Origin of the sequence: Odoribacter laneus YIT 12061 (genome assembly GCF_000243215.1) — a bacterium.
GTDB classification, from domain to species: domain Bacteria; phylum Bacteroidota; class Bacteroidia; order Bacteroidales; family Marinifilaceae; genus Culturomica; species Culturomica lanea.
The window spans coordinates 1,477,337-1,523,303 of record NZ_JH594596.1; the positions used below are offsets into that span (position 1 = coordinate 1,477,337).

A 45,967-nucleotide genomic window follows, 5' to 3' on the forward strand; every position below is an offset into this window, starting at 1 on the left:
TTAAGGATAAGTAATCGTCCAATCCAAAGAATCCAATTGTTCCTTCGTAAAAATTTTACTTCCTAACATCATATTGTATTTAAAAACAGTATCAAAGGGGATTGTTTCCACTATTTTTGCATCAAAAAAAACATAGGAAATCCTTGGATCTAAACACCCACTATACTCTATATCCACTTCAAAACTAGGACTATATTCGTTTTTACATTCATGTGCAAATATTTTAAAGTCAACAGGAGAGCTAGCAATATTAGCATTATCAAATATTCCACCTTCGCAATTCCCTCGACGGAAATAGATATCCATATCCGAATAATTACAAATACGAAGTATTTGATGATTGGAGGGAGTATTCTTATATTCCCAACATCCTGTCAGAAACAAAACTAAACTAATAATAACAATTACTTTTCCCATATTAATTAAAAAGTTATTAGTTGATGTAAATTGTCCGGACCTTTTTCCGATAAAGGTTCTGAAGAACGATGCCCCATAAGGTCTGCATCTAAAGCCCTTTCAAATAAAAAAGTAAACTGACCGTTTTTATCCATAATATTTTTCATATCCCATTGATTTTCACTTCCTATAGGATTTTGCTTAAAATACCACTTTAAAACATTCCTTTTATGAAAATACCGGATAGCCCTTGAATTCGCATCCTGTTCCGTACTCGTATATTTATGCCTTTTGTTTTCCTTACTGCGAAATCTATCCCGTAGGACACTCAAAAAACTAGGAACTGCCACTTTCCAAAGGTAATTTATACCTATCTTCTGACTTTGCAGATAATGCCCGTATTCGTGCTGGAACAAAGGATTTGCCGGATCTGCCTCCAAATCTTTCCCGCCCGTAATAAAACTACCTAAAGCGACCCCTTGTCCATTACTTAATAAAGGAGTGGAAACAGTTGTGGCTCCTCCATAATAATCGACTTGGGTATCAGACAAATAATTTACGGCATTGGCATAAGTAAAGCCCAACAATGTCTGAGGCAATTGCCAGGTAAAACGGGATACGATTTCCTTCATCATGCCAAAAAAGTTCTGACCGCCCCCTGCCTTAAATAATCCTACTGTAATCTTCAACTCATTATATCCACTCGCAACTGCTTCTTTCAAAAATTTAGCATGTTTAAAATGCCCTTTAAAAATTGCAAAGCTGGATCAACATTAAACCAACGGCCGATTTCTGGATCATAATAACGAGCGCCAAAATCATACAAAGAAAGCATACTTCCCCCTAAACTTATATCCTGAAATTCTTTACCCGAATACAAATATTTATTCCGATTCAAATTATGGTGCTCAAAAGCCTTTCCAAAAGGATAATAATCCGTTTGCTGGACAGCTATCAAACTGTCATTTACAACTTCCAACAAAACCCGACTACTTCCTAAATGATCCATAAGCAAATAATTGTATTGATAGTCGTTATTACTTTTCCGTACAAAACCCTGTGGATGCATAATGTACGAAAGCTTATCCCCTTCGTACACCATCACATGCCGATAATATGTAAAAGAACTTCCTTTTTTCTGTGCTAATTTCTCGCCAGAAGCACTGTAAATATAGATAGTATTTTCAAAATCTTTATCTATTCTGTATGATAAATTTAATACTTTATAACGATTATTTACGATATTCATCCTCTAGCTTCCGAATATTTATCCTCACTTTCAGCTAATTTGTTAGAATGTATAAATAATTTTTGTAAAAAACCGTTTTTTTATGCAGCAAATTTGCTTCTTTTACGTCATATAGGCAGAAAACAAAAAGAATGAGCGACTATAAAACGATATTACGACAATGCCAGAAAAGAGATAGACGGGCACAACTCGAATTTTATATGCTGTTTTATAAGGGCGTGTATAATAGTGCCTACCGTATACTCGGTAATCCTCAGGAAGCAGAAGAAGTAATGCAGGAGACTTTTTTAAAGGTATTCGACCGTATAGAGGATTACGACGGAGAAGTCAGTAATATGGAAAGAATTTTAAAACGAATTGCCATAAATCATGCGATAGACCTTTACCGGAAAAGAAAGATTCAATTTATCAGTTTGGAAGATAATATATATGTCACCACAGAAGAAAATAACGAGGACGAAACCGAAATGCAATTGCAATTGATTGCAGACAAGCTAAAGCAATTGCCGGAAGGCTATCGTTTAGTACTTAACCTGCATCTGATAGAAGGATTAAAATACGAAGAAATCGCACAAATGATGCAACTAACCCCTTCAACCGTCCGTTCTCAGTTTGCACGGGCCAGAAATAAATTAATCGGACTAATTAAAACACCCTCTCCCCATGAGCAATTTATTAAATGAAAAAATAAAAAATCAGGCAGAAATTTTCGATACGGCTCTGCCACCCTTCGGACATTTCGAACGCTTTGAGGAGCGTCTTGAACGGCATGAACAAAGGAAAAACAGACATGCCCGCCGCTGGATCATCGTTACCTCAGCCGCTGCCACACTGGCACTGATTCTGATGTTCCAGTATTTTTATCCTATTCGCATTCCCTCTGCCACCACCGACTCGATTAAAGAAGTAACCACTTATTATAACCGCCAATTGCAGCAACAAATAAACGATATCGAACAAAATATCAATCTGGTCAATGAACCCGAACGCGATGAAATTTTAAAAGATATTACCGATATGGAGAATGAATCCCAAAAACTGGATAAGAAAGTCCCGGGCATCACAGAAGAAGAATATATTGCGTATATTATATCCCGCTATAATATGCAATTGGAATCATTGGAACATATCCAGACTATTTTAAAAAGTTTACCAAATTCTAAAAAACAAAACCTATAAATTATGAAGTACAAATCTCTATTTTTAGTAAGCAGTTTCCTACTGCTGTTCACCGCTTCCCTATGGGCTGTGCCTACAGAAGTAAAGCGAATCGTCAATAAAAATTTCAAAGTAAAGCCGAACTGTGAATTACAAGTAAATAACAGATACGGTTTTATCGTTATCAAACAATGGAATAAAAACGAAATCGATTTTTCCATTGAAATTATCGGGAAAGGGGAAAATCACAAAGTGGCCCAACGAATGGCCGATCAAATTTCCGTTGATTTCCATAATATGGATAAATTGGTACAAGCCACTACACAGATCGACAGACAACACAACAATTGTAAAAACTGCGGTATCACTATCAATTATACGATAAACGTACCGGCTTCTGCCAAATTAAATCTAACCAACAAATACGGGAATATCCAGCTCGATGAAACCACTCAGCCCTTTCGGGCAGATGTGAAATACGGGAATTTATACGCCGCCGCTTTGAAAGGAACTGACAATGAGATTACGATTAAATACGGAAATGTCGAGTTATCGGAATCGGAGAAACTCTCCTTGAATATCGGTTACGGGAATGCCCGTATGGATAAAATGACCTCCTTGAATTTAATCAGTGCCTATTCAAAATTCAATATCGGAACGGTCGGTTCCATAGAAATGACATCCAAATACGATAGGTTTACGATTAAATCGATCGATTCTTTTGTATTAAGCTCAGCCTATACAGATTTCAGTATTGATTACCTTGGGAAGCGCTTCGATGCTTCCAGCCTCAAGTATTGTAAAGTAAAAATTGCCGATGTGGCCCAGGATTTCAGCTCGATCTTAATAGAAGCAGCCTATACGAATATCCGGATCGGATTGGATAACCATTATAGTTTTATGGCGGATTTGTATACCCGCTACGGCTCCATACGACTCAACGGTATCAAATTATCGGATGTAACGCTGGACGACGACGATAGCCGTTATTCTAAAACGATACGGGGAAGAGTAGGCAAGCAAGAGCATCCCTCGGCAAAAGTGAATATCTCCAACTCTTATGCTGATATTATTTTCAGTAAATAAGAAACATAAACGATAAGCCGTACCTCCGAAGGCTTGCCTGACACTCGCTGACTAATGAATTTACGTTTTTCCCCTTCTCATTCTGATCAGAACGGTAATTTCATTAGTCAGCGAAATACGTTTTACCCGTTTGCCTCAGCAGCTTCCTATTCCTCTTCTCCATATTTCAGCATCTGTTCCAGGAAATTGTCTGGATAATGAATACGAACATCCGTTATTTCTCCTCCCGCTTTCACTAATGTATAGACAGGATTGATAAAACCGGCATAAGGAGGTACATTTAGCTTCCGGTATCTTTCCAGGACTTCCCGATGCAGTTCCTCCTCTACTTTGACTCCGTAAGTCTCTATCAGATCCCGGGCTGCCGGATAATCGCCTTCCGATTTTATACGCTGCACTTCTGCCAGAAGCTTTCCGAACAACATCCTCAAAGCCTCGTAATCGCGTATCACGAAATACGTTTTTCCTTGTTCCCGAATTTTCTCTATGACATTCGCCTCCTTCCCTTGTTCGTATACCCAGGAAGCGATCAACTGGCGGTTTCTCATATGTGCTTCCTCCAGGCTATCGCCGGGTTTAATCCGTGTCAATTGCGTCAGTAAGGCGTTGCGGATGTAAGTATCGTATTCACATTCCGCCACTTCCGGTCCGTTAATAATCCCTAATTCCAACAATTTCGGATCCGCAATATAATAAAGGGCAAAGAGATCCGCCCGGGCCTCTTCCAAAGTAGAATAATAATTTTTCAAAGCTTCAGTAGTCACTCCCGGCATCATCTTTCCCGAACCATGCCCCAGACACTCATGCAAATCCGTATGAAGGTTTCCTCCTTCATAACCGTATAATTCAGCTTTGCGTTTTTCTGCTTCCGAATAAGCAAATTCGGCCGTCACTCCCGATCCCTGTGAAGCCCGGTGATAAGCATAAGTAATATTGTCCAGGGTTACAGACTTACTCCCGTAACGTTCCCGTATCCATTCGGCATTCGGTAAGTTGATGCCGATAGGGGTAGCGGGATGGCAATCCCCTCCCAACATAGCCACTTGCATAACCCGGGCAGTAATCCCCGAAACCTGTGTTTTTTTAAACCGATCTTCTATAGGAGCATTTTTCTCAAACCAAAGCGCATTTTCCGCCAGTTTATTTGTCCGCTCACAAGCTGCAGCATCCACAATTTCCACAACCGACTCCCAGCTTGCTTTATACGCGAGCGGGTCGCCGTATACTTCGATAAAACCATTGATGAAATCGACAGGCGACTCCTGTTCCTGTAGCCAGGCAATTGAATAGGCATCGAAAACAGCCAAATCTCCGTTCTTGTAGTATTCGATCAACAAACGGATCACCTCCCTCTGCTGCTCCGTTAAAGCAAACTTCTGGGCCTTTTCCAGCGCTTTTACAATGTTCGTAATCTCATTACTGTATTTTCCTCCGATTTTCCATACTTCTTCTACCAACTTCCCGTCTTTTTTTACCAAAGTGGAATTCAATCCCCGGGAGATTGGCTGTCCTTCCCCACCGGAGGGGAGTTTATAAAAATCTTCCACTTCCTGCTGAGTAACACCGGAATAATAATTGTTGGCAGAAGCCTTCACCAAATCTTTCGCTCCGTCTAATACCACCCGCTTTGCCATGTAATCCCGGTCGAACAGAATCCGTTCCAGCCCTTCGAATTCCTTCTCCCTTCCGACAGCCGCTAGAAGCGACCGAAAGTATTCCTTTGAAAAAACCGGAATAAATTTATCCATGGAATAATGGTGATGGATCCCATTGGCAAAAAACACTTTTTTAGCATACAATACGAATGCTTTGAATTCTTCACACTCCCGGTCTCCCCGATAGTCCCGCAATATTTTTTCCAGCACCCGACGGATACGCAAATTGTATTTATTATTCTGATCCCATAAAATATCCCGTCCGGCCAAAGCCGCCTGGCTTAAGTAATAAATAAAAAGTTTTTCTTTTAAGGTCAAGCCTTCAAAAGCAGGGACCTGATAACGCAATATCCGGATATCGTCAAATTGCTCTGCAATGTAATTTTCAAAATTCATTTTCTCTTTCTAAAACGTTTGTAGTGATTTCCGGCTTTTTTCTTTTGCCTGTTCTTCTTTCATACGTTCCTCACACCGTAGCGGTTTCAACCGGCCTTTTTTCCGTCTCTAACTTTTCTGCTGTTCAAACCGTTCTAAAATTTCTCCGGATGCCTTTACAGCATGTTTATACCATTGAAAAGCAACTTTCACTTCTTCTTCCGGAGACAAATGCCAATCCAGGTCGCTTTCCCGGAGCCGCTGCATTACGCTATACATAATCAAAGCCGCACATACGCTCACGTTCAGGCTTTCCGTAAATCCGTACATCGGGACTTTTACAAATTCGTCGGCTTCCCGAATCACGTCTTCCGATAAGCCCGTCAGTTCTGTTCCGAAAAAAAAGGCCATTTTCCCTTTTTTTAAATCCAGATCGTCAATAAGCGTATCACGGGAATGAGGAGTAGTGGCAATAATACGGTATCCCTGCTGCCGGAGTTGCCGGAGGGCCGCCGGGGTATTATTCTTTTCTCCCCGGTAACGATGAAGAGTCAGCCATTCCCGGGCTCCTTGGGATACGGTAGAAGTCACATCGTATTTGTTCCGGTTCTCGATAATGTGTACGCTCTGTACGCCCATACAATCGGCTGTACGCATTACAGCACTCTGATTATGGGACTGGTATAGATCTTCCAATACTAAGGTGACATACTCCGTTCTCTCCCGGATCAACCGGGAAAAGAGCGCATTTTTTTCATCTGTCACAAAATTTTTCAGATATTCCACTTTTTCCTGCTCTGTCCTCATCAGCTTTCGTTTTCTCGTAAAAATATTTCCACAACGCAGCGACATGCATCGCCTGCATAATTTGATTTTCCATTAACAATTTCTTCACCTCCTCCGGTTCCAATAATTCTACAGCAATGTCCTCCGTCGCTTCCTGATGAGGTTCTCCTATTCTTTCCAGGTCGGTAGCCAGAAAGCAATATGTTAAATTGGTATGCGTACCCGGGTTTACCGAAAATACCATATAGGTTTCCCAATGTCCTTTTCCATATCCCGTTTCCTCCCACAATTCCCGCCGGGCCGCCTCTAAATAGGAGGAATCCGAATCTTCCACCACGCCCGCACATAATTCATAGCCGACCCGTCCCAAGCCATGACGATACTGTCTTTCCATCAGCAATTTCCCTTCCCGGGTAATTCCGATAACACAAACCCAGGCTGGATACTCCAATACATAGTATGAAGGAATAAGGCTTCCGTTTGGTAGCTCCACTTTATCCCGTCTGACAGTAAACCAAGGCTCTTTAAAAAGGTACTCCGATTGAAGCACTTTCCAGGGTTGTATCTGTTTTTTCCCCATTTTCAATCGTATTAAATTCGTCTGGTATAAAAATAGTAATTAAAATTCTGTACCCTATACCCGAAACGCCACTTTTCTCCATAAAAAAAGGGGCCCTTAAAAATTACTTTTCAGGCGGCCCCTTTTTTTATGTTAATCTGTGATCAGCACTTTTCTGCCAATTCAGCTCCAGCTTTAAATTTAACAACTTTCTTAGCAGGGATTGTAATAGCCTTACCTGTTTGAGGATTTCTACCACTTCTTGCACTTCTTTCAGAGACAGAGAAAGAACCAAATCCGATCAATGCAACCTTATCACCGTTCTTCAGTGCTTCACCTACTGTTTCAATAAAAGCTTCCAAAGCCTTTTTAGACTCTGCCTTTGTCAAACCTGCTTTTTCAGCAATAGCGTCAATTAATTGTGCTTTATTCATAATATTATTTTTTAGGGTTAGAATTTTTATAACCTTTCTCTCTAGGCAAATGTATATATTTTATCGAGGATGTCAAAGTTTTCAAAAAAAAAATCGTTTTTTTTTTAATTTTTTTACTATAAGACACTTTCGGCACACTTTTCACCGTCCATAGCAGCCGAAATAATGCCTCCGGCATAGCCTGCCCCTTCTCCGCAAGGATATAATCCTTCGATTTCCACATGCCTCAACCGATCGGGTAATCTCACTATTTTCAAGGGGGCAGAAGTCCGGGTCTCCACCCCCAGCAATACTGCTTCCGAGGTCAGAAAGGCTTTTGCCCTCTCTCCAAAGGAAAGCAATCCTTCCCTCAAACGCCGGGAAATCAATTCCGGTAGCCATTGGTGTATCGGAGAACTGTTCACGCCGGGTTTATAAGATACCCGGGGCAAGCGGTTACTGAATTTACCCCTCAAAAAATCTGTCAAGACTTGTGCCGGAGCCTGCAAATGTCCCCCTCCCTGCTGCCAAGCCTGCTTTTCCAAGGCTTCCTGAAATTCCATTCCTCCGAATAATCCGGCATAATGCATTTGTTCCAGCTCTTCCCGACCGATAGCCGTGACGATTGCCGAATTTGCCCAAGGCGTATTCCGGGCAGAAGAGGACATGCCGTTGACGACTTGCTGTTCCGGACCAGTAGCAGCAGGAACAACTACTCCGCCGGGACACATACAGAAAGAATATACCCCTCTTCCTTCCACAGGAGTTACAAAACTATATTCCGCAGCCGGCAACCATGGCCCCCTCCCTTCTTTTCGGTGATACTGCATACAGTCGATGATCTGCTGAGGATGTTCCAAACGCAATCCCACAGCGAAATCTTTGGGCTCCATATAAACGGAACGGGCCTGCAACATACGATAGACATCCCGGGCTGAATGCCCCGTAGCCAATATTACCTGTTCTGCGTAAATTTCCTCTTGTCCGGCCATCACTCCTTTTATCTGCTTACCCTGCAAGATAAAATCCGTAACCCGGGTCTGAAAACGCACCTCCCCTCCGTATGCTTCAATAGTTTTCCGGATATTCACGATCACCCCGGGCAATTTATCCGTCCCGATATGAGGATGAGAATCGATCAATATCACCGGATCAGCTCCATGATATACCAATATCTCCAATGCCCGCTGTACATCTCCCCGTTTTTTGGAACGCGTATACAACTTTCCGTCTGAAAAAGTACCGGCACCTCCTTCTCCGAAACCGAAATTAGAATCCGGATTCACCAAACCGGATTTATAAAGTTGTCCCAAATCCCGCCGACGCTCCTCCACACTTTTTCCCCTTTCCAATACGATAGGGCGATATCCCCTCTCTATCAAACGCAAAGCAGCAAACAAGCCGGCAGGCCCCGCCCCCACAACAATTACCGGTTTAGCTGTCGCCACATTCCGGTAAGCCGGTTTAAAAACCTTTTCTCTCTCCTCCAGACAGTCGATATGCACCCCCAACCGAAGCTGCAATATTACCTGACGCTGACGGGCATCCACCGCTTTTTTCAATAGATCGATATGCCGAATGCGTTCCAAACTTACCCCCACTTCCCTAGCTGCATATTCCCGAAGCAACTCCTGTTCAGCAGCCTCTTCGGGCTTTATCCTGATTTGTATTTCTTTGTACATCTCTCTTGAATTTAAACGTTCCTCCTCTTCCGGCCCTTTACCAAAGATATCCGGCGAAAATAGACATTTTTACCGGAACACTCCACCTTTTCGGTTTATTTTCAACCGGAAAACCCAACAGAAAATTTAATTTTATTCCATTTTTCTTATTTTCAGAAAAACTCCTAACTTCGTAACCATTAAAACCGATCCAAAATAACGCAAAAGGAAATCTTTATATCCGAAAGATATTCAAGGAAATGATTGAAAAACGAAGGTTTTAAACAACCGTTACATAACAAATTATAATCCTATGAAAAAAATAGCCTTGATTACCGGAGCAACTTCCGGAATAGGACAAGCCACCGCTCTGAAAGCAGCCGAAGCCGGATTTGAAATCATTATCACCGGTCGCCGTGAGGACCGTCTCCAACAGTTAGCCGCAGAAATCCGGCAAAAAGGAAGCGAAGTACTCTCTCTTTGCTTCGATGTCCGCGACGCCGAAGCTGTAAAAAAAGCCATCGAAAATCTGGATGACAAATGGAAAAATATAGCCGTTCTGGTCAATAATGCTGGTCTGGCCGTAGGAGTGAGCCCGCTCCAGGAAGGAATCCTGGACGACTGGGAAAGAATGATTGATACCAATGTGAAAGGTTTACTTTATGTCACCCGGGCCGTTGCTCCTCTCATGATTCAAAAAAACAGCGGACACATTGTCAATATCGCCTCGATAGCAGGGAAGGAAGTATACCCCGGCGGAAACGTATACTGTGCCACCAAACACGCCGTAGACGCCTTGTCCAGAGCCATGCGCACCGATATGCTGAAACACAACATTAAAGTCACCAATATCGCCCCCGGTATGGTGGAAACGGAATTTTCCCTGGTTCGCTATAAAGGAGATGCCGCAGCAGCCAAAAATGTTTATAAGGGCATGACTCCTCTTACAAACGAAGACATCGCCGATACCATTCTCTTTGCTATTACCCGGCCGGCTCATGTCTGCCTGAATGACATTGTCATCATGCCAACCGCGCAAGCCAATTCCAGAGACGTAAACAGAGAAGCTTAAGTTTCTGTAAACAACGTATTTGCATTCTGATAAAGAACAAGACTTCAGTCCGGATGAAATTTGCTATGGATTGGCAATATTAAAGTTTTATCCGGACCGGAGTTCCGTTTATCAGTTTTTGAAAGGAATACTTTTCTCCCCCCAAAAGAAAACATTCCTCTTACCGACTACCTTTTTTATCTTCGTTTTATTCCAATTCCAGTCCGAATAATTTTTTCATCTCTGCCACCACCGGATTTTCCTCCATGAAATAGGCCAATTTATCCTGAGCTGTAATCAAGCGACGCTCTTCCTCTCCGGAAGCCTTTTCAAACATTCGAATTTCCAGTTGAACAAAGCCGTTATTCAATCCCTGCATCAACGCATTCTGCAAACTATGCCGGATAGCTTCCAATTTCTCGACCTGTATCTGATTATCCACTTTGACAATAATCCGGTCACCCTCTATTTCCGGAGTATGGGACTTTAAAGCTATGCTGACAATAGTGTCGGGATGCTGTTGTTGGATCAAACGATCAAATACTCCCTTCACTTTCCCTTCGTCAAAGGCATCGTGAGCTTCTACCCGTACGGAAATGGCCGGAGCGGCCTCCGGCTTTTTAACATCGTAACGCTCGGCTGATTCGGCAAACGCCTTTTTCAATTTAAAAGAAGCAGTAGGTTTATTTTTTTCTTCCTCCCGCGAAAGAGTAACCGAAGAGGATCCCTGGGGAGAATCTGCGGTTGCCGGAATTCCGTATTTGCCGTTAAAATCTTTTATTTTCAGTAATTTCCCTTCCTCAGAGAAGTTCAGATTTTTTTTTTTAACTCATTAATCTGACACAGCTTAATCAGAGTGATTTCCACGCAAAGCCGCTTTTCCATCCGGACTTTGTATTGCATTTCACACTGTTCAATAATTTTCAAGGCGTCGTAGAGAAATCCGGTTTCACAAACGGCAGCTTGTTTTAAATACCGTTCCCGTATGCGAGCACTGACTTCCAGTAACTGTACCGTTGCCGGATCTTTGGCCACCAAGACATTCCGAAAATGTTTCCCCAAACCGGCCACCAAATTAGCGGCATCAAATCCCTTTTCCATAATTTCGTTAAAGAGCAAAAGAGCTCCGGAGACATCCCCTTTATGGAATAAATCTGTCAGACGGAAATAATATTCATAATCCAGTACATTCAGATTTTCAATCACCCCGGCATAAGTCAGGTTCTTTCCGCAAAAATTCACCACCTGATCGAAAATAGACAAGGCATCTCTCATCGCTCCGTCAGCTTTCTGGGCAATGATATCCAATGCCTCCTCTTCCGCTGTCACCCCTTCTTTCTGAGCAATATATTGCAAATGGCGAACCGTATCCTCTACTTTCATCCGGTTAAAATCGTATATCTGACACCGAGAAAGAATCGTAGGTAGTATCTTATGCTTTTCAGTAGTAGCCAAAATAAAAATAGCATGGGCAGGCGGTTCTTCCAATGTCTTTAAAAAAGCATTGAAAGCAGAAGTGCTCAACATATGCACTTCATCGATGATGTAAACACTGTATTTACCTACCTGAGGAAGAATACGCACCTGATCTACCAAGCCCCGGATATCGTCCACACTGTTATTGGAAGCCGCATCCAGTTCGTGAATATTCAACGACCGTCCCGTATTGAAAGCTTTGCAGGACTCACATTCGTTGCAAGGCTCCGCATTCGGCTGCAGATTTTGACAATTTATCGTCTTGGCAAAAATACGGGCACAGGTCGTCTTCCCCACCCCACGCGGTCCGCAGAACAAATACGCCTGCGCCAATTGGTGATTCACAATCGCATTTCGCAAAGTAGAGGTAATGGAGAGCTGGCCTACTACCGTATCGAAACTGGCTGGTCTGTATTTCCGGGCTGAAACTATAAAATTATCCATGCAGTGAATTGGTTGAAAATGAAGAATAACGCATGAAAAAAAATCCCCACTCTACAATATGTCCTCCCTTACATTTCGGTTTTCCGAACATTTTTACTCTCACCCGTCATTCTTTAGTGGGGTAAAGTTAATAACCTTTTAGGTCTTTACAAAACCTGTTTTTATTTTTTAAGAGGAAAAAACAGTATCGCTTCCTCTGCTTATATTCTCTCAATATCTCTTTTAGCAACCCAACCTTCATTTCCATCTTCCAAGCGGATATTTACCCACTCTCCAAGCGATTCGATGATCTTTACCTTCAATCCTTCGTGGATGACAAACAAACTGGTCCCGCTATTATCCGGTGCCCCTTTTACCGTTACGCTGGGAGTCAGGACAATCGCATAATCCCGCTCTGTGATTCGTCTGTATTGTTTCACAGAAAAAATAACAGAAAATACAGTAAAAAACAATATCACTATTCCCAATGTAAAACCCGTTTTTTTCAATGCTGCCGTAGAGGAATAAAAAAACAAGGCAACCATACCCAGAAACAGGATAAAGAAAGCTATCGAAATATAAGCCCACTGATCGGCAGAAAAATAAGCCACCAATGATTTATACCACCTAACGATAAAAACCTCCGGTAAAACCTCAATCTTATCCACCGCCTGACTCTGAGCCATCTGCAAATTATAACGGGCATCCCGGTCTCCGGGATTTAACAACAAGGCTCTTTCATAGTTTAAAATTGCCTGCGTATTTTCTCCCAGTTTATAATAACAATTCCCCAGATTATAATACAATTGAGCTGATTCCTGGCCTTCGGTCAACATTTTTTTATACGTATCAGCTGCTTCCAGATATTTACCTTGCCGATATTCCTTTTCCGCCTGCTGCGTCAAATCCTCAGCGGCAGCCAAGGTACTTAATGCTCCCATCATAAACAGCCATATCCACCATATTTTTTTCATACTTCGTCGATCTATATAGTCCAAATTTTCATAGGGTTATCCTTTCCCTTCTCATTTTATCGCCTTATCCAGTTTGGTAATAATCGCAATTCCATTTTCGTATACCTGATCCATTTCCTGGTCGGGATTAGCGGCCGGAGCATAACGGGCAAATTCGCAGGTATCCAACACGGTGATAAAATCCTGAATCAATGTACTTTCGACAGATTTCCGTTGCAAAATATCGCTGATATTATCCCGGTTTAGTTCCGCCATATCAATATTCAATTTATAACTCACATATCCCCACAAAGCCTTCAGCACTTCTTCGTAGAATTGCTCGGTATTCCGGTTTTTCATCGCTACAGCAGCCGACTTCATCCGCTTTCGGGCCATTTTATTAGCCGCTTTATTCTTTACCCTTACCAGATCTGCATTCGCTTTAATTCTCCTCCGATTCAAGATAGCTCCGATCACAAAGAGTACAAAAGGAATGATAAAAGCCAGCCAATACACCACCGTTCCAAAGAAAACTCCGCCTTTCGGGCGCAATTGAAGATCCCCGGTACGGATAAAACGAATATCCTGTCCCAATTGACGCACATCTTCCTTCTTAAAAGATTGTACAGAGGTCGTGTTCTCGCCGGAAGTGCTCCCATTTCCTTTCAATACATGTACCTCATAAGTCTCTCCGGAAACAGTTCTGTAGGCATGAGCCGCCGGATCAAAATAAGAGAAAGTCACTGCCGGAATTTTATAATCTCCGGCATAACGCGGTATTAACACATACTCATACGTCACTGTCCCCCTCATACCGTTTTCCCCGGTTTTGATATCCTTGGTCACTTTCGGTTCATAACTTTCAAAGTCGGTCGGAAAATCAATAGTCGGTGCAGAAATCAATTTCAGATTACCGACTCCACTGAACGTCACTTTATAGGTCAAAGCATCGTTTGCCTTCACCGTATCGGCAGATAAAGAAGTTCGCATCGAAATATCCCCAACCGTCCCACTAAACCCAAGTGGCCTTCCTGCCACAGGCAGTTCACGGACATTGATCTTTACCGGACGGCTCAAACGCAGAGCTTTTATATCCCGGTAATTTCCGAAAAAATCATCGAAAAAACTCCGGGAACTGGCCAATTGCTGCCGGACAATACATTCTACTTCAAAAGGTTCAATCGTAATTTCTCCCGTATGTTGGGGAAACAACAATACTTTCCGGAGGACGCCAACTTTATAGATCTCCCCGTTATAAGTCTCCCGCACTAATTCTATTTGCTGAGGAGTAGGTATATCCTCGGCCAAAAAACCGTCAAAAGCCGGAAATTTCGTCCGTCCAAAACTTACCAGATTTACTTTTGAATAGACTTTTATGGTCGCCACCAGACTTTCGCCTATATATAAATTCCGGCGACTGACATCCACTTTTACAAACAGATTATTCTCGTTTACAGCGACATTCCCTTCTGCTTGTTCTGTCGGATCTACTCTACGGTTAGAGCGGTTTGCATGGTTTCCGCTTCCTTTCACCACCTCTATTGAAATCGCATTCGAGCGGTATTCTTTTCCCTCAACAGTTATCGTAGCCGGAGGAATCTGAAAAGTTCCCTCCTTTGTTCCCTCTAAAACATAGGTATAGGTATAAGATACACTCTGTGTCACCTTACCGTTGATACTGGAAAAAGAGGAAGAAGAACCCGTACTCGGTCCCATCAATAATGTAAATCCGTCTAAAGTAGGGATTTGCAGATCTGTTCCTTTCCGATTCAAAGAATAAGATAACCTGAATTGTTCTCCGACTTCCACAACCGAAGGCGCTGAAGCTTCAAATTCCACCCCTTGGCCATAGGCAGCCAGACTACCCAAAAACAATAATATGAAACCCAATAATCTCATCTTTATCCGTTTTAAGTCCATTGACTTATATTTTTAAGGCTCAAAATTACCAATCTTTTTCGATTTTCTGTTTTTTCGCCTTTTGTTGTTGCACTTTTTCTTTTTGTACCTTTTCCTGAACCTTTTTCTCGTCATTTTGTAAAGCCTCTAATAAACGCTGAGCATCTTCTTTGGATATCTTTCCCGGTTGTTGCTGAGGCTGTTGGTTTTGCTGCTGTTGGTCCTTATTCTGTTGATTTTTATCCTGATCCTTTTGGTTCTTATCCTGCTGGTCCTTGTTCTGATCTTGCTGATCCTTATTTTGATCTTGTTGGTCTTTCTGCTGGTCTTCGTTTTTCCCCTTATCCTGATCTTTCTGCTGATCTTTATTTTGGTCTTTGTTTTGATCCTGATTCTGATCCTGATTCTGTTGTTGTTGCTGTTGTTGCTGTCTCCTCCGGGCATATTCCAGATTATATTTCGTCTCCGGAGCATTCGGACGATTCCTCAACGATTCTTTATACGCCTCTATACTCTCTTCGGTTTTCTGCATCGACAATAAAGTATTTCCGATATTGTGGTAGAGTTCCCCCAATCTCTGCTTATCCATCTCCTTTTCTGCCAAATCAGAAAACTGTTTTAAAGCCTCATCGAATTTCTTCTGTTTGAACAAAGCATCCCCTAAATTAAAAGCAGCCTCGTAAGAATCCGTCTTTTTATCCAAAGCTTTCCGGTATTCAACTTCTGCCTTTTCAAAATCCTGTTTATCATAAAGGTCATTTCCTTCCCGAACTAATTTCCGTTCTTTCTGCGCACTTGCACTAAAAGCAATACCGATCAGAAACAATATCAAGCTTACTTTTTTCATCATCATACAAAATAAATCTTAATCAAAGTCTACATCTACCATTCAAACGCTCTGCCTTCTAGAGATCTTTTTTCTTTTGCTCCGGATTGAAAATATGGATTTTCATAAAATGCCGGTTTTTCCTGCCCAGAATCATAAATTCCACAAAGACAAAGAATAAGCCCACTAACAAAAAATACTGATATTTCTCAGCATAATCACTGTATACCCTTTCTTCCAATAAGGATTTTTCCATACGGTTTACTTCTTCCAAAAGGGTATTCAATCCCACATCCGTATTACTGGCTCTCACATACATACCTTCGCCCGCTTTGGCTATTTTTTTCAAGGTTTCTTCATCCAGTTTTGACACCACCACATTTCCCTGACCGTCTTTCATAAACTGTCCCGGATTTCCTTTCTGCGGAATAGGGGCCCCTTGTTCCAGGCCCATTCCGATGGTATGTACGTATATTCCCTTTTTCCGGGCAGCTTTCGCCGCAGCTACTGCATCATCCTGATGATTTTCGCCATCGGTAATAACAATAATCGCTTTGGACGTCTGAGTCTCCGGTGTAAAAGATTTCGCCGCTAAATCGATAGCCGCTCCGATAGCCGTCCCCTGTACAGGCACAATGTCTGTATTGATACCGGACAAGAATAACCGGGCAGAAGAATAATCCGTCGTAATCGGCAATTGTACATACGCATCTCCTGCAAATACGATCATTCCGACTTTGTCGTCCGACAATTTCTCAATCATCCGGGAGATGGCTAATTTGGCTTTTTCCAGACGACTGGGTTTAATATCCTGAGCCATCATGGAATTGGAGACGTCCAATACCAGCATTAATTCCACCCCTTTCTTTTTTACCTGTTGTAGTTTGGAACCGAATTGCGGACCGGCCACCCCTACAATGACAAAAAGTAAGGCCAATAAAATCATCGTAAATTTCCAGGCTCCCCGTTTGAATGAAAGCAAAGGCATCAAAGGAGCTAACAACTCAGGATTCCCGAATTCGGCAATCGCTTTCTTTTTCCGGCTTCTCATCACTACATAAAAGACAATCAACAAAGGGATGACAAGCAAAAGATATAATAATTCCGGATGTGCAAATCTAAACATAGTCTATTTTTTTAATTGCTTTGCAACGTTCTTTTTTCCAACTTTCCTCCAACAGTATTTTCCATCGGCCCTCGCTCCTATGGTATCTTTCTCAATAGGGTATATCTCAACAAAGCCTCTGTGACGAGCAAGAGCATGCCGACCAAGCCGAACCAGAAATATTGCTCTTCCCGTTTACTGAAATGTTTTACTTCTACCTTACTCTTTTCCAACTGATCGATCTCATTGTAAATTTGCTGTAACTTATCATTGTCCGTAGCCCGGAAATATTGCCCTCCGGTTACGCTGGCAATTTGCTTCAACACGGCCTCATCAATTTCTACGGGGACATTCTGCAATTGGATACCGAAAGGTGTCTGCACCGGATAAGGGGCTTCCCCATAAGTACCGACTCCAATAGTATAGACCCGTATACCATAGGTCTTAGCCAACTCAGCTGCCGTCACCGGAGCAATACTTCCCCGGTTGTTTACTCCGTCGGTAAGCAGAATGACGACCTTCGATTTTGCCGGACTATCTTTCAGGCGATTGACAGCATTTGCCAATCCCAAACCGATAGCTGTCCCGTCCTCGATCATACCGCTCTGTACTTCCCGCAAAAGGTTGACCAGAACAGCCTGATCCGTCGTCAACGGACATTGGGTGAAACTCTCTCCGGCGAATACCACCAATCCAATCCGATCCTGAGGACGTTCCAAAATAAATTTGGTAGCAACTTCTTTAGCTGCCTCCAAACGGTCGGGAGTGAAATCCCGCGCCAGCATACTGGTAGAAATGTCCAATCCCAATACGATATCAATTCCTTCACTGGAATAGGTCTGCCAGCTATTACTCGACTGCGGACGGGCTAAAGCCGTAACTAAAAATACGATCGCCAACACTTTACAGGCAAAAAGCAAATGACGCAACCATACCCTTCCGGCATGCCGGATCCCCCGGAAAGCACGCAAAGAAGAAAACTGTAAATCCGCATGCGATTGTTTTTCTTTAAAAACATACCACAAGATCATCGGTACCAATAATACCAATAGCAGAAAATATTTCGGGTTGGCAAATTCAAATCCAAACATAATTCGATCTTTTAAGACAATCTCTATTCTAAATCCGATTTTCCAGTTCTACCTAAAGAGTACCCATCGTCTCCTGTTGCTCCTCTTCCAATGCCTCCAATTGCTGTATCTCTTCTTTTTGCTGCAGTTCTTTTACATTCTGGTTTGTATGCTGGATAAATTCATAAGCTATATTCAGGTTCCGGGTATTTTCGTCTGGTAAAGGAGTGGCTTTGGCAAATTTCACAAAATCGGCTGTCTGAAACAAATCCGCCAACTTCTCCCGGTCCTCCGCGTTTACCCGGGCACAGTTCTCCACTGCCATCAAGGTTTCGAAAGACGTCTGTTCCATTGCTCCTATGCCCAATTCTCCATTCAAATACTCCCGTACGGTATCGGTCAAGCGGGTGTAATACTCTTTTACTTTTCCCTCCTGCCACAATTTTTCAGCTTTCAATCCATCTAAGGCCTGTATCGCCCTTACATAAGGAGGTATGGCAGGTTCTTCCCGACGGAACAAAGGTTTCTCTTTTCTCCGGCGAATAACGAACCACACGATCAGCGCCAGGACAACCACTCCCACCAAAACCAATAAGATAGTAGGCAGCACTTCTAAAAAAGTGACAGGCATCGGATAAGGGGCTACAATATCGTTAATTCCTTGCTGCTCATCTACTTTATAAGTATTGACCATAAAAGCAATGGGATCGGTACGAAGTACATTATTGTAACTTTTATCTTCCACCGTAATCGGCATGGCAGGAATGACATATACCCCGGTATCAAAAGCCGTAATCACATATTTTTCCTCTATCAGCCATTTTCCATCTTTTCCCTGAAGGGAGTCTCTGACAGGTCCGGAGATGATTTCGACTCCGGCTGTGACCGTATCTTTCAAGAGGGGAAAAACCACCTGAACAGGTACATCACTCCTTACCCTGAAGGTAAGATGCTGCTGATCACCTATCATCATATAATTGGTATCCACACCGACCCCGTACTCGAGATTCTGACCTTTTACCAACCCCATTCCAACGATCAGGGATACTATAAATAACCGTAATTTCAATCTCATAAACCTTATTTTATTTAAGAGGAACTCCGCCCTTTGTAAAACTTTATTCCCCTCAAGGGTTCCCTTTTTCCCTACGCTCTTTTCTTAAACAATGTAATCAATGCCCTTACATAATCCTCGTCCGAACGAATATTCGCTACATCCACTCCCGAACGCTTAAAAGAATTGATCAACTTTTGCTCTTCTTCCCAGGCAAATTTCCGGTAATACTCGCGCAAAGCTTTATCAGAAGTGTCTACCCACATACTCTCCCCCGTCTCAGCATCCTTTAAATACATCAAACCGACAGCCGGCAATTCGTTTTCCCTCCGGTCGTATACCCTTAAAGCGACCACATCGTGCTTACGGTTGGCAATCGAAAGGGCATGCTCAAAATTATGGGAATCGATAAAATCGGATAATATAAAACAAGTACAACGTTTTTTTATGGAATTTGTCAAATATTCCAAAGCCACCGCAATATTTGTCTGTCTATCTTCCGGATAAAAATCAATTAGTTCCCGGATAATATGCAAAATATGCGTTCGACCCTTTTTAGGAGGAATGAATTTCTCAATTTTATCGGAAAAGAAAATCACACCGATTTTATCATTATTCTGTATTGCCGAAAAAGCGATTACGGCAGCGATTTCAGTAATTTGATTTTTTTTCAGCTTGGATACTGTCCCGAAATTCCGGGATCCGCTGACGTCTATCAGTAACATTACCGTCAACTCCCGTTCTTCTTCAAATACCTTTACATAAGGCCGGTTATGGCGTGCCGTCACATTCCAGTCGATATTCCGGATATCATCCCCGTATTGGTATTCCCGCACTTCACTGAAGGTCATTCCCCGCCCTTTAAAAGCCGAATGATATTCTCCCGCAAAAATGTTACTGGACAATCCCCGGGTCTTTATCTCAATTTTCCTTACTCGCTTTAATAATTCTGATGTTTCCATATTCCAGACCGAAAGGTTCAACAAGTTGAAAATTTCTCTACTACGGAAGCCGATTTTCCTTCCGTCCGCCTTCTACTAAGGCACTTCAACGGTATTCAGAACTTCATTTACAATATCTTCGCTCGTAATATTGTTCGCTTCCGCTTCATAGGTCAAACCGATACGATGTCTCAACACATCCGGACATACAGCCCGTACATCTTCCGGAATAACATATCCCCTGCGCTTGATGAATGCATAAGCTTTGGAAGCCTTTGCCAGACTGATACTGGCTCGGGGAGACCCTCCGTAAGCAATCATATCTTTAAACTTCTCCAAACCGTTTTCCTTCGGGGAACGGGTAGCAAAGACAATATCGATAATGTATTTTTCGATCTTTTCGTCCATATAAACATCTTTCACTACTTCCCGGGCCTTTATAATGTCCGCCGGCCTAAGAATAGTATTGGCTTGTGGAAAATTCTTCTCCAGATTTTGCTGTACAATCAGCTTTTCCTCCTCTTTTCTCGGATAGTCAATTACGACCTTTAGCATAAAACGGTCGACTTGTGCCTCCGGAAGCGGATAAGTACCTTCCTGTTCGATCGGGTTCTGTGTGGCCATAACTAAGAAAGGCTCCGGAAGCGGATAAGTCATATCCCCTATGGTCACCTGACGTTCCTGCATCGCTTCCAGTAAAGCCGATTGCACTTTGGCCGGAGCCCGGTTAATTTCATCTGCCAAGATAAAATTGGCAAAAATAGGCCCGTGTTTCACAACAAATTCTTCTTTTTTCTGGGAATAAATCATCGTTCCGATCACATCGGCAGGCAATAAATCGGGAGTAAACTGGATACGGCTGAATTTTGCATCTATAGTCGTAGCCAACGTATTAATAGCTAATGTCTTTGCTAAACCAGGAACCCCTTCCAGCAAAATATGACCGTCCGACAACAATCCGATCAGGAGACCTTCTATCAAATGCTTCTGTCCCACAATCACCTTGTTCATTTCCATACTGATCATGTCCACGAACGAGCTTTCCTGCTGAATACGATCATTCAACGCTTTAATATCAACAGTATTCATCATAAATTATTTTTAGTATTAAATTATAAATTTACAATTTCGCCTTTCCCCCCTCCCCTTCTTTTCCCAATTTTTATTTCGCTATCAAAATTAGCTATATTTGAACCAAATGTTAAATTCCTTGCCGTTAAAAAAAGTTAAGTCTTCGTTTAGATTTTTGTAAAAAAAATCAGAGGCAAAGGCGCCTCTGATTCAAGATTTTCCCCTACTCTCCCCGCTCTTCCTTCTTTTTCCGCTTAAAAGCCTTCAAATATCCCAAAATGAATACGTAAATTGTGAATAGAAAAATCAAACAACGTAAAAAAAAGTTAGGTACATCCATGCCTTGGGGGAACATAATATCCTTCACCAAAGAGGGGGCCATATAGATCATCAAAGCAAACAAAACAAACAGCTGGGCAATGGTAAAAAAACGAACCCGTTTTTCCCGGCGGATACGCCTGGCCTTCACCTCCGGAGGTTCCCCCGAAGCCGCCATTTTAGAACGTTGGTTTTTATTGACTTTTATTTCCGGCGTTTTGTTTCTGTTTTTCCACCGCTGGCGCATCCGCATGCCTACCATAAGCATAAACACACAGAACGCAATAAATATATACACATCCCAATTCATAACCTTGCATTAATGGCTACAAAGATAATAAAAGAGTTAGAATGTCAACACAATCTGTCCCCGGGATGGCAAAGCCCGGTAAAGGACTTTCGCATCCGCTTTGCACAGACCGATACGAATCGTCGGCGTATAAGGTGGTAATTCCAATTTTCCCATGGCTTCGGCTGTATTCCGTACCTCACACCAGCGCTGTCTTAAATCGAAAAAAAAGGCCGTGTAATGATCTTTCCAACCGCCTTCGGTCTGGTAAAAGAAAAAGCGAATATTCCGGTCCGTATCCAATACAAAATATACCGGTTCTGCCTGGGTCGTATCTGGTACTACCGACGGAAGAATATCAGTGCTATCCTTAGGAGCCTGCACCACCTGTAAAGGTTCCCTGGGAATAGTGGCCTCTGAACGGGTAATATTCATCGGCCGGGACAAAAAATCGTATAACACTTCCGGATCTATACGGGTAAAAAAAGGACTTTCCTCCGCAGATTGCAGCGGAATACTCCGTACCCCCAATCCTTTAATCATTAGCCGGGCCTCCCGGGCAGGCAAGTCCAAATACAAACCAATAGAATCTCCGGCCGCCAAAGCAACTAAGCTATTTAGCGAACTTTGCCGGCGAAGCAAATCGCAATATCCCGGGACCTGCTGAAGGAGAGCCTTTTCCCCTATGTCTTTCTGTTTCACCTTTTCCCAATACGCTTCATTCGTCTTCACACACAAAACCTGCATCGCCCGAAAACTACAAACCGAATAGGCAGAAGCGAGAAACACTCCTATTCCCAGCAATATCCATAGTCCTTTACAAGATCGCATTTTTAATAATTTATACCCCTCTTTTATTAATAAATATAGACATAAGCCCCCACTGGTAAAGTATGGTATACCTTTTCCAGATCCTCATCCCCGAAACGTACACATCCATGGGTGACCGGCATTCCCAGAAAACGTTTATACAACGTACCGTGTAACAAATAACCGTCAGCCATCCGCAAAGCATAATCTCCCAATACTCCCCTTTCATAACGGGCGGGATCTCCTGCTTTCGGAACCGGAAGTCCTTCTTCTATAAAAGCCCAATCGGGCTTTGTCCAGACCGGATTTTCAGTTTTTGACAATACCCTCATTCGTCCTTTGGGAGTTTTGAATATCCACGTTCTCTCTTCACTCACCAGTTTGGTATAGCTCCCGGAAGAACAAAAGCCTTCCCGCATCAATTTTCCCTTTCGGTCGTACAAATAAAAACGGTTCCGGGTAGTATTCACAACAAGATAAGGAGAATGAGGCAAATATCGATCCAACTTTCCCTCCAAGCGGGCAATTTCGCTTTTCATTTTCCGGATCGTTTTCTTCACCACCGGCTTTTCCAATAAAACAGAATCGGTTTCAACCGTTTTGAATGTTCTCTTTCCCCACTGCAACATAAGGGGAGTTAGGTAGAAAACAATCAGGAAAGGAATAAAAATAACCGCTATCCAACCGATTATTTTTCCTCGTCTCCCCCAACAAATGTGTTTGTCTTGCCCGGGTAATCCCTTTCCCGAAGGCATGAGATCAATTTTTTGCGTATCCATAATTTTTTAATGCCTTTTCTAAAGATATAGACGCCCCTATGATAAGGATAGGCGTCCCTTTCCTTGCCAGGCTATAAAGTAAATTCATATCCTCATTAGCCAAGGCTACACAGCCATTTGTCCAATAAGTGCCTCTCCCTCCTTTTCCATGTATTTCAATCAGCCCTCCTATCCCAATTTCTGCAGCAATTTTTCCCCTTCTTTTCAATTGACGGAATTCTTTTTCATCCTCCCGATTCGGATAATTCAGCAGTAAAGCTTTGTAGTATTGAGTCGCATTGCCTTCCAACTTCCTCTCCACCCGGTAATTTCCTTCGGGTGTGGCCCGGTCGCCCTCACATCGTTTATCTCCCATCCAATTCTTCCCGAATTCGACTTTAAAAGTATACTTCATTTCCCCTCTCTCATAATAGACACAACGGGGAGGAAATTTTTCCACAACGATCAGTTCATCTTTTCTTTCCCGGGAATTCTCTAAAGCCGTCTTCAATTGAGCTTGCCATTGAGGGAGCTGCACAAAATAAGCTTCTAACAATTTCCGGGCTTCCTCATAAGCATACCGGACCAGAACAGACGACCGAACACTTTTATCCGAACCTCCCGGATAATCTCCCTTTTTAAAAGCAATTTCAGCCTCATTCAGTAATAACTTCCCCTGTGTATATTTTTCCTTCATCTCTGCAGGCAGGGGGAGCAAATTGAAAATCGGTTCGAATACACTCATTTCCTCCCGTAGCCGGTCAATTCCGGCCTGCAAATTTTCCCGGGAATTCTGATGCTTTTCCCGGGTTTGCTCTAAAGTCCGCTTTCCTTTTTCTTTTGCCATCCGGGCATAAGAACGAACCGTACTATAATCCCGGAAGACGATCCATTTTTTATTTTCTTCCCTCCAGCTGATCATTGCCGAATCATAGAGGAACCGGGTTTCCTTATACAATTGAGGACTATAATTCAGGGCTCCCGCCCCTTCCGCTTCCGCAAGCAATTGTCGCACTTCCTCTATCTCTCCCTCCGGTGATCCTTCTTTCGTACACAAAAATAGCCCCGTCCCTCCCAAAACAATTCCGGCCAGAACACTCCATCCCCATTTTTTACCCCTTATTTTTCTCATATTCTTCTCTGTAAACGAAAACATAAAAGTCTGTATAGGTATGAGTACAAAAAGCGTACATACTTTTCGGATTTCTAAACAAAAAGCGTATGTTCCCTTTCTCCCCAGGCAACATACGCTTTCTCCTTATTTTACAGTTTTAGCTACCGGCCTTTTTTCTTTGCAATAGCTTCTGTCAATTCCGTATTGATATCAGTCACAGACTTTTGTGCCGCATTCAGCCTATCCAAAGCTTCGGCATAATTGATATCTTCCCTTAATGCTGCCTCTACTTCTTTTACTCGAGTTTCAATGACATTTAATTCACCGGTAATCTGAGTGATAGCAGCCCGTCCTTCTTTCCCCCGGGGAGCCTTAGCCAAAAGAGTACGGGTAGCAGCCAAATTGTCTTTTATTGTAGTCACCATCGTCTCCGCTTCAGTCTTGACAGCTTCTTTCTTAGCGGGAACAGCAGTCGTCACTTTTTCAGCCTGAACAGTCAATGCCTCTAATTGCGTCTTTACCTCTCCAAAATCTTTCATAAATTTTGAATTCTCAGCTTCGATCTTCTGCATCATTACGTTTAAAGAATCCTCTAAGGCTTTATACTCACTAGCCATATAAATATCGGCCTGAGCATTTTTAGCAGCATCTACTGCCGATTTAGCGGCACGAATACTTTCTTGTGGCATTTTACCACAACCTGACGCCAGAATTGCCATCATTACCATGGCAAAAACCAGAAATAATCGGTTTTTCATTTTACTTTAATACTTTAATTTTGAATAAATTACTTTCCTCTCAAGCACAGCGTGAACTTCACCTACACCCGCAGAAAAGACTATGTAAAACTACAACTTTTTTCAATAGATATTCCCGGAGACCTAAAAATTTATGAAAAATATAGACAACAGTTGACCCACCTCAGGCAACCGACCTTATTTCTTTAACCGGGATCTACATCACAAATCATACGGAATCCGCTAAATCCTTTTCCTTTTTGCAAGCCAGCCAGCTCTTGTTTTAAAAAAGCCTTTACTTTAGAAAAAGAAGCCCCCTGTTCAATTTTTATAATAATCTGTAAACGATACATTCCTCCGATTCGTCCTACTTCCGGGACAGCCGGTCCGCACACTCTTTTTCCCAACTGCTCCCTGAGCCGGGAAGCCAATTGATTGGCCATACTCCGCAAAGCGACAACTTCTTTGTGACGGATCTCCACCGAAATCAGACGACAAAAAGGAGGGTAGGCAAAATTTTGCCGCTCTTCTGCCAGTTCTGCATAAAATGTGGCATAGTCCTGCCTGAATAACAGCTTGTAAATCCGATTCTGCAGATCGGCTGTCTGTATGACCACCAGCCCTCTCTGTCCTTTCCGGCCACTCCGCCCGCTAACCTGCATCAACATTTCATAGGCCCGCTCTTCTGCCCGGAAATCCGGGAAATTGACCATGCTATCGGCATCCATCACCCCCACTAACTTCACGTTTTCAAAATCCAAACCTTTGGACACCATCTGAGTCCCCACCAACACCTGGGTCTTCCCCTGTTCAAAATCATCAATAACCGATTGGTACTTGGCTCTGCTATTCATAGCCTCCATATCCATACGAGCCACCCGTACCCCCGGAAACAAACGAACCACTTCTTCTTCAATTTTCTCTGTTCCCGGAGTACGTAACCGATAATGTCCTTTTCCGCATTCTCCACAAAGCTCTTCCGGCTTTTTAATACTTCCGCAATACCGACAACTCAAAATATCCCTTTGTTTGTAATATGTCATACTCACGTCACAATGGTCGCATTTTAAAGTGGCTCCGCAAGCATCACACTGCATATAAGCTGAATATCCCCTCCTGTTCTGAAATAAAATCACCTGTTTTCCTTCTTCCAATACCTGTTTCATCTCCCGGTACAAAAGCGGAGAAAAGGACCCTTTCATTTGCTTCTTCCGCCGGTATTCCGCCACATCAGCAAATTGTATTTCAGGCATTAATATATCCCCATAACGGGAGGTAAGGCTTACATAACCGTATTTCCCGTTCTTTATATTGTAATACGTTTCAAAAGAAGGGGTAGCAGATCCCAGCAACACCTTAGCCCGGTGCATTTTAGCCAGCATAATGGCAGCATCCCTGCCCTGGTAACGGGGCGAAGGCTCTTTTTGCTTATAGGAACTGTCGTGTTCCTCATCTACAATAATCAAACCTAATTTCTGAAAAGGCAGGAAAACAGAAGAACGTACTCCCAAAACAACCGGATAAGGATCCGTACTACATTGTTTTTTCCATAATTCTGCTCTCACCTGATCGGGCATACCGGAATGGTAAATTCCAATGGTATCTCCGAATACCCGTCTCAGGCGCTTAATGATCTGCACCGTCAGGGCAATTTCCGGAAGCATATACAATACCTGTTTCCCCCGAGCAATATATTCACGTATCAAATGAATATATATCTCCGTTTTACCGGAAGAAGTAACCCCTTGCAGTAAGACACATTCTTTTACCCGGAAATGATACTGTATTTGCTGGAATGCTTGCTGCTGAATTACCGATAAAGCATGACAAACCTGCTCTTGCACAGGAACAACATCCAGTCGGCTGACAACCCGTTCCTCCTGCGCTAATATGTTTTTATCACACAAAGCCTTTAATATAGCCGCAGAACCACCCCCTTCCGTCAGAAAACGATGTTTTTCCATTTCCTCCTCTCCCGTTTCTATCCATTTGCATAGCATTTGATATTGAACAGGAGCCCGCTTTAAACGGTCTAACACCCTGTTTAATTCCGCCTCATTAAAATTCCTCGCCCATTTAATCCATTTTTCTGTTTTCTCTTTAAATGCCTCATCTATAGTTTCTCTCACCTGAAGGTATCCCTTATTCAGCAAAGATTTAACCAATCTCCACCCATTTCTGATTTTTAAATATTTCTCTGCCTCCCGGAGAGCAGTGTATTCCCCTTTTCTTAAAAAACGAACGAAAGCCTGTTCATTTTCTGTCAGGTCCGTAAAATCTATATCCTCTTCCGTTAAGGTAATATCGGTAAAACTCTCCAAACGGAAAATAATAGGTAAGGCCGCCCTCAGCACGTCACCGGGTAAAGCCATGTAATATGCAGCAACCCACTCTAAAAAACGCAAATGAAGAGCTGAAAAAGAAATGTCTTCTTCCGCCAAATCCTCCAAAACCTTCGCCTCATAACCGAGCGGTTTTTCCGAATGTACCCGGCACACTAAACCCGTATATTTCTTATTCCCCACAAAAGGCACAATCACAAGCACCCCCTCCCTGATCTTCTCTTCTAAAATTTCAGGCACAACATAAGTAAATACCCCCTCAACCGCTAAAGGTATAATAACATCGACAAACTTCACAATTATTTCTTTTGATTTTTCTTTCAAGATAATGTAAACCGCTTCCTGTATCCCATTTATTCAAATACAATTGAAATGCAGCTTATTCTCTGTAAAAATAAGATTTTTTTCTGACATATAAAAGGAAAGAATTTCGATAAACGCTTTTCTTCCCGTCACACCCCAATGCGCAAGAACCGGCTTAAACAGGGTTTACGGGTACAAAAACAGCCTGAAAGGCCAAAATATTTTCTTCTGATCCGATATACAGAAATTATTTCAGTTCACTTCAGGCTGCCTCTTCCGTCAATAGGTATATCACCTATCGGTTAGACAGAATCTTAACTAAATTCAATAATTCCGGATTTAATCCTTTTGAATTCTTTATCGTTTTATTAAACGGAACGTGTACGATTTCTTTGTTCATAATTCCTACCATGATACTCTTCTGATCGTCCATCAAAGCATCCACAGCAGCTACCCCCAACTGACTGGCTAACACCCGGTCGAAAGCAGAAGGGGAACCTCCTCTTTGCATATGTCCCAATACCGATACCCGAATATCATATTCCGGATGAGCCTCTCCCACTTTCTGGGCCACATTATAAGCTCCTCCGGCTTTGTCTCCTTCCGCTACGATCACAATTCCACTGGACTGTTTCGGGTCATAGTCTTTCTCCAGAAAATGTTCCAGATCGGTGATATCGGTATCTATTTCCGGCACTAATACAGCTTCCGCACCGGTAGCAATAGCCACCCGCAAAGCAATAAAACCAGCATCCCGTCCCATTACTTCCACAAAGAAAAGCCGATTGTGAGCACTGGCTGTATCTTTAATTTTGTCCACCGCTTCTACTGCTGTATTCACGGCCGTATCGTATCCGATCGTAGAATCTGTTCCGTATAAATCATTATCTATAGTGCCCGGAATACCCACTACCGGAATATCGTGTTCCTGTATCAATAAACGAGCTCCTGAAAAAGAACCGTCCCCACCGATCACCACCAAGGCATCGATCTTATGCTCGGCTAATTTTGCAGCAGCTTTTGCTCTTCCCTCTTCTGTCCTGAATTCCGTACTACGAGCCGATTTCAGAATAGTTCCACCCCTTTGGATAATATTGCTTACATCCTGAGATCTCAGACGTTTGATATCTCCGTTAATCAATCCCTGATACCCTCCGTAAATACCATAGGCTTCACAACCATAAAAAATGGCTGATCTAACCACTGCACGAATAGCAGCATTCATTCCCGGAGCATCTCCTCCTGATGTAAGTACTCCAATTCTTTTAATTTTTCCCATAATATAAAATTTATTGCTTTTCCTATATAGTATAAATATCTTTCCGATCTTTTATCAATCTTTATTTTTCTAAAATCCGATCCCGGATTTCTTCGGTCACCCATAAAGGGGTCGAAGTAGCTCCGCTGATGCCTACACTATTTACCCCTTCAAACATTTCAGCCGACAATTCTTCCGCACTTTCGACAAAATAAGTTCTGGGATTTACTTCTTTACATACCGTATATAATTGTTTCCCATTGGAACTTTTTTTTCCGCTTACAAAAATAATAACATCGTGCATCCTTGCAAAATCCCTCAATTGAGGAATACGATTGGCCACTTTACGACAAATTGTATCATATACCGTCACCCGCTTTCCTCCCCTCTGACGTATCAAAGCCGAAATCGCCCGAAACCCGTCCAGGCTTTTCGTCGTCTGGGAAAAAACCACCACCGGCTTTGTAAAATCGATCTGTCTTAAATCGTCTTCGTTCTCCACGACCAACGCTTCTCCACAGGTCTGCCCCACTAAGCCAATGACCTCGGCATGCCCGCGCTTTCCATAAATGACAATCTGTCCTCCCTCTCCTCTTATCGCCTCATACGCCTCCCGGATCCGACGCTGTAAATTCAAAACGACGGGACAAGAAGCATCTACGACTTCCACCCCATTTTTCCGTGCTATTTCATAAGAAGAAGGAGGTTCTCCGTGAGCCCGGAAAAGTACCCGGCAATTCTTCAATTCCGTGAATTCTTTATGCTCTATGGTCTCTAATCCCTTCTTTTGCAAACGCTCCATCTCCAGATTATTGTGCACGATGTCTCCGATACAATACAGCTTCCCCCGCTGAAGTTCTTCTTCCGCCTTACGGATGGCATTCACAACTCCCGTGCAAAAACCCGATTTTTTATCAATTTCAACCTGCATATCAATCAATACGGATAGGAACAGTTTACCCTCTGTCTACCCTCTCCTTTTTTCCTCTATTTTCTCCAGCATAACCTGAACTTCCTCCTCTATAGTCATCTCACTGTTATCAATCAACAACGCATCCGCTGTTTTCACCAAAGGCCCCTCGGCACGGTGCTCATCTAGATAGTCCCGCTTTCTCACATTTTCCTCCACTTCCGCATACTCCACTTTTTCTCCCTTTTCCAAAAGCTCTTTGTATCTACGCATAGCCCTTACCTCCGGAGAAGCCGTCATAAAAAATTTCACGTCTGCATGTGGAAACACTACGCTACCGATATCCCGCCCATCCATGACGATTCCCCCCGCTTTACCCATTTCCCTTTGCTGCTCTACTAAAAATTTGCGGACAAAACCGATACGGGCAATCAAACTGACCTTACCCGATACTTCCATCGTCCGGATTTGTTCCTCTATATACTCCCCGTTCAAATAAGTCTCATAACGTCTGTCTGCCGGATTATAACGGAAATCGATATGTATTTCCGAAAGACAATTTTTTAATTTTTCCTCTTCCACTTTTTCCCCCACAATGAAACCTTTTCTAAGGGCTTCAAGCGTAACGGCTCTATACATAGCCCCCGTATCGATATAAGTATACCCTAAACGTGAAGCCAGTAATTTAGCGACAGTGCTTTTCCCCGTTGACGAATGTCCGTCTACCGCAATAATCAGAGTTTTACATTTTTCCATAGCTTTGCAAAGATATAATATTTTTAATTAACTCGTTTCACTCCATTTAGGAATAGAATTAAATTTTATGCAAACGTTTTTCAAAAAATTTATACCCTTTTTCAAAAATATTCCGGAATGAGCTAAAAGTTTATTTCCCGTTTCAGGATTAAAATGTTAAATTCGCAACCACAGTGAATCATTTCCGTTTATCTAAAACATTACCTAATATGAATAAAAAAATTTATATGGCAGCCTTTCTATTGATGAGTGTATCTTGCAGCAAACAGGAAAAAAATCCCTTGCTGGAAGATTTTAACACTCCCCACGCAACACCCCCTTTCGAACAGATTCAGACAAAAGATTACCTTCCGGCTTTCGATCAGGCTATCGCAGCAGCCCAGCAAGAAATCCAGAGCCTCGCAAACTCTTCAGACGAACCCGATTTTGAAAATACAATCGTAGCCCTGGATGCCGCCGGCGAAAAATTAAATACCATCAGCGCTATCTTTTTTAACCTCAATTCGGCCCATACAAATGCTGAAATGCAAAAAATAGCCCAAGAAGTTTCCCCTAAATTGACGGAATTCGGAAACAGTATTTATATGAATCCCCAACTCTTCAAGCGGGTAAAATATGTATACGATAAGCGGGAACAACTTTCCCTACTGCCAGAACAATCCACCCTTTTAGATAAAACCTGGAAATCTTTCGTAAACGGAGGAGCAAACTTAGAAGGTGAGGCCAAGGAAAGGTTCAAGGAAATCAGCATAGAACTTTCCAAACTAAGTCTCCAGTTTGAAGAGAACGTATTGGCAGAAACCAACGACTTCGAACTTCACCTTACTGCAGAAGAAGATCTGTCCGGTTTACCGGAAGGAGTTCGGGAAGCCGCCGCTCTGAGCGCTAAAGAAAATGGAAAAACAGGCTGGATTTTTACGCTGCACGCTCCCAGTTACGGTCCCTTTATGAAATATGCCGACAACCGGGAATTACGGGAGAAAATGTATCGTGCATATAATTCCCGGGGTAACCACGACAATGCACACAATAATAGTGAAATTATCCGGCAGATAACCGCTCTCCGTTTAGAAAAAGCTAAGATTATGGGGTATGAAACATTTGCCGACTATGTACTTACCAACCGAATGGCCGAATCTCCGGCAGAAGTAAACGATTTTCTCGCCCAACTGCTCCAAGCTTCCCACCCCTTTGCCCTGCAAGAGAAAAAAGAAGTGGAAGATTTTGCCCGCTCCCTGGGTTTTAAAGAGGAACTCCAACGCTGGGACTGGAGCTATTATTCCAATAAACTGAAACAGGAAAAGTATGCCCTGGACGACGAAATGCTCAAACCTTATTTTAAATTAGAAAATGTCCAAAAAGGTATTTTTGACTTGGCACATACCCTCTACGGACTGCAATTTAAAGAAGTAAATAATATTCCGAAGTATCATCCCGATGTCAAAACATTCGAAGTGTACGACCGGGACAATTCGTTTCTGGCCGTTTTATATGTCGACTTTTTCCCTCGTCCCAGCAAAAGCGGAGGAGCTTGGATGACCGAATACCAAACCCAACACATCCGGAACGGAGAAGACATACGCCCACAAGTCTCCCTCGTCATGAATTTCACCCGGCCGACAGAAAATAAACCTTCTTTGCTTTCCTTCGATGAAGTGACAACTTTTTTGCACGAATTCGGACATTCCCTGCACGGCATGTTGTCGCAAAACACCTATAATGCCACTGCCGGTACAAGCGTATACAGGGACTTCGTAGAACTTCCCTCCCAGATTATGGAAAATTGGGCACTGGAAAAAGAATGGCTGGATACATGGGCTGTGCATTACCAAACCGGAGAAAAGATTCCGGCTGAATATATTGAAAAAATACGCCGGGCCGCTAATTTCCAAAGCGGATATCTGAGCGACCGCCAGCTGAGTTTCGGCATCATCGATATGGACTGGCATAGTATTACTCACCCCCTGAAAGATTCCATTGTGGACTTTGAAAGAAAAGCTATGCAACCCACCGAAATTTTTCCCGCAGTAGAAGGAACTTGTTTCTCCACGGCTTTCGGACATATTTTCGGAGGCGGATACGCTGCCGGATATTACAGTTATAAATGGGCAGAAGTATTGGATGCCGACGCCTTCTCGGCTTTTCAGGAAAATGGGATTTTCGATCCGGTCACAGCCGAATCTTTCCGAAAAAATATACTCGAAAAAGGAGGTTCAGAACATCCTATGACGCTCTACGTTCGCTTCCGCGGCCATAAACCGACGATAGACGCCTTGCTCAAAAGAAGCGGGTTAAGATAGAAAATAGATTCAACGATAACCCGCTCCGTTCGTTTAAATCCAGCATTCCGGTTCCCGCCGGGTGCTGAATTTTTCAAACAACATAGCCGTATAAGGCGTATCAAAAACCCGGGCTTCTAGCGGACATTCTTTGACACAAGCACAACATTTAATACAACGTTCCGCCAGACTACGCGGGATATCTCCTTCTATGGCTGCAGTAGGACACACTTTTGCACAAATTCCGCAACGGATACAAAGTTCCTCCCGGGTAATCGGAGCAATAAGCGTTTTCGTCCCTTTTTCTTTATAAGGGAAATGTCCCGGTATTTTCAATTCCCCGGCCTCCTCCAAACTTACCAGCCTTTCTAACTTTTTCTTTACCTTCTTTCCAAACGCCAACGCCTCCGCTTTATCCTCAGTATCGGGGCGTCCAGCAGCAATAGGCATCCCCCTCCGGCTATAAGAATGCTCCCCGATAAAAGCAGCCCCTGCCACCGATACAAATCCCCTTTCTTTCATAAAATCGGATAATTCCAAAAGCGCATCTTCATAATCGCGGTTTCCATATACGACAACTGATACAACAGCAGCATTCTCCCCCCGGATTTGCCCCAATCGCTCCAAAGCAGTCTCCGCTACCCGCCCACCATACACCGGTACTCCAACGATCACCAAAGCCTCTTTTATCACCCTTTCTCTCTCCTGAGCCGGAAAGGTTAAATCGATCTCTTCCCATGCTCCTGCTTCATAGCCTTTCACTATCGCCTCTACCACTTTCTTGGAAGTGTGGGTGGGCGAAAAATAAATCCCATATATTTTCCGGTATTCCATCTTCAATTCAATTTATTAGAATGAAATTACAAACAAAGGTAAATAAAAAACGATAAAATTTGTAAATTTGTCGTTTATTACATCATCCGAAACAACAATATGCATAAAAGAGCCGGTTTTAAACTGCTGTTATCCTATTCTGTTCCGGCTGCAATCAGTATGATGGTAGCTGCTTTCTGTAATATCTCAGACAGATGGTTTATCGGCGAAAGCGAAGGTATTACGGCATTGGCGGGGCTATCGTTGACCTTACCACTAATGGTGCTCCTCACAGCAATCGGTTCTATTGTAGGAACGGGAGGCGCTATTTTAATAGGCAGATGCCTCCGAAGGAAAGAGATACCTATTGCCGAAAAAATACTGGGAAATACTTTTTCCCTTACGTTTTTGATTTCTTTACTGATCATTTTTATACTATCCGGTTTTCAAAAAGAAATTATTCTCTTGTTCGGTGGCCGTACAGAAACTCTGCCCTATGCGGTCCGCTACCTGAATATCATTATTCCGGGTAGCATTTTTCTAAACCTGACGGCCGGTCTTACCAATTGTATGCGAGTTTGCGGATTTGCCCGCAAAGCAGCCTGGATCGTTTTTCTGGGTATAATTCTGAATGTGGTATCGGATTATTATTTTATCTCTGTACTGGGGATGGGCATAGAAGGAGGTGCAATAGCTACCGTTCTCTCTATGGGAACTTGCGCCTTATTGATCTGTTTCCACTTTCTTAGCCCGGACAGTCCGGTCGTTTTACGAAAAACATACTTCAAACCCCAGGCACGGCAAACCCTCAAGATTATACTTACAGGCATGACTCCTTTCTTTATGAATCTGACAATCTGCACCGTAAGTATCATTATGAATAATTATTTGGTCGTACACGGCGGCACCATAGCAATCGGGGCTTATGGAATTATCAGCAGTTATACGATATTGATCATGATAACGATTTCCGGCATCTGCCAGGGAATGCAAATCCTGATCCACAATCATTCGGGAATTGCTAAAGTCCGGTTATTCCGGCTTGCCGTCTATGCAGGAGCCGGAATCAGTTGTACCGGTTTTATTCTTGGAGAATTCTTTACCGGGCATTTCATTTCCCCGTTTACTTCACACCCGGAACTGACCCGTATCACCCAAACCGGCCTGCGCATCGTATTCTGTACCCTGCCCATTCTCGGTTTTCAACTAATCGTCGCCAGTTTTTTCCAATCCATTGACAAAACCCGCAAGGCCCTGTTCATCAATATGTCCCGTCAATTTATTTTTCTCATTCCTTCTCTTTTTGTTTTCTCCGGATTATGGGGAATAAACGGGATCTGGATAGCTGTCCCTTTTTCCGACCTTCTTTCCACCTTTATCACTACTTTATTCATAAAACGGGAAAAAACTCATTTTAGCACAGTGGAAGCCCTCCAGAATTCTTAAATTTCTTTTTTCTTTCCAATTGCATAATGGAAGGAATAAAGAAAGACAATATTCCTAAACCCAAAATTAAAATTCCTCCCCATACGAAAGAACGGCTTATCCCTATGCTATCCGCTATAAAACCGGTAGCCAGTAACCCCAGCATAGACGGTAAAAGACTCAGACTTCCAAAAAGGGAAAATACTCTTCCCAAAGCAGAAGAAGGAATATGTGTTTGTAAGAGGGCCGTAAAAGGACTACTGTAAAAAGGAGCCGATATCCCTCCTATAGCCGTCAAAATAACAAATACCATAAAATCTTGCGGCGGTAACAAACCTGAAAATAACATATAAAGTCCCAGCACCAGATAAGAAATATTGATCAGGATTACTTTCCGGATTTTTATTTTCCAAAGCCCTAAAATCAAGCCGCCGACTAACATCCCGCTCCCCCAGACAATTTCCACCAAGCTCATCTGGTAAGTATCCCCCCCAAAATGATTTACTGTCATTAAAGGAAAAAGGGTGGCTATCGGCATCAGGATAAAAGTAACCATAACCGATATCCCCATCAATTCTCCCAATCCTTTATGCCGCCTCACTTCCCGTATGCCCGCCTTCATCTCCCGCACTACACTCTTTTTATCCACTTGTTCCTTTACAACAGGATCAGGGATGGTCACAAATAATAAGGCTGTACAGGCAATTAACGCTCCCGCCACGTCCAAGAGCATGACCACAGTCATATTAAAAGAAGTGATAAATAACGCTCCCAAAGCCGGACCGGCAATACTGCAGACGGATTGTATCGCCTGGTTTACACCCGATATACGCATTAATTCTGTCTCTGGAGCCAATAAAGGAATAGCAGCTTGCATGGCCGGAGAGTGAAAAGCACTTCCTACACTCCGCAACGCCAATAGTAAATAAATATACCCCAATTCTGCCTTTCCGAAATAAAACAACAGCCCTAAAATCAACGAGCAAAAGGCAACGAACATATCCGCTGCGATCAAGGTACGCTTACGCTTCCAGCGGTCAACATACACACCTGCCAAAGGCCCTAATAATGCCTGAGGAAGCAAAGTCGCCATGACAGCCAAAGACAATACTTCCGCACTGCGCGTCTCCATACTAATCCAAAACACGACAGCATATCCAACAATCGCACTACTTAATATAGAAAACAATTGCCCCGTCCAAATGATAGCGAACTTTCTTTTCCAACTTTCCATAATTAAGTACTACATCAAAATTAATTATACATTTTATACCATCTAACGAACTGATATCAAGATATATTCAAAATAAGCCGGGGGACTTAAAAAATAATCTATTCAGGAGATACCGGCCGAATTATCCGTATATAAGTATCCCCCTTTGCATTTAAAAACAACACGAAAAATTTCTGGATGAGCAAGGGAAGAGGTACTGAAGTCTCCTCCCTTCAATATAAATAAAATCCCCTCTTTCCGGGAAAATATTTGTTTTCGGGAAGTATTACTTTATTATCCTCATCGTTCAGTCGGGTTTGGAAAGCAAAATTATAAAAATCCCAGAGATTTCCTATATTAAAAAAACAGATAGAAAATAGTTCCCCCGTAAAATCCCAAAAAATGAGAATACAATCTGTTATACTAATCGGGATAAAAACACATAAAAACCAGTGAATAGACTTTTTATCTATTCACTGATTTTCACCGATCCCTCCTTTCAATCTCTATTTGAAAATCTTTATTCGTTCTTCTACGGGATGCATATCTTTTTTACCGGGAGCTGTAAGTGGGGTTCCAAAAGGCATTTGGGCAATGAGCCGCCAATGTTCCGGAAGCCTCCACTCTGCCTGAACTGCCAAGTCTATTAAAGGATTGTAATGTTGCAAAGAAGCCCCGAATCCGGCATTTTCCAGCATAGTCCATACGACAAGCTGATGCATAGCCGACGTATGTTCAGACCATTCCGGAAATTTATCCTGATACAAGGGAAAAGCTTTTTGTAAACTTTCCACAATTGTTTGATCTTCATAGAAAAGTACGGTTCCGTAGCCGGCCAAAAAAGATTTGTCGACTTTCGCTTCGGTTGCTTCATAAGCAGCCTCCGATATGATTTTTTTAAGTGTTTCCTTCACCAGCTTCCATAATTTCCGGTGATGTTCTCCCAACAACAAAACCAAACGGGTCGATTGCGAATTAAAAGCCGAAGGCGTATGGGCAACTGCAAAACGCATAATCTCTTCAATTTGTTCGTCTGAAATAGGCGACTGACTGTCGAGAGCATAATAGCTTCTCCTGTGTTTCAAGGCCTCTTTTAAATTTCTTTCCATATCATTTTTACTTTAAGCTGTCCGTTTCCGCCTTTCTTCGGGCTTTACGAACGTTTTACATCTAACAAAGATATCCTAATATACGTCTTTTTTTTTAAGAAGTAAACAAAATGCCCCCGGGGAGGGGAAAGAGGCTATAAATCAATTCCCTTATTCAGGTAATAGACTTTTTTCATAGACTTGACAAGCGTCCAAATTCTCTTCAGCAGGCCTAGGCCCAGCTCGTCAACTGTCTATTACCCCTATTTACCCCTTTCTTTAACGTAGCATAGGCCGGATAGTGATTTTTCGTGAAGATGACGGCTGACAGATGTTCTTAAATCTTCTAAGACTGGAAAGCTTTGAATCTTTTCAAGAATTATATTATTACTATTTAAAGAATAATCCTATACATCCGATTGTAAAAAGCGATAGACTTAAATTCTAGTATCAGAAAAAAGCAATTTGCCCGCATAAGGGGAATAGGATCCGACGTTTATAAAAGACACCTTCCTTCGTTCCCGAAAAATTAATATCTTTGCCGTTCGTAAAAAACAAGAATGATGAACCCGATTTTTATTGTATTGCCCATTCTGACTTTACTGATGTTTGAACTCGGCCTGGAACTCAATATTCGGGATTTTACCTTATTCCGTTATCGTCCCCGTCCGGTAATAGCCGGACTCATCGGACAAATTATTCTTTTGCCTCTTTTAGCCATTTTATTAGGTTCTCTATTTCACCTGGATGCCCTCTTTTTTATCGGACTCCTTCTCATTGCTTGTTCGCCCGGCGGTAGTTCTTCCAATATTTTTTCTATGCTGGCACAAGGTGATGTAGCTCTTTCTGTCAGTCTCACAGCCCTCAGCAGCGTTATCACGCTCTTTACCATTCCCTTGATTCTCGGCTGGGCGACACAAATGACAGGCAGTCATACGGGTACTTTTATACAATTACCTATCGGAGCATTGGTGATGCAGAACCTGATCCTGACTTTACTTCCCATAGGTTTAGGCCTCTTATTTAAAGCTAAATTCCCGGAAAAAGCAGAAAAAATAAAGCGGAAATTGCATCAGATTTCTTTTCCGGCTCTTTTATTGTTGGCAGGTGTATTTTTTATTCAGCATTATAAAACGATCGCTGCTCATATCGGCCAACTAGGAATCTGCATTATCCTGTTAATCGCCTTAGCGATGTTTTCCGGCATCCTTCTTTCCCGCCTCATGCATCTACAAAGACGGGAAAAACGAACCATCGTCATCGAAATCGGAATGCAAAATGCAGCCCAAGGAATAGCCATTGCCAGCAGTCCATTGATTTTCAACAACAGTACTATCGCTATCCCTTCTATTTTATATGCACTCTTTATGAACCTGATTCTGCTCACTTATATCAAAACGGTAAAGAAATAAAGACCGCCTCCCTCACGGACATTGTTTTATCTACTCTTCTTCCAGGTAACCGAATTTTCCACTACTCCAGTCTTCATAAGCCTGAACGATCTCCTCTTTGGTATTCATCAAAAAAGGACCATAGGCCATAATCGGCTCCTGTATCGGTTCTCCGCTCAACAATAACAACAGGCAATCTTCCTGAGCTTCCAGTGCAATTTCTTCACCGATATTCCGGAAAAGCACAAACCGATCGGTCTCTGCCCTTTCCTCTCCATTCACTTTGACTTCTCCTTCCAGGACAAGTAATCCCGTGTTGTAATTTTCCGGCAGACTGAATACAAGGGATGCGCCGGAACGAAGACGAAAGTTATACATTTCAATCGGAGTAAAGGTGCGGGCAATTCCTTTCACTCCCTTAAACTCTCCTGCAATCACTTCCACCTGCCCCTGCCCTTCCGGCAAGCTGTAAACGGGTATCCGGGCGTGAGAAATGCTCTGGTAATACGGCGGGCTCATTTTATCTTTTGCCGGTAAATTAATCCAAAGTTGTACGATATGGAAAGTACCGCCTTGGCGACTGAACTTTTTTTCATGGTATTCTTTATGCAATACTCCTGCTCCGGCTGTCATCCACTGTATATCTCCTGCTCCGATCACGCCGCTGTGTCCATAACTATCGTGATGAGCTACCTTGCCCTGATAAACCAGAGTTACCGTCTCAAATCCCCGGTGCGGATGTACTCCGACTCCCCGGGGATCTTTGCGGGGACTAAATTCCATTTTAGCATTATAATCCAACAAGTAAAAAGGACTCATCCGATTGGGTGCCATACTATAACCAGAAGGGAAAAAATTATGGACCCGGAAACCATCTCCCACCATATGAGGAGGAGGAGGTAGTAATATCTGTTGTATTTCTTTCGCTTTCATTTGCTTCACTTTTTCAAATTAACGTCCCTCTCATTAAAAAGTTGGAGTTCTGAAAGAAATTTGTATAAATGTCGGAATATATAAGGGATTGAATGCAAAAATTAAATATCGAAGCAAAGGCAGGAAGATAGGGAGCGATATTCTATATAATTAAATATATAGGAATACCAGATTGTTAAAAAAACAATCCGGTAGATTTCAGCAAAGAAAATACAAGATTTACGACAAGAATAAGTCCGATTGACGGTCTCTTTGTCTCATTTCTACCGTTCATTCCCTACAGCCTCATAAAGGCGCTGTAATTCCGGTACAGAAAAAGAAGTAACCGGCTGAACCTGATCGTTTGCAATCTGCTTTAAGCGTTCTTTCAACTTACTAAGGGCAAACCGCAATATTTTGGTATGATCAAAGGCTAGAGAAGGTAATTCATCTATTCTGAACCAATCTGCATGAGCTGCGTCATCGGCAGCTTCAGGTTGATAATCCTGCAGCTTTACTAAAGTATAAAAGGCGACGGTAACTACCCTTCCCCGGGGATCCCGGTCGATCGCAGAAAAAGTACCAATCTGATCCATAAAAGCGGGGATAATACCGGTCTCCTCTCTCAATTCCCGGAAAGCGCAGGCTTCAATAGTCTCTTCTATTTCCATAAACCCACCCGGGAAAGCCCAATCCCCCTCAAAAGGTTCGTTTTTTCTCTGTATCAGTAATACATTTAAATCGGCACCATCAAAACCGAATACGACACTATCGGCTGTCAAAGCAGGGCGCGGATATTTATAACAATACTGTTTCTCTGTCATTTTCTCTTGTTTTACATTTGACCCTTTTTTTCTTCCTGAAGTAATTTCCGGTAGATAGACTCATCCTCTCTACCAAAACAAACCATTATCACTTTTTCAAAATCAGGATGTAAAACCAAAAAAGCTTCCACTTCCTTTAAAGCAATCCGGGCTGCAGCTTCTTTGGGATATCCGTACACTCCTGTACTGATACATGGAAAGGCAATCGTTTTTAATCCCCGTTCTACAGCTAAATGCAAACTATTCCGATAGCAAGCAGCCAATAGTTCCGGTTCCCCCCGCCTTCCGCTCCGATATACAGGTCCCACCGTATGAATTACATAAGAAGCAGGTAAACGATATCCTTTCGTTATTTTCGCTTCTCCTGTCTCACAACCGTGTAATTTCCGGCATTCTTCCAACAACTCGGGGCCTGCTGCCCGGTGAATAGCTCCATCTACCCCACCACCACCCAATAAGGTCTTGTTGGCAGCATTTACTATAGCATCCACTTTCAATGTCGTAATATCACCCTGAATAATTTCCAAACGTTTCATACTATTCTGCTTAAAATAATAAACTCGTTGTATTTCTACAAATATAAAAAACTCCTTTCAGGAAAACAACCGAAAACAATCTTCTTTTTGCGAAACAAAAAGAAAGCAGCTTTTCTCAAAGCCGCTTTCTTCCTTCAATTTACATCACGCTAAACTCCTCTATCCGACCTTTATTCCACCAACTCTACCTGGACAGCATCCACATACAACCCGATCCCCGACATAAGGGTAGGCGTATACGTACGGACTTCCAGCCTCAATTTATTAGCTGTTGCAGGGGACCGGAATATTTGGTTGCGGAATACGTCCATATACCCTTGCGTTTGATAATGATATTCTGAAGTGCGGATATCTTCTGAAGGCAAATTCGTAGTTCCCGACATCCAGGTGCACCACCAGCGCCATTTTACTTCTTCAGAAGGACTATTGGCGTATAGTTGAAATTGATAACAGGCATCCCCTCTTACCGGTATATCCTGATAAAGATAAGTCTTACCTTCCAGACACACAGCTTTTTTGCCTTCTAATACAGGAGAGCCAACTCGTATCGCCTGCCGGTCTGCTCCTCCCGTCCCTAAATTCCACCCCAGAGGCAGACCTTCCCATTTTCCCTCTTCGAAACTTCCGTTTCTCACTAAATTCACGCCGTTTCCTTTCCCTTTACAAGCCGCCGGAATATCGATATACCAATCTTTATCGGATATTACATTTTCATCCCAGCCTTTTATATTTACCTGAAAATCGGCAAAATCACCTTCCCCCGGACGTCCCAGAACAACCCTGATTTCAGTAATCCGATTAGCCAATAAAGCACTCAACTCATGCACAGAAGTCGTATAAGAAGTAGCCCCCATTTTATAAGAAAAAGAAAGTCCGCAATTTCCCCGGGCCGGGAATAAGAACAAGGAAGTCGTAGACACACCCTCCTGTGCGCGTTCCGCCCTTTTTACTACCGTCTGTACATTTTCGGTATATTCTCCCAATAAATTCATTTTTTCCGGAATAGAAGTGACGTGTAACATTAAATTATTCATTTCCGGAGGAACATTCTCAATAATAACCCTCAAACGGGCAACTTTTCTTTCCAGATCAAACACAACTTCCTCCTGTTTATCCTCCTGTATAGTAAAATCTGTTTGTCCCAATAGATAATCCTTCGTTTCACAATACCCTTCTTCCGCTTGCTTCAACCGAATAAAAATCTGTCCGGGAGTTTTCGTCTTACTATATTCCCGTACGGCTTTATCCTCCACATTGACCATACAAAAACCGGTATAAGTTCCGGACGGAAGCTCCAGATTAAAACGATCTCCCGAGGTTCCAACCAGATTACATTCATAAAAACCGGTCTCCCGAGTTTTTTCATCATACACAAATACCTGATAACCCGTTACAGGCGGCAACTGATTTATTCCATTCCCAGCCCGGACAAACACAGGAGTTCCTCTCCCTTCCTCGGTCCAGGGTTCCGGTTCATGCTGACAGCCCCAAGCTATCCACACAAAGATAACAATACCCCATTTCATATACTGAAAAATTTAAAATGTAAAACAGTGATATAAACAATCCTCCTGTCAACAGGAGTCTGGAAGGCAACAACACACGACGAAGTGCTTTATAAAATTAAAATAATTTCGGAAAAAAACAAGGGATAATAAATATTTCGTATAAAGTTCAATTTTTCATCACATTTGTTGATCTGAGATTTTACCTTCCGGAAATGCTTTATTTTTAACCGTTTGGAGGTATTTTACTGTAAATATGGCCTGTCCCCAAACAGTTTGCATCACCCCTCTGAGAAAAAGATATACCAGAAAAGCAAGCCAGAGGATATGATTATCTGTTCTTCCGGAAAATCCGTAATAAATAAAGAAAAATGCCATAGCGGCTACCGCCATAGCCCACAACATCTGACGGGTAGCCGTCGCTCCGATCAAAATCCCATCCCACAGGAAAGCAGCAAAACCGGCAAAAGGGATAGCCAACACCCAATAAAAATAATCCGCAGATGCCCGGATGACTTCTGCATCATTCGTCAACAGACTTAAAAAATTTTTTCCTCCTATTCCATAAAGCAAAGTAAAACAGGCTGATAAGCCAATTCCCCAACCGAATAAATAACGGACGGCTTGCCGGAGCTTAGGTAAATTACAGGCCCCCACATACCTTCCGGCCAACGCCTCTGCAGCATAAGCGAAACCATCCATGATATAAGAAAACAAGGTAAAGAGTTGCATCAATAAGGTATTGACAGCTAATATAATATTCCCTTGCCTTGCCCCACTGGAAGTAAAAAAGGTGGTAACCGCAATCAGACAAACCGTACGTAAAAAGATATCCCGGTTTACAGCAAAGAACCGTCGCATAGCTTTCCAATGAAGACTTCCCCGGATTCTTATCCAGGGTCTGAGAGCCTTATAGTGTTTCTTCCACAACAAAAGAGCCATCAACAAACCCGAATACTCCGCCACAACAGTGCCCAAAGCAACCCCTTCTACTTTCATCCCCAACCCGAACACAAAACAAAGGCTGCCAAGGATGTTGATAATATTTACAGCAATAGCAATATACATGGGGAAACGGGAATTCTGCATGCCGATAAACCACCCTTTAAACCCGTACATGGTCAGTACGGCCGGTGCTCCCCATACACACACCCGAAAATAAGTAAGGGCATATTGTTCCACTTCCGGACTGGTATCCAACAAATAAAACGCCAAACGCTCTACAGGATATTGTAAAATCAATATAGACAAAGCCGATACCAATCCCACGCTAACGGCCTGTATCAATACCCGCATTTCGCCGGCAGCGTCTTTTCTTCCATAAGCCTGGGAAGTCAATCCACTGGTTCCCATTCTCAAAAAACCGAAATTCCAATATAAAATAGTAAAGAGCAAACCTCCCACTGCAATCGCTCCAATATAAGCTGTCTCTCCCAAATGCCCGACAATTGTCACATCCACTAATCCCAATAAAGGAACCGTAATATTGGATACGATGGAAGGTAAAGCTAAACGTAATATCTTGCGATTCATCTCCGGAATTTTCGGCAAAGATACGGAATCTCCCTAAAAGGGAAAACGGAATAAACATTCTCTTCCGAAGAAACCTATTCCTTTCTTTTATAAACTCAAGATATTTTACCGACCATACGGGCAGGATCCACCCAACGGTCAAATTCCTCCGCTGAGACATATCCCAACTCCAGGGCTGCTTCCTTCAGTGTCTTGTTTTCCAAATAAGCTTTCCGGGCGATGGCAGCAGCTTTATAATAACCGATATGGGAATTCAAAGCCGTCACCAACATCAGGGAATCGCCCAAATGTTTACGGATTGTATCGTATACGGGTACTATTCCTACTGCACAGCGATCATTAAAATTCATACATCCTTCCCCAATCAAACGGGCACTGTGCAGAAAATTGTAAATAATAACAGGTTTAAACACATTCAGCTCAAAATGCCCGGTAGCTCCACCCACATTAATGGTTACATCATTTCCCAATACTTGGGCAGCTATCATTGTCAGGGCTTCACATTGGGTAGGGTTTACTTTCCCAGGCATAATCGAAGAGCCCGGTTCATTTTCAGGGATCCGGATTTCGCCAATTCCAGCTCGAGGTCCCGAAGTAAGCATCCGAATATCATTTGCAATTTTCATCAAACTTACAGCAACTGTTTTTAAAGCGCCATGCGTTTCTACCAGAGCATCCTGAGTAGCCAATGCTTCAAATTTATTGGGAGCCGATACAAAAGGCAAACCTGTCAATTCTGCGATTTTAGCAGCTACCTGTTCAGCATATTCAGGGGGAGTATTCAAGCCCGTTCCTACAGCTGTTCCCCCCAAAGCCAATTCCGCCAGATGGGGTAAGGTATGTTGTATGGCCTGTATGCCATGTTCCAACTGAGCGACATAGCCACTGAATTCCTGTCCTAAAGTAAGCGGAGTGGCATCCATAAAATGTGTCCGCCCGATCTTCACTATCGTTTTAAATTCTTCCCTTTTCTGGGCCAATGTAGCCCGAAGTCTCTCTAAGCCCGGCAATGTCTTTTCCAGTAACATTTTATACGCTGCAATGTGCATAGCCGTAGGGAAAGTATCATTGGAAGACTGCGATTTATTGACATCGTCATTTGCACTTAATATTTTATTCGTATCCGTCAATTTTCCACCCTTCAAGATATGTCCCCGGTTTGCAATAACTTCATTTACATTCATATTGGTCTGAGTACCGCTCCCCGTCTGCCATACCACTAAAGGAAACTGATCTTCCCATTTTCCAGAGAGTATTTCATCGCAAACCTGCACAATTAAATCTGTTTTTTCAGGAGATAGAACCCCGGCTTCCCGATTTGTCAAAGCCGCAGCCTTCTTCAACCAGGCAAAAGCCTGAATAATTTCTTTCGGCATCCGGTCCCGGTCGGCTGCAATGTTAAAATTCTCAATACTTCTCTGAGTTTGCGCCCCATAATAAGCTCCCTCGGGAACCTTTACTTCCCCCATTGTATCCCTTTCATTCCTATACTGCATAACTTTCATTTTTAATTCTTCCTCTTTTCTATAGAACGAAGGAAAAACAGAAAAGTTTTTAAAGTTTCAACACCTTCCGACCCTTCGCTTGAATCCTCCGCCTCCCTTTAAGGAGTAGCTCATTCATAACCATTTTATGGTACGTTTTTT

The 45,967-nt window shown here is 42.6% G+C and carries 42 protein-coding genes and 1 pseudogene; 7 read left to right on the top strand and 36 right to left on the bottom strand.

Annotation, left to right across the window (positions count from 1 at the left end; all coding sequences use genetic code 11):
• From HMPREF9449_RS06125 to HMPREF9449_RS06135, 3 genes are read right to left on the bottom strand one after another with little or no spacing between them, the layout of a single operon-like run.
• Entirely contained in the window at positions 1-417 is a 417-nt protein-coding gene (locus tag HMPREF9449_RS06125; RefSeq protein WP_009136375.1) for a hypothetical protein, read from the bottom strand.
• Positions 418-422: 5 nt separating this feature from the next.
• Entirely contained in the window at positions 423-1,118 is a 696-nt protein-coding gene (locus HMPREF9449_RS06130) for a hypothetical protein (protein WP_009136376.1), read from the bottom strand.
• Positions 1,115-1,645 (bottom strand): RHS repeat domain-containing protein, encoded by a 531-nt coding sequence (locus HMPREF9449_RS06135; protein WP_009136377.1) that lies wholly within the window; start codon positions 1,643-1,645, stop codon positions 1,115-1,117. Before HMPREF9449_RS06135 ends, HMPREF9449_RS06130 begins: the two co-directional genes overlap by 4 nt.
• A 131-nt stretch (positions 1,646-1,776) precedes the next feature.
• On the opposite strand from HMPREF9449_RS06135, the gene HMPREF9449_RS06140 reads away from it, so the two are divergent.
• From HMPREF9449_RS06140 to HMPREF9449_RS06150, 3 genes are read left to right on the top strand one after another with little or no spacing between them, the layout of a single operon-like run.
• Complete coding sequence (locus tag HMPREF9449_RS06140; RefSeq protein WP_009136378.1) at positions 1,777-2,328, top strand: RNA polymerase sigma factor; 552 nt, start codon at positions 1,777-1,779, stop codon at positions 2,326-2,328.
• The gene (locus HMPREF9449_RS06145) at positions 2,309-2,824 is read left to right on the top strand and encodes a hypothetical protein (protein WP_009136379.1); all 516 of its coding nucleotides are present in this window, start codon (positions 2,309-2,311) and stop codon (positions 2,822-2,824) included. Before HMPREF9449_RS06140 ends, HMPREF9449_RS06145 begins: the two co-directional genes overlap by 20 nt.
• A gap of 3 nt (positions 2,825-2,827) precedes the next feature.
• A complete protein-coding gene (locus tag HMPREF9449_RS06150) occupies positions 2,828-3,889 on the top strand; it encodes a hypothetical protein (protein ID WP_009136380.1) in 1,062 nt (353 codons plus the stop codon).
• 146 nt (positions 3,890-4,035) lie between these two features.
• Here HMPREF9449_RS06150 and HMPREF9449_RS06155 read toward each other — a convergent pair whose 3' ends face one another.
• The 5 genes from HMPREF9449_RS06155 to HMPREF9449_RS06175 form a co-directional block, all read right to left on the bottom strand.
• Positions 4,036-5,940, bottom strand: a complete 1,905-nt coding sequence (locus HMPREF9449_RS06155; RefSeq protein ID WP_009136381.1) for a dipeptidyl-peptidase 3 family protein — start codon at positions 5,938-5,940, stop codon at positions 4,036-4,038.
• A 108-nt stretch (positions 5,941-6,048) separates the two neighbouring features.
• Positions 6,049-6,726, bottom strand: a complete 678-nt coding sequence (locus tag HMPREF9449_RS06160) for a TrmH family RNA methyltransferase (protein WP_009136382.1) — start codon at positions 6,724-6,726, stop codon at positions 6,049-6,051.
• On the bottom strand, positions 6,674-7,285 hold the full coding sequence (locus HMPREF9449_RS06165) for an NUDIX hydrolase (RefSeq protein WP_009136383.1): 612 nt from the start codon (positions 7,283-7,285) through the stop codon (positions 6,674-6,676). Before HMPREF9449_RS06165 ends, HMPREF9449_RS06160 begins: the two co-directional genes overlap by 53 nt.
• Positions 7,286-7,428: 143 nt before the next feature.
• A complete protein-coding gene (locus HMPREF9449_RS06170; RefSeq protein WP_009136385.1) occupies positions 7,429-7,698 on the bottom strand; it encodes an HU family DNA-binding protein in 270 nt (89 codons plus the stop codon).
• 116 nt (positions 7,699-7,814) lie between these two features.
• On the bottom strand, positions 7,815-9,359 hold the full coding sequence (locus HMPREF9449_RS06175; protein WP_009136386.1) for an NAD(P)/FAD-dependent oxidoreductase: 1,545 nt from the start codon (positions 9,357-9,359) through the stop codon (positions 7,815-7,817).
• 292 nt (positions 9,360-9,651) lie between these two features.
• Between HMPREF9449_RS06175 and HMPREF9449_RS06180 the strand changes: the two genes are divergently transcribed.
• On the top strand, positions 9,652-10,410 hold the full coding sequence (locus HMPREF9449_RS06180; RefSeq protein WP_009136387.1) for an SDR family oxidoreductase: 759 nt from the start codon (positions 9,652-9,654) through the stop codon (positions 10,408-10,410).
• 187 nt (positions 10,411-10,597) lie between these two features.
• Here the strand turns inward: HMPREF9449_RS06180 and HMPREF9449_RS06185 are convergent, their stop codons facing one another.
• The 19 genes and pseudogenes from HMPREF9449_RS06185 to cmk form a co-directional block, all read right to left on the bottom strand.
• On the bottom strand, positions 10,598-11,053 hold the full coding sequence (locus HMPREF9449_RS06185; protein WP_009136388.1) for a hypothetical protein: 456 nt from the start codon (positions 11,051-11,053) through the stop codon (positions 10,598-10,600).
• A gap of 152 nt (positions 11,054-11,205) precedes the next feature.
• A pseudogene (locus tag HMPREF9449_RS06190) lies at positions 11,206-12,309 on the bottom strand (DNA polymerase III subunit gamma/tau); the annotation flags it as partial.
• Positions 12,310-12,509: 200 nt separating this feature from the next.
• Positions 12,510-13,262 carry a tetratricopeptide repeat protein gene (locus HMPREF9449_RS06195; RefSeq protein WP_040611241.1) on the bottom strand — a complete coding sequence of 251 codons (753 nt, stop codon included), beginning with the start codon at positions 13,260-13,262 and terminating at the stop codon, positions 12,510-12,512.
• 51 nt (positions 13,263-13,313) lie between these two features.
• A complete protein-coding gene (locus HMPREF9449_RS06200) occupies positions 13,314-15,140 on the bottom strand; it encodes a BatD family protein (RefSeq protein WP_040611680.1) in 1,827 nt (608 codons plus the stop codon).
• Between the two features lie 46 nt (positions 15,141-15,186).
• Positions 15,187-15,993, bottom strand: a complete 807-nt coding sequence (locus HMPREF9449_RS06205) for a tetratricopeptide repeat protein (protein ID WP_009136392.1) — start codon at positions 15,991-15,993, stop codon at positions 15,187-15,189.
• Between the two features lie 52 nt (positions 15,994-16,045).
• Entirely contained in the window at positions 16,046-17,092 is a 1,047-nt protein-coding gene (locus tag HMPREF9449_RS06210) for a VWA domain-containing protein (RefSeq protein ID WP_009136393.1), read from the bottom strand.
• 77 nt (positions 17,093-17,169) lie between these two features.
• Positions 17,170-18,162, bottom strand: coding sequence for a vWA domain-containing protein (locus HMPREF9449_RS06215; protein ID WP_009136394.1), 993 nt, complete (start codon positions 18,160-18,162; stop codon positions 17,170-17,172).
• 52 nt (positions 18,163-18,214) lie between these two features.
• Positions 18,215-19,216: a BatD family protein gene (locus HMPREF9449_RS06220; protein ID WP_009136395.1), complete on the bottom strand. Its 1,002-nt coding sequence runs from the start codon at positions 19,214-19,216 to the stop codon at positions 18,215-18,217.
• A 71-nt stretch (positions 19,217-19,287) separates the two neighbouring features.
• The gene (locus HMPREF9449_RS06225; RefSeq protein WP_009136396.1) at positions 19,288-20,157 is read right to left on the bottom strand and encodes a DUF58 domain-containing protein; all 870 of its coding nucleotides are present in this window, start codon (positions 20,155-20,157) and stop codon (positions 19,288-19,290) included.
• 75 nt (positions 20,158-20,232) lie between these two features.
• A complete protein-coding gene (locus HMPREF9449_RS06230; RefSeq protein WP_009136397.1) occupies positions 20,233-21,228 on the bottom strand; it encodes an AAA family ATPase in 996 nt (331 codons plus the stop codon).
• Between the two features lie 202 nt (positions 21,229-21,430).
• Positions 21,431-21,835: a hypothetical protein gene (locus HMPREF9449_RS06235; protein ID WP_009136398.1), complete on the bottom strand. Its 405-nt coding sequence runs from the start codon at positions 21,833-21,835 to the stop codon at positions 21,431-21,433.
• A 36-nt stretch (positions 21,836-21,871) separates the two neighbouring features.
• A complete protein-coding gene (locus tag HMPREF9449_RS06240) occupies positions 21,872-22,645 on the bottom strand; it encodes a hypothetical protein (RefSeq protein ID WP_009136399.1) in 774 nt (257 codons plus the stop codon).
• A gap of 26 nt (positions 22,646-22,671) precedes the next feature.
• Complete coding sequence (locus tag HMPREF9449_RS06245) at positions 22,672-23,403, bottom strand: L,D-transpeptidase (protein WP_009136400.1); 732 nt, start codon at positions 23,401-23,403, stop codon at positions 22,672-22,674.
• Positions 23,384-24,514 (bottom strand): L,D-transpeptidase family protein, encoded by a 1,131-nt coding sequence (locus HMPREF9449_RS15860; protein ID WP_050810405.1) that lies wholly within the window; start codon positions 24,512-24,514, stop codon positions 23,384-23,386. The genes HMPREF9449_RS06245 and HMPREF9449_RS15860 overlap by 20 nt, the downstream gene beginning before the upstream one ends.
• 143 nt (positions 24,515-24,657) lie before the next feature.
• The gene (locus tag HMPREF9449_RS06255) at positions 24,658-25,254 is read right to left on the bottom strand and encodes a hypothetical protein (protein WP_009136403.1); all 597 of its coding nucleotides are present in this window, start codon (positions 25,252-25,254) and stop codon (positions 24,658-24,660) included.
• A 185-nt stretch (positions 25,255-25,439) separates the two neighbouring features.
• Positions 25,440-27,872, bottom strand: a complete 2,433-nt coding sequence (gene priA, locus HMPREF9449_RS06260; RefSeq protein ID WP_009136404.1) for a replication restart helicase PriA — start codon at positions 27,870-27,872, stop codon at positions 25,440-25,442.
• A 301-nt stretch (positions 27,873-28,173) separates the two neighbouring features.
• Positions 28,174-29,157, bottom strand: coding sequence for a 6-phosphofructokinase (gene pfkA, locus HMPREF9449_RS06265; RefSeq protein ID WP_009136405.1), 984 nt, complete (start codon positions 29,155-29,157; stop codon positions 28,174-28,176).
• A 61-nt stretch (positions 29,158-29,218) separates the two neighbouring features.
• On the bottom strand, positions 29,219-30,067 hold the full coding sequence (locus tag HMPREF9449_RS06270; RefSeq protein ID WP_009136406.1) for a 4-hydroxy-3-methylbut-2-enyl diphosphate reductase: 849 nt from the start codon (positions 30,065-30,067) through the stop codon (positions 29,219-29,221).
• A gap of 36 nt (positions 30,068-30,103) precedes the next feature.
• Positions 30,104-30,802: a (d)CMP kinase gene (gene cmk, locus HMPREF9449_RS06275; RefSeq protein ID WP_009136407.1), complete on the bottom strand. Its 699-nt coding sequence runs from the start codon at positions 30,800-30,802 to the stop codon at positions 30,104-30,106.
• Between the two features lie 209 nt (positions 30,803-31,011).
• Between cmk and HMPREF9449_RS06280 the strand changes: the two genes are divergently transcribed.
• Entirely contained in the window at positions 31,012-33,102 is a 2,091-nt protein-coding gene (locus tag HMPREF9449_RS06280) for a M3 family metallopeptidase (protein WP_009136408.1), read from the top strand.
• Positions 33,103-33,135: 33 nt separating this feature from the next.
• Here HMPREF9449_RS06280 and HMPREF9449_RS06285 read toward each other — a convergent pair whose 3' ends face one another.
• Entirely contained in the window at positions 33,136-33,915 is a 780-nt protein-coding gene (locus tag HMPREF9449_RS06285; RefSeq protein ID WP_009136409.1) for a 4Fe-4S binding protein, read from the bottom strand.
• A gap of 99 nt (positions 33,916-34,014) precedes the next feature.
• Between HMPREF9449_RS06285 and HMPREF9449_RS06290 the strand changes: the two genes are divergently transcribed.
• The gene (locus tag HMPREF9449_RS06290; RefSeq protein ID WP_009136410.1) at positions 34,015-35,340 is read left to right on the top strand and encodes an MATE family efflux transporter; all 1,326 of its coding nucleotides are present in this window, start codon (positions 34,015-34,017) and stop codon (positions 35,338-35,340) included.
• Here the strand turns inward: HMPREF9449_RS06290 and HMPREF9449_RS06295 are convergent.
• Positions 35,309-36,553 (bottom strand): MFS transporter, encoded by a 1,245-nt coding sequence (locus tag HMPREF9449_RS06295; protein ID WP_009136411.1) that lies wholly within the window; start codon positions 36,551-36,553, stop codon positions 35,309-35,311. The genes HMPREF9449_RS06290 and HMPREF9449_RS06295 overlap by 32 nt on opposite strands.
• A gap of 485 nt (positions 36,554-37,038) precedes the next feature.
• Complete coding sequence (locus tag HMPREF9449_RS06300; RefSeq protein ID WP_009136412.1) at positions 37,039-37,641, bottom strand: nitroreductase family protein; 603 nt, start codon at positions 37,639-37,641, stop codon at positions 37,039-37,041.
• Between the two features lie 542 nt (positions 37,642-38,183).
• Between HMPREF9449_RS06300 and HMPREF9449_RS06305 the strand changes: the two genes are divergently transcribed.
• Positions 38,184-39,032 (top strand): bile acid:sodium symporter family protein, encoded by an 849-nt coding sequence (locus tag HMPREF9449_RS06305; RefSeq protein ID WP_040611686.1) that lies wholly within the window; start codon positions 38,184-38,186, stop codon positions 39,030-39,032.
• 30 nt (positions 39,033-39,062) lie between these two features.
• On the opposite strand, the gene HMPREF9449_RS06310 is transcribed toward HMPREF9449_RS06305, so the two are convergent.
• The 6 genes from HMPREF9449_RS06310 to fumC all read right to left on the bottom strand — a co-directional run bounded on the left by HMPREF9449_RS06310 (position 39,063) and on the right by fumC (position 45,817).
• A complete protein-coding gene (locus HMPREF9449_RS06310) occupies positions 39,063-39,944 on the bottom strand; it encodes a pirin family protein (RefSeq protein ID WP_009136414.1) in 882 nt (293 codons plus the stop codon).
• Positions 39,945-40,207: 263 nt separating this feature from the next.
• Positions 40,208-40,747 (bottom strand): NUDIX domain-containing protein, encoded by a 540-nt coding sequence (locus HMPREF9449_RS06315; RefSeq protein ID WP_009136415.1) that lies wholly within the window; start codon positions 40,745-40,747, stop codon positions 40,208-40,210.
• Between the two features lie 11 nt (positions 40,748-40,758).
• Positions 40,759-41,283, bottom strand: coding sequence for an O-acetyl-ADP-ribose deacetylase (locus tag HMPREF9449_RS06320; protein WP_009136416.1), 525 nt, complete (start codon positions 41,281-41,283; stop codon positions 40,759-40,761).
• A 170-nt stretch (positions 41,284-41,453) separates the two neighbouring features.
• Positions 41,454-42,809, bottom strand: coding sequence for a FimB/Mfa2 family fimbrial subunit (locus HMPREF9449_RS06325; protein ID WP_009136417.1), 1,356 nt, complete (start codon positions 42,807-42,809; stop codon positions 41,454-41,456).
• A gap of 159 nt (positions 42,810-42,968) precedes the next feature.
• A complete protein-coding gene (locus tag HMPREF9449_RS06330) occupies positions 42,969-44,321 on the bottom strand; it encodes an MATE family efflux transporter (protein WP_009136418.1) in 1,353 nt (450 codons plus the stop codon).
• Positions 44,322-44,416: 95 nt separating this feature from the next.
• Positions 44,417-45,817, bottom strand: coding sequence for a class II fumarate hydratase (fumC, locus tag HMPREF9449_RS06335; protein ID WP_009136419.1), 1,401 nt, complete (start codon positions 45,815-45,817; stop codon positions 44,417-44,419).
• Positions 45,818-45,967: the final 150 nt, after the last annotated feature.

Coding starts and splice junctions, on each gene's coding strand:
- HMPREF9449_RS06125 (WP_009136375.1), bottom strand. CDS start 417: ATGGGAAAAGTAATTGTTATTATTAGTTTAGTTTTGTTTCTGACAGGA.
- HMPREF9449_RS06135 (WP_009136377.1), bottom strand. CDS start 1,645: ATGAATATCGTAAATAATCGTTATAAAGTATTAAATTTATCATACAGA.
- HMPREF9449_RS06140 (WP_009136378.1), top strand. CDS start 1,777: ATGAGCGACTATAAAACGATATTACGACAATGCCAGAAAAGAGATAGA.
- HMPREF9449_RS06145 (WP_009136379.1), top strand. CDS start 2,309: ATGAGCAATTTATTAAATGAAAAAATAAAAAATCAGGCAGAAATTTTC.
- HMPREF9449_RS06150 (WP_009136380.1), top strand. CDS start 2,828: ATGAAGTACAAATCTCTATTTTTAGTAAGCAGTTTCCTACTGCTGTTC.
- HMPREF9449_RS06155 (WP_009136381.1), bottom strand. CDS start 5,940: ATGAATTTTGAAAATTACATTGCAGAGCAATTTGACGATATCCGGATA.
- HMPREF9449_RS06160 (WP_009136382.1), bottom strand. CDS start 6,726: ATGAGGACAGAGCAGGAAAAAGTGGAATATCTGAAAAATTTTGTGACA.
- HMPREF9449_RS06165 (WP_009136383.1), bottom strand. CDS start 7,285: ATGGGGAAAAAACAGATACAACCCTGGAAAGTGCTTCAATCGGAGTAC.
- HMPREF9449_RS06170 (WP_009136385.1), bottom strand. CDS start 7,698: ATGAATAAAGCACAATTAATTGACGCTATTGCTGAAAAAGCAGGTTTG.
- HMPREF9449_RS06175 (WP_009136386.1), bottom strand. CDS start 9,359: ATGTACAAAGAAATACAAATCAGGATAAAGCCCGAAGAGGCTGCTGAA.
- HMPREF9449_RS06180 (WP_009136387.1), top strand. CDS start 9,652: ATGAAAAAAATAGCCTTGATTACCGGAGCAACTTCCGGAATAGGACAA.
- HMPREF9449_RS06195 (WP_040611241.1), bottom strand. CDS start 13,262: ATGAAAAAAATATGGTGGATATGGCTGTTTATGATGGGAGCATTAAGT.
- HMPREF9449_RS06200 (WP_040611680.1), bottom strand. CDS start 15,140: ATGAGATTATTGGGTTTCATATTATTGTTTTTGGGTAGTCTGGCTGCC.
- HMPREF9449_RS06205 (WP_009136392.1), bottom strand. CDS start 15,993: ATGATGATGAAAAAAGTAAGCTTGATATTGTTTCTGATCGGTATTGCT.
- HMPREF9449_RS06210 (WP_009136393.1), bottom strand. CDS start 17,092: ATGTTTAGATTTGCACATCCGGAATTATTATATCTTTTGCTTGTCATC.
- HMPREF9449_RS06215 (WP_009136394.1), bottom strand. CDS start 18,162: ATGTTTGGATTTGAATTTGCCAACCCGAAATATTTTCTGCTATTGGTA.
- HMPREF9449_RS06220 (WP_009136395.1), bottom strand. CDS start 19,216: ATGAGATTGAAATTACGGTTATTTATAGTATCCCTGATCGTTGGAATG.
- HMPREF9449_RS06225 (WP_009136396.1), bottom strand. CDS start 20,157: ATGGAAACATCAGAATTATTAAAGCGAGTAAGGAAAATTGAGATAAAG.
- HMPREF9449_RS06230 (WP_009136397.1), bottom strand. CDS start 21,228: ATGATGAATACTGTTGATATTAAAGCGTTGAATGATCGTATTCAGCAG.
- HMPREF9449_RS06235 (WP_009136398.1), bottom strand. CDS start 21,835: ATGAATTGGGATGTGTATATATTTATTGCGTTCTGTGTGTTTATGCTT.
- HMPREF9449_RS06240 (WP_009136399.1), bottom strand. CDS start 22,645: ATGCGATCTTGTAAAGGACTATGGATATTGCTGGGAATAGGAGTGTTT.
- HMPREF9449_RS06245 (WP_009136400.1), bottom strand. CDS start 23,403: ATGGATACGCAAAAAATTGATCTCATGCCTTCGGGAAAGGGATTACCC.
- HMPREF9449_RS15860 (WP_050810405.1), bottom strand. CDS start 24,514: ATGAGAAAAATAAGGGGTAAAAAATGGGGATGGAGTGTTCTGGCCGGA.
- HMPREF9449_RS06255 (WP_009136403.1), bottom strand. CDS start 25,254: ATGAAAAACCGATTATTTCTGGTTTTTGCCATGGTAATGATGGCAATT.
- pfkA (WP_009136405.1), bottom strand. CDS start 29,157: ATGGGAAAAATTAAAAGAATTGGAGTACTTACATCAGGAGGAGATGCT.
- HMPREF9449_RS06270 (WP_009136406.1), bottom strand. CDS start 30,067: ATGCAGGTTGAAATTGATAAAAAATCGGGTTTTTGCACGGGAGTTGTG.
- cmk (WP_009136407.1), bottom strand. CDS start 30,802: ATGGAAAAATGTAAAACTCTGATTATTGCGGTAGACGGACATTCGTCA.
- HMPREF9449_RS06280 (WP_009136408.1), top strand. CDS start 31,012: ATGAATAAAAAAATTTATATGGCAGCCTTTCTATTGATGAGTGTATCT.
- HMPREF9449_RS06285 (WP_009136409.1), bottom strand. CDS start 33,915: ATGGAATACCGGAAAATATATGGGATTTATTTTTCGCCCACCCACACT.
- HMPREF9449_RS06290 (WP_009136410.1), top strand. CDS start 34,015: ATGCATAAAAGAGCCGGTTTTAAACTGCTGTTATCCTATTCTGTTCCG.
- HMPREF9449_RS06295 (WP_009136411.1), bottom strand. CDS start 36,553: ATGGAAAGTTGGAAAAGAAAGTTCGCTATCATTTGGACGGGGCAATTG.
- HMPREF9449_RS06300 (WP_009136412.1), bottom strand. CDS start 37,641: ATGGAAAGAAATTTAAAAGAGGCCTTGAAACACAGGAGAAGCTATTAT.
- HMPREF9449_RS06305 (WP_040611686.1), top strand. CDS start 38,184: ATGAACCCGATTTTTATTGTATTGCCCATTCTGACTTTACTGATGTTT.
- HMPREF9449_RS06310 (WP_009136414.1), bottom strand. CDS start 39,944: ATGAAAGCGAAAGAAATACAACAGATATTACTACCTCCTCCTCCTCAT.
- HMPREF9449_RS06315 (WP_009136415.1), bottom strand. CDS start 40,747: ATGACAGAGAAACAGTATTGTTATAAATATCCGCGCCCTGCTTTGACA.
- HMPREF9449_RS06320 (WP_009136416.1), bottom strand. CDS start 41,283: ATGAAACGTTTGGAAATTATTCAGGGTGATATTACGACATTGAAAGTG.
- HMPREF9449_RS06325 (WP_009136417.1), bottom strand. CDS start 42,809: ATGAAATGGGGTATTGTTATCTTTGTGTGGATAGCTTGGGGCTGTCAG.
- HMPREF9449_RS06330 (WP_009136418.1), bottom strand. CDS start 44,321: ATGAATCGCAAGATATTACGTTTAGCTTTACCTTCCATCGTATCCAAT.
- fumC (WP_009136419.1), bottom strand. CDS start 45,817: ATGCAGTATAGGAATGAAAGGGATACAATGGGGGAAGTAAAGGTTCCC.